44 protein-coding genes and 1 pseudogene are annotated in these 50,561 nt (G+C 40.4%); 31 read left to right on the top strand and 14 right to left on the bottom strand.

Going from position 1 to position 50,561, the window contains the following annotated elements; translation table 11 throughout:
• The first annotated feature begins 108 nt into the window (after positions 1–108).
• On the top strand, positions 109–1,965 hold the full coding sequence (gene htpG, locus F3G86_RS07370; protein ID WP_149723485.1) for a molecular chaperone HtpG: 1,857 nt from the start codon (positions 109–111) through the stop codon (positions 1,963–1,965).
• A gap of 108 nt (positions 1,966–2,073) precedes the next feature.
• Here htpG and F3G86_RS07365 read toward each other — a convergent pair whose 3' ends face one another.
• From F3G86_RS07365 to rpmB, 3 genes are all read right to left on the bottom strand, one after another.
• Positions 2,074–2,280: a DUF465 domain-containing protein gene (locus F3G86_RS07365; RefSeq protein ID WP_002942218.1), complete on the bottom strand. Its 207-nt coding sequence runs from the start codon at positions 2,278–2,280 to the stop codon at positions 2,074–2,076.
• A 135-nt stretch (positions 2,281–2,415) separates the two neighbouring features.
• Positions 2,416–3,546 (bottom strand): potassium channel family protein, encoded by a 1,131-nt coding sequence (locus tag F3G86_RS07360; RefSeq protein WP_012001697.1) that lies wholly within the window; start codon positions 3,544–3,546, stop codon positions 2,416–2,418.
• 22 nt (positions 3,547–3,568) lie between these two features.
• Positions 3,569–3,760, bottom strand: a complete 192-nt coding sequence (rpmB, locus tag F3G86_RS07355; RefSeq protein WP_002942221.1) for a 50S ribosomal protein L28 — start codon at positions 3,758–3,760, stop codon at positions 3,569–3,571.
• Between the two features lie 150 nt (positions 3,761–3,910).
• On the opposite strand from rpmB, the gene F3G86_RS07350 reads away from it, so the two are divergent.
• From F3G86_RS07350 to F3G86_RS07335, 4 genes are read left to right on the top strand one after another with little or no spacing between them, the layout of a single operon-like run.
• Complete coding sequence (locus tag F3G86_RS07350; protein ID WP_012001698.1) at positions 3,911–4,657, top strand: hypothetical protein; 747 nt, start codon at positions 3,911–3,913, stop codon at positions 4,655–4,657.
• Entirely contained in the window at positions 4,654–6,027 is a 1,374-nt protein-coding gene (locus tag F3G86_RS07345) for a prephenate dehydrogenase (RefSeq protein ID WP_149723484.1), read from the top strand. Before F3G86_RS07350 ends, F3G86_RS07345 begins: the two co-directional genes overlap by 4 nt.
• Positions 6,028–6,036: 9 nt before the next feature.
• Entirely contained in the window at positions 6,037–6,684 is a 648-nt protein-coding gene (gene rpe, locus F3G86_RS07340) for a ribulose-phosphate 3-epimerase (RefSeq protein WP_149723483.1), read from the top strand.
• Positions 6,681–7,484 carry a 3'-5' exonuclease gene (locus tag F3G86_RS07335; protein ID WP_149723482.1) on the top strand — a complete coding sequence of 268 codons (804 nt, stop codon included), beginning with the start codon at positions 6,681–6,683 and terminating at the stop codon, positions 7,482–7,484. Before rpe ends, F3G86_RS07335 begins: the two co-directional genes overlap by 4 nt.
• Before the next feature lie 447 nt (positions 7,485–7,931).
• On the opposite strand, the gene F3G86_RS07325 is transcribed toward F3G86_RS07335, so the two are convergent.
• From F3G86_RS07325 to F3G86_RS07310, 4 genes are all read right to left on the bottom strand, one after another.
• A complete protein-coding gene (locus F3G86_RS07325; RefSeq protein WP_223228585.1) occupies positions 7,932–10,049 on the bottom strand; it encodes an RNA degradosome polyphosphate kinase in 2,118 nt (705 codons plus the stop codon).
• A gap of 163 nt (positions 10,050–10,212) precedes the next feature.
• A complete protein-coding gene (locus F3G86_RS07320) occupies positions 10,213–10,797 on the bottom strand; it encodes an NUDIX domain-containing protein (RefSeq protein WP_149723480.1) in 585 nt (194 codons plus the stop codon).
• Positions 10,782–12,149 carry a magnesium transporter gene (gene mgtE, locus F3G86_RS07315; protein ID WP_103578624.1) on the bottom strand — a complete coding sequence of 456 codons (1,368 nt, stop codon included), beginning with the start codon at positions 12,147–12,149 and terminating at the stop codon, positions 10,782–10,784. Before mgtE ends, F3G86_RS07320 begins: the two co-directional genes overlap by 16 nt.
• A gap of 9 nt (positions 12,150–12,158) precedes the next feature.
• Positions 12,159–13,328 carry a peptidoglycan DD-metalloendopeptidase family protein gene (locus F3G86_RS07310; RefSeq protein ID WP_021085605.1) on the bottom strand — a complete coding sequence of 390 codons (1,170 nt, stop codon included), beginning with the start codon at positions 13,326–13,328 and terminating at the stop codon, positions 12,159–12,161.
• Positions 13,329–13,442: 114 nt separating this feature from the next.
• Here F3G86_RS07310 and F3G86_RS07305 point away from each other — a divergent pair, with 114 nt between their 5' ends.
• Together F3G86_RS07305 and F3G86_RS07300 are read left to right on the top strand one after the other, a co-directional pair.
• Entirely contained in the window at positions 13,443–14,165 is a 723-nt protein-coding gene (locus F3G86_RS07305) for a plasminogen-binding N-terminal domain-containing protein (protein WP_149723479.1), read from the top strand.
• Positions 14,166–14,168: 3 nt separating this feature from the next.
• Entirely contained in the window at positions 14,169–14,990 is an 822-nt protein-coding gene (locus tag F3G86_RS07300) for a YihY family inner membrane protein (protein ID WP_149723478.1), read from the top strand.
• Positions 14,991–15,065: 75 nt separating this feature from the next.
• Here F3G86_RS07300 and F3G86_RS07295 read toward each other — a convergent pair whose 3' ends face one another.
• The 5 genes and pseudogenes from F3G86_RS07295 to F3G86_RS07275 form a co-directional block, all read right to left on the bottom strand.
• The gene (locus tag F3G86_RS07295) at positions 15,066–16,091 is read right to left on the bottom strand and encodes a hypothetical protein (RefSeq protein WP_149705625.1); all 1,026 of its coding nucleotides are present in this window, start codon (positions 16,089–16,091) and stop codon (positions 15,066–15,068) included.
• Positions 16,078–16,794: a metallophosphoesterase gene (locus F3G86_RS07290; RefSeq protein WP_149705624.1), complete on the bottom strand. Its 717-nt coding sequence runs from the start codon at positions 16,792–16,794 to the stop codon at positions 16,078–16,080. The genes F3G86_RS07295 and F3G86_RS07290 overlap by 14 nt, the downstream gene beginning before the upstream one ends.
• Before the next feature lie 126 nt (positions 16,795–16,920).
• Positions 16,921–18,396 carry an aldehyde dehydrogenase family protein gene (locus tag F3G86_RS07285; protein ID WP_149723477.1) on the bottom strand — a complete coding sequence of 492 codons (1,476 nt, stop codon included), beginning with the start codon at positions 18,394–18,396 and terminating at the stop codon, positions 16,921–16,923.
• A 126-nt stretch (positions 18,397–18,522) separates the two neighbouring features.
• Positions 18,523–19,692: a sensor histidine kinase gene (locus F3G86_RS07280; protein WP_149723476.1), complete on the bottom strand. Its 1,170-nt coding sequence runs from the start codon at positions 19,690–19,692 to the stop codon at positions 18,523–18,525.
• Positions 19,685–19,807 (bottom strand): annotated as a pseudogene (locus F3G86_RS07275) (winged helix-turn-helix domain-containing protein); the annotation flags it as partial. The gene F3G86_RS07280 and the pseudogene F3G86_RS07275, both read right to left, overlap by 8 nt.
• A gap of 193 nt (positions 19,808–20,000) precedes the next feature.
• On the opposite strand from F3G86_RS07275, the gene F3G86_RS07270 reads away from it, so the two are divergent.
• From F3G86_RS07270 to F3G86_RS10800, 15 genes are all read left to right on the top strand, one after another.
• Positions 20,001–21,146 (top strand): hydrogenase small subunit, encoded by a 1,146-nt coding sequence (locus tag F3G86_RS07270; protein ID WP_002940950.1) that lies wholly within the window; start codon positions 20,001–20,003, stop codon positions 21,144–21,146.
• 9 nt (positions 21,147–21,155) lie between these two features.
• Positions 21,156–22,874, top strand: a complete 1,719-nt coding sequence (locus F3G86_RS07265; RefSeq protein ID WP_149723475.1) for a nickel-dependent hydrogenase large subunit — start codon at positions 21,156–21,158, stop codon at positions 22,872–22,874.
• Between the two features lie 9 nt (positions 22,875–22,883).
• Positions 22,884–23,564 (top strand): Ni/Fe-hydrogenase, b-type cytochrome subunit, encoded by a 681-nt coding sequence (gene cybH, locus F3G86_RS07260; protein ID WP_148784673.1) that lies wholly within the window; start codon positions 22,884–22,886, stop codon positions 23,562–23,564.
• Positions 23,564–24,106, top strand: a complete 543-nt coding sequence (locus F3G86_RS07255) for a HyaD/HybD family hydrogenase maturation endopeptidase (protein ID WP_021093168.1) — start codon at positions 23,564–23,566, stop codon at positions 24,104–24,106. The genes cybH and F3G86_RS07255 overlap by 1 nt, the downstream gene beginning before the upstream one ends.
• Positions 24,103–25,575, top strand: a complete 1,473-nt coding sequence (locus tag F3G86_RS07250; protein ID WP_149723474.1) for a hypothetical protein — start codon at positions 24,103–24,105, stop codon at positions 25,573–25,575. The genes F3G86_RS07255 and F3G86_RS07250 overlap by 4 nt, the downstream gene beginning before the upstream one ends.
• A complete protein-coding gene (hypF, locus tag F3G86_RS07245; RefSeq protein ID WP_149723473.1) occupies positions 25,559–27,784 on the top strand; it encodes a carbamoyltransferase HypF in 2,226 nt (741 codons plus the stop codon). The genes F3G86_RS07250 and hypF overlap by 17 nt, the downstream gene beginning before the upstream one ends.
• Positions 27,785–27,829: 45 nt before the next feature.
• On the top strand, positions 27,830–28,243 hold the full coding sequence (nikR, locus tag F3G86_RS07240; protein ID WP_021085835.1) for a nickel-responsive transcriptional regulator NikR: 414 nt from the start codon (positions 27,830–27,832) through the stop codon (positions 28,241–28,243).
• Positions 28,244–28,606: 363 nt separating this feature from the next.
• Complete coding sequence (locus F3G86_RS07235; protein ID WP_149723472.1) at positions 28,607–29,869, top strand: DUF2157 domain-containing protein; 1,263 nt, start codon at positions 28,607–28,609, stop codon at positions 29,867–29,869.
• Positions 29,866–30,498 (top strand): GDYXXLXY domain-containing protein, encoded by a 633-nt coding sequence (locus F3G86_RS07230; RefSeq protein ID WP_149723471.1) that lies wholly within the window; start codon positions 29,866–29,868, stop codon positions 30,496–30,498. Before F3G86_RS07235 ends, F3G86_RS07230 begins: the two co-directional genes overlap by 4 nt.
• 123 nt (positions 30,499–30,621) lie before the next feature.
• The gene (gene hypB / locus F3G86_RS07225; RefSeq protein ID WP_021093192.1) at positions 30,622–31,434 is read left to right on the top strand and encodes a hydrogenase nickel incorporation protein HypB; all 813 of its coding nucleotides are present in this window, start codon (positions 30,622–30,624) and stop codon (positions 31,432–31,434) included.
• Complete coding sequence (locus F3G86_RS07220) at positions 31,434–31,673, top strand: HypC/HybG/HupF family hydrogenase formation chaperone (RefSeq protein ID WP_009293878.1); 240 nt, start codon at positions 31,434–31,436, stop codon at positions 31,671–31,673. The genes hypB and F3G86_RS07220 overlap by 1 nt, the downstream gene beginning before the upstream one ends.
• Positions 31,673–32,761 carry a hydrogenase formation protein HypD gene (hypD, locus tag F3G86_RS07215; RefSeq protein WP_149723470.1) on the top strand — a complete coding sequence of 363 codons (1,089 nt, stop codon included), beginning with the start codon at positions 31,673–31,675 and terminating at the stop codon, positions 32,759–32,761. The genes F3G86_RS07220 and hypD overlap by 1 nt, the downstream gene beginning before the upstream one ends.
• A gap of 8 nt (positions 32,762–32,769) precedes the next feature.
• Positions 32,770–33,762: a hydrogenase expression/formation protein HypE gene (gene hypE / locus F3G86_RS07210; RefSeq protein WP_149723469.1), complete on the top strand. Its 993-nt coding sequence runs from the start codon at positions 32,770–32,772 to the stop codon at positions 33,760–33,762.
• The gene (gene hypA / locus F3G86_RS07205) at positions 33,762–34,115 is read left to right on the top strand and encodes a hydrogenase maturation nickel metallochaperone HypA (protein WP_149723468.1); all 354 of its coding nucleotides are present in this window, start codon (positions 33,762–33,764) and stop codon (positions 34,113–34,115) included. The genes hypE and hypA overlap by 1 nt, the downstream gene beginning before the upstream one ends.
• 48 nt (positions 34,116–34,163) lie before the next feature.
• On the top strand, positions 34,164–34,391 hold the full coding sequence (locus F3G86_RS10800; protein ID WP_223228578.1) for a hypothetical protein: 228 nt from the start codon (positions 34,164–34,166) through the stop codon (positions 34,389–34,391).
• A 411-nt stretch (positions 34,392–34,802) separates the two neighbouring features.
• Here F3G86_RS10800 and F3G86_RS07195 read toward each other — a convergent pair whose 3' ends face one another.
• Positions 34,803–37,268 (bottom strand): YhdP family protein, encoded by a 2,466-nt coding sequence (locus F3G86_RS07195; RefSeq protein WP_149723467.1) that lies wholly within the window; start codon positions 37,266–37,268, stop codon positions 34,803–34,805.
• A 73-nt stretch (positions 37,269–37,341) separates the two neighbouring features.
• On the opposite strand from F3G86_RS07195, the gene mltG reads away from it, so the two are divergent.
• The 9 genes from mltG to F3G86_RS07150 all read left to right on the top strand — a co-directional run bounded on the left by mltG (position 37,342) and on the right by F3G86_RS07150 (position 49,788).
• Positions 37,342–38,286: an endolytic transglycosylase MltG gene (gene mltG / locus F3G86_RS07190; protein WP_149723466.1), complete on the top strand. Its 945-nt coding sequence runs from the start codon at positions 37,342–37,344 to the stop codon at positions 38,284–38,286.
• 63 nt (positions 38,287–38,349) lie between these two features.
• Positions 38,350–40,524, top strand: coding sequence for an NADP-dependent isocitrate dehydrogenase (locus F3G86_RS07185; protein WP_149723465.1), 2,175 nt, complete (start codon positions 38,350–38,352; stop codon positions 40,522–40,524).
• A gap of 3 nt (positions 40,525–40,527) precedes the next feature.
• Positions 40,528–41,421 carry a lactate/malate family dehydrogenase gene (locus tag F3G86_RS07180; protein ID WP_149723464.1) on the top strand — a complete coding sequence of 298 codons (894 nt, stop codon included), beginning with the start codon at positions 40,528–40,530 and terminating at the stop codon, positions 41,419–41,421.
• Positions 41,422–41,429: 8 nt separating this feature from the next.
• Positions 41,430–41,741: a 4Fe-4S dicluster domain-containing protein gene (locus F3G86_RS07175; RefSeq protein WP_009293870.1), complete on the top strand. Its 312-nt coding sequence runs from the start codon at positions 41,430–41,432 to the stop codon at positions 41,739–41,741.
• Positions 41,738–42,868, top strand: a complete 1,131-nt coding sequence (locus F3G86_RS07170; protein WP_149723463.1) for a 2-oxoglutarate synthase subunit alpha — start codon at positions 41,738–41,740, stop codon at positions 42,866–42,868. Before F3G86_RS07175 ends, F3G86_RS07170 begins: the two co-directional genes overlap by 4 nt.
• Entirely contained in the window at positions 42,858–43,703 is an 846-nt protein-coding gene (locus F3G86_RS07165; RefSeq protein WP_149723462.1) for a 2-oxoglutarate ferredoxin oxidoreductase subunit beta, read from the top strand. Before F3G86_RS07170 ends, F3G86_RS07165 begins: the two co-directional genes overlap by 11 nt.
• The gene (locus tag F3G86_RS07160) at positions 43,700–44,251 is read left to right on the top strand and encodes a 2-oxoglutarate:acceptor oxidoreductase subunit OorC (RefSeq protein WP_148785280.1); all 552 of its coding nucleotides are present in this window, start codon (positions 43,700–43,702) and stop codon (positions 44,249–44,251) included. Before F3G86_RS07165 ends, F3G86_RS07160 begins: the two co-directional genes overlap by 4 nt.
• 86 nt (positions 44,252–44,337) lie before the next feature.
• Positions 44,338–44,712, top strand: a complete 375-nt coding sequence (locus F3G86_RS07155; RefSeq protein WP_223228577.1) for a heat-shock protein — start codon at positions 44,338–44,340, stop codon at positions 44,710–44,712.
• 375 nt (positions 44,713–45,087) lie between these two features.
• The gene (locus F3G86_RS07150; RefSeq protein ID WP_149723460.1) at positions 45,088–49,788 is read left to right on the top strand and encodes a hypothetical protein; all 4,701 of its coding nucleotides are present in this window, start codon (positions 45,088–45,090) and stop codon (positions 49,786–49,788) included.
• Positions 49,789–49,889: 101 nt separating this feature from the next.
• Here F3G86_RS07150 and F3G86_RS07145 read toward each other — a convergent pair whose 3' ends face one another.
• Positions 49,890–50,120 (bottom strand): thiamine phosphate synthase, encoded by a 231-nt coding sequence (locus F3G86_RS07145; protein ID WP_223228584.1) that lies wholly within the window; start codon positions 50,118–50,120, stop codon positions 49,890–49,892.
• Between the last annotated feature and the right edge of the window lie 441 nt (positions 50,121–50,561).

Genomic DNA, 50,561 nt, shown 5'->3' with positions numbered 1-50,561 from the left:
TGTCTAAAATTTTTATAAAAAAACTTGATAGCATTACTATCAATGTTAAGAGTATTTTTATCACTTTGTGTTATAATCTGCCAAAAATTTTAAAAAAAGGAAAAGAAAATGGCAGATAAATTTGAATTTCAGACCGAGGTCAATGACCTTTTAAATTTGATGATCCACTCTCTTTACTCAAACAAAGAGATATTTTTAAGAGAGCTCATATCAAACTCAAACGACGCACTTGACAAGCTAAACTACCTATGCTTGACTGATGAAAAGTATAAAAGCTTAAGCTACACTCCAAGGATCGACATTAAAGTAGATGAAAAAGCTAAGACTTTAACCATCAGCGACAACGGTATCGGCATGGATAAAGACGAGCTCATCGCAAATTTAGGCACCATTGCAAGAAGTGGCACAAAAGGTTTTATGCAAAGCTTAAGTGGCGATGCCAAAAAAGATAGCTCGCTGATCGGCCAGTTTGGCGTGGGCTTTTACTCAGCGTTTATGGTGGCAAGTAAGATCGAAGTCATAAGCAAACGAACACTAAGTGAGAAGGCCTATAAATGGACATCTGATGCAAAAAGCTACGAGATCGAAGATGCCCAAAAAGATGGATTTGGCACGGATATAATCCTCCATTTAAACGACAATGAATTTGCAAATTCTTGGCGTATCGAAGAGATAGTCAAAAAATACTCAAACCACATCCCTTATCCTATTTTTATGGATAAAGAGAGCTACGTCGCACCAAAAGAAGGCGAAAAAGAGGGCACTTATGAGACTAAAAACGAGCAGATAAACAAGGCAAATGCGCTTTGGAGGCTAAATAAAGCCAGCTTAAAAGAGCAAGACTACAACGACTTTTATAAGCAAATTTCACACGATAGCAGCGATCCGCTACTTTATATCCACACAAAGGCCGAGGGCAAGATCGAGTATTCGACACTATTTTATGTGCCAAGCACGGAGCCGTTTGATCTCTTTAGGGTTGATTATCAAAGTGGTGTGAAGCTCTATGTGAAGAGGGTTTTTATAACTGACGATGCAAAAGAGCTTTTGCCGCCGTATTTAAGATTTATCAAAGGCGTGATCGACGTTGAAGACCTGCCGCTAAACGTTAGCCGCGAAATTTTACAAGAAAATGCGATCATGCGAAGCGTCAAAGAACAAAGCGTGAAGAAAATTTTAAGTGAGCTTGCAAAGTTAAAAGAGAGCGACCGTGAAAAATATATAAAATTTTACAAACTATTTGGCAAGGTTTTAAAAGAGGGGCTTTACGGCTTTAACGTTGAAAAAGAGCAAATTTTGGATCTTTGCCTATTTAAAAGCTCAAAAAGAGACGGACTTATCAGCCTAAAAGAGTACAAGGAGGCGATGAAAGAGGATCAAAAGTCGATCTACTACATCAGCGGCAACAACGAAAATATGCTAAGAAATTCGCCACTTCTTGAGAGCTTTAAGAAAAACGATATCGAAGTGCTTATTATGGACGAAGAGATCGATACGATCGTCATGCCAATGGTAAATGAATTTGACAAAACACCTCTAAAATCAGTCTCACATGCTGATATAAACGACGAGATCAAAAGTGATGAGAAGGTCGATGAGAGCAAGGTTGCAAACACGCTTGTTAAGATGAAAGAGATCTTAAAAGACGAGGTTAAAGATGTTAGGCTAAGCTCAAGGCTCTCAAGCTCGGCTGCTGTGCTAATATATGATAAAAACGACCCTGATTACGCTATGCAAGAGATGCTAAAACAGATGGGACAAGGCGCAAATGCTCCAAAAGTTAAGCCGATCTTGGAGATCAATGCCGATCATGAAATTTTTGCCAAACTTGAGAAAAACGAGGCGATGATATATGATATCGCGCCTTTGCTTCTTGATATGGCAAGGCTAAATGAGGGCATGAGCCTAGAAAATCCAGCTAAATTTTCAGAACTTCTAACAAAAGTGATGATAAAAGCTATATAAAATTTGTAAGCCCAAAGAAATTTGGGCTTTTTAAATTTGTAGTCTAGTCAAAGCTCAAAATAATGCAAGTTAAGCGAAATTTGGCTCCATTATTAGTTTGAATTTTACTTATTTTTGCTCTTTGTATTTTAAAATTTGGGCGTAAATTTCATCTTTTAGTTTTAATTTTTCTTTTTTTAAGGCATCAAGCTCAGAGGCTTGTGCAGCTTTGCTGTCTATTTTTTCATTTAGCTCGTCATGCTTTTTGCAAAGTGCGGCAAAATGAACATCTACTTTTTTCAACTCATTTATGAGATCAGTGTATTCGTGTAACATACGTAGCTCCTGTAAAAAATTTATAAATTCTAACAAGGCTTTGTAAATGTTTGACTATCTAAATTTAGATCTATAAAAGCTTCTAGCATATAATAGTGGTTGAGTCAAATTTATGCCACAAATCAAATGCAAAAACTAAACGTATTTTAGTTCTTCTGGCTTGTGTTTGCTCTTTACTAGGCGCTTGGTTAGACGTATGCCATCAACTGTGCCGATGACTAAAAGCTTTGTGCCAGTGCCAATTAGAGTATCACCATTTGGCATAGGGATAAATTTGTTATTTATGTCTCTAATGCCTACCACGTCAGCATTTGTGATATTTCTTAGGTGTGTCTCTTTTAGTCTTTTAAACCTGATCCAAGAGTAGTCAGGCACAAGAATTTCTTCTATGTCGATAGGCGAGCTTTTTGTGTATAGAAATTGCTCGAGTAAATTTTCCATATCAGGTCTTACGCTCATGGCGCTTAGACGCTGTGCGACTAGGCGAGATGGGCTTACTACGTTATCAGCACCAAGTTTTTTTAGCCTTTGGGTGTCATCCTCGCTATCTGAGTTTGTGATGATGTGGTAAGGTTTTTTGCGGCCTATCTCTTTTTCATAAAGTCTAACAGAAGCGATAAGTGCGATATTATCAGCGATATTTGGGCTAAGAGTGATTAAGCCTTTTGCGCTTGATAGATGCGTTTTTAAAAAGGCGATTTGAGTATGAGGCTGAGCTTTTATGAAGTATGGATACTTGTAAATTTGAGCTATTTCTGCGATATCTTCTCTATCGTCAACCACTACAAATGGTATGTGATTTTCACGAAACTGAGCGCTAAGCTCGATCGTGTAGAGGTTGTGATAACAAATAACGAAGTGATTTTTTAGTCTTGCGATCTTATAAAGCATGCGCCTTTCCTTTAAAATGCTAATTAATGTGCCTCTTTTTAGAACTTCTACAACGATACCGATTGATAGCGTAAAAATAATGAAGCCAACAAGGATAAATGTTATAGTAAAAATTCGCCCCTTTGGAGTAATGGGTGCAACTTCGGTAAAACCGACCGTCGTGAAGGTCATGCCTGCTTGGTAAAAGGCATCTATGAGAGAGAAGTTATCTATAAAGATATAACCAAGTGTTCCAAAAAGTAACAGTAGTACGACTGAAATTAGTGGAAATCTAAAAGGTTTTAGTTGTTCGTAAAGCTCAGTATCTAGGCTTATTTCTGGTTTTGCGGAGTTTGACCAGTTGAGGAATTTTAAAAGTCTTGAAAGAAAAGACATAAATTCCTCTTTATTTTATCTCTTAGTTTGACTGCTTTTTCATAGTTCTTAGAGTAGAAGCAGCAACTTTTATTCTTCTTGTTGTGCCATCTTCTAGAGTAACACGGATAGTTCTAAGATTTGGTAAAAATCTTCTTTTAGTTTTATTGTTGGCGTGGCTCACATTGTTGCCTACCATTGGTCCTTTGCCGGTTATCGCACATCTTTTTGACATTTTTTTTCCTTATAAACAAAAATTTCTGCTGATTTTATCTAAACAAAACCAAAGTATTGCTTAAAATGAAGATTTATATTTATAAGTTTTGTTGATTTTTTATTTAATTAAGGCTAAAATAGCCCCAAAATAAAAAATCGGTAAAATAAAATGCTAACTAAAAATCAAATAGATGAAATTTCAAATTTTATCTATACAATGCCCGATGTTTTTTATGAGTGCCAAAAGCACTTGGATGAGGGCGACATCACTACTGCTATGGAGCTTTTTAGGGGGAGTGAGACTTTTAAAGCGTACTTTGCAACGATAGTAAATTTAGGCGATTTTGGCGTTCAAAACCACACTAAAGATATCTATGCGATGGCTTATCCACTAGGCATAGATAACCTAAAAATGATAATTTGCTCTTATTTTGTTTTTATCAAATCTCCAAAAAGATATAAAAATTTTGGTGTAAATTTACACTCGATGATGGAGTTTAATGCCAAATTTCTATCTGACTGGAGCAAACTTCTAAACTACCTTGGACTAAAAAATCAAAAAAATTTATTTCTAGCTGCCTACGCGCTCATTCTTCTTATATTTTGCGAGCTGATCTTTTTAAAGTATCCGCACTCACTTAAACATATCGTTGGTTTTTCTGATATGAGCTTTGATAGGATCTTGCAGCGAAGGTTTGATATTTCGCTATTTGGAGTGCTTTTAAAGCTTGCAGGATGGGAGAGCGATAGGCTCAATAGAGAAGAGATTTTGGTTTTAAAATACTTTAAAATTTTGCTCTCTTATGAGGCTAGCACTGCTAAGTTTTTTGACTTTGGCATCGATAGGATCACCGATGTTAGCGTCCATGCTTCGGCTGATATGGTTATAAATTTAAAAAAGGCTCTTAGAAAATGAAAGTAACTTTTGAGGGCTCTTTGGCCATTGTTAGGCCATTTGGATTTTTAGAGGTTAATATCACCCCTTCAAGCATCAAAAAGGCCGAAGTAGAGCAAATTTGCGCAAGGCAGATAAGCGCCATTTTGCTTTCATTAAAAAATGTCACATTTTTTAGCCCACTTTGGCTAAATAGCACATGCGAGCACCTATCAAGCATCGCTAAGCAGATAGGCGCTGAGTTTGCAGTCTGCGACTATGACGATACTTTTTACGAGCTTGTCGCAAAGACTTCAAAAAATATTTTGAGATTTTCACTCTTTGAAAATGAAAAAGTTGCGACTCTATTTTTAAATGATACTTTAGCAGATAGCAGCGAAGCCATCGTGATTTATAACAAAAACGAGCAGTACAAAGACTACATCAACTCGCTTTTGGAGCAAAAGTGTTACAAGTGTAAATTTGTAAAAAGCGTAGAAGAATTTAACGCTGCCAAACAAGCTTACAAATACACCATTAGCACCCTAAATCACATCGTTTTAGGCAAAAAAGAGTTTAGTACCTTTGTAAGAGGCGACGTCGTTATTTACAAGACAGTAGGGCTCATGGATAGCTCTTTTGTGCAGAATTTTGACTATAAATTTCACGAAAGATTACAAAAGATAGGCTTTAAATTCTTTGTTTTTTGGTCTGATTCGGTCGGTGCTTTAAATACCATCGGTGCTAGTTTTTTGATAAAGCTATCTGAGTTGAGCCAAAAAAGTGGCGGTATATTGGCGATTTGCGGCTTAAATGAGGGCAACATCTCAGAGACACTTGCCTCAAATTTAAAAGCGGCAAAGATACTTTTATATAAAAAGATGGATGATTTTTTCAAAGATGATTCGACGCTCTATTTTAAAAAGCGCCTTATCGACATTGAGCCTACAAAGATGAATAAAAGCTTAGTTGAGTTTTTGCCACTTGTGATCTCAAGTGTCACAGACGTGCTCTCACCTTTGATAGAGAGTGAAATTTTATGCCTTGATGCAAAGATTAGCAACTTTAACGTAGAGGGTGAAAATGACTATTTGCGGGCTTGCGTGCTCTTTTATGGCGATATACAGATGAGAATTTTGCTTGGCGTTAAAAAGGACAAGCTTAGCAAAATTTGCTCTATTTTTTCAGATAATGGCGATCTGGAGTGTGGCTGTTTAAGCGGATTTTCTCAAATTTTTAGTATCATTGCAAGCAAAATTTTAGACATTTTCATCGAGAGAAATTTAAAGGTAAAGCTTAGCAACTTTAAATTTTACGAAAATGAGATGTTTTTTGACAGAGCAAGCAGTGGAATTTTTGCCACATTAAATGCAAAAGAGAGCCAAACTGGCGTGATTTTTATAAGCAAATAAGGATTTAAAATGTACGTTGCACCTAGTATTTTGTCGGCTGATTTCGGAAATTTGGCAGCTGAGATAAGAGCCATTTGCGAGGCTGGGTGCGATCTGGTGCATGTTGATGTTATGGATGGGCATTTTGTGCCAAATTTAACCATCGGGCCAGTCGTGGTAAGTGCTGTTGCAAAGGCCGCTACAAAGCCACTTGACATACATCTAATGGTTGAAAATAACTCATTTTTTGCTGATCTTTTTTTGCCGCTAAAGCCAAAATTTCTAACCTTTCACATAGAAGAAGAGAAGCATCCGATGAGGCTCATCGATCACATCAGAAAAAACGGCGTTGGCCCTGGTATCGTGCTAAATCCACACACGCCAGTTAGCGCGATCGAGCATATCATAGATGAAGTCGATATGGTGCTATTAATGAGCGTAAATCCTGGCTTTGGTGGTCAGAAATTTATGCCAGTCGTGCTTGAGAAAACAAGGGCGCTAAGAGAGCTAATAGAGCGCAAAAACGCCAAGTGTCTCATCGAAGTAGATGGCGGCGTAAATGGACTAAATGCGCCTGATCTTGAAGAGGCTGGAGCTGATGTCTTGGTGGCTGGCAACTACATCTTCTCATCAAATTCATACGAACAAGCCATTCGCGCCATAAAGCTTGAGTTTTGAAACCAAAAAAACAGCGGTTAGAAAATAGCATTGAAATTTTAGCTAGGCAAAATTTAGGCTATCACGAGTTTATTTTAAAATTTAGCGATATTGAGGAAATTTCATCGCTCATCGACGTGCGTGACCTTGATATGTGGCGAACTCTCGGGCTTGATATCACTAGAAATGAAAGCAACGAGATTGAGCTTGGCACGAGATTTCGAGATATTAGCGAGCAGGAATTTTGCGTCGTAGATATCGAAACGACTGGTGGCACGACAAATGGTCAGATAATAGAAATTGGTGCGATAAAAATGAAAAATGGTGCTGAAATAGGGCGCTTTGAAAGCTTTATAGCAGCTCCTATGGTACCTGAAAATATCACCGAGCTAACTGGCATAAAGGCTAGCGATCTAGTTGGTGCGCCAAATTTGCTAAACGTGCTGGAGCGGTTTAAAGTTTTTCTAGGGACTAGCGTTTTTATCGCGCACAACGTAAATTTTGACTACGGATTTATCTCGCATAGCCTAAACGAGATCGGCCTTGGCATACTGCTAAATAGAAAACTTTGTACCATCGATCTTAGCCGCCGAACCATCGCCTCGCAAAAATACGGTCTTGGCTCGCTAAAAGAGCTCCTTGGCATAAATAACACCCACCACAGAGCTCTAAATGACGCGATAGCAGCAGCTGAAATCTTTAAAGTCTGCTTAACTCGCCTACCTTTTAGCATACAAACGACAGAGGATCTCATAAGCTTTAGCAAAAATGCCCCAAGCGTAAAGCTAAAACCAGAGCCAGTTTTAAAAGCTTTGCAGTAGAGCTGGTTTAAATTTAAGTCGCCTGACTGGGAATTTAGAAATTTGATTTAGTAGAAGCCTATTTGATAGAAAATATCTATCATTGCGCGGTTTGCAATCATCGTGCTTTCAAAAACGCCGTAGTCTATCGCCCTGCAAGCACTGATCTTTACAAAATCCCTAAAACAACGTTGCTATTGTGGATAAATTTCTCATGTTTGCCGGTTTTTGTATGCGCATAGCCAAGCCGTCGTTACCGATAACGCAGTTTGTTGGGCTGTTTTTCTTTTGTAGCAAATTTAGAGCTTGTGCTAATGTGAAATTTTACTTTTACTAAAACTGCTGGCTAAATTTGGAGTTAAATTTAGCTAGAAATTTCATAAATTTAAAATTTAGTCTTTGGATTTATAGTTTATGATTTAAGGTAAAAATGGCTTCTAAACTTAAATTTAAAAGCCATTTATTTTTTTAGCTCTCTTTTAAAAGCTTGCTTGCAAGCATATCTGCTTTTGCTTTGTCAGTGTCTTTCTTAACGGATTTATAAATTTTAGAGATGTAGTTTTCTAAAACTTCGTGGCAAGAGATCACCTTTTCACCATCTCGTCTAGCTACTTTTGTGTATTCGCCGCCGCTTTGTAGCTCAAATGCTAGGTCGTTATCGCTTAGCTGAAGCTCTAAAATTTCAAGCAGTCTCTCTTGAAGTCTTGGCTCAAAGATAGGCGTCATAAGCTCCAAGCGGCGCTCTAAATTTCGTGGCATCCAGTCAGCACTTGAGATGTAAATTTTTGGATTAGCGTGTTTGAAATATAAAATTCTAGCATGCTCCAAGTATTTGCCGATGATCGAGCGAACTCTGATGTTTTCGCTTTTGCCTTTTACGCCAGGTCTTAGTCCGCACACACCTCGGACGATTAAGTCGATCTTCACGCCTGCGTTTGAAGCACGACTAAGCTCGTTTATCACGTCTTCGTCTATTAGCGCGTTCATCTTGGCGATGATCCTGCCCTCGCTGCCTTTGCTAGCCTCCACTCTTATCTTTTCGATAATGCGCTCTTTTATCTGAAAGGGCGACATGCTAAGGGCGTTTAGACGGCGGTTTTTGTTATATCCTGAGAGGATGTGAAAAAACGAGGTCGTATCTTGGCTAAATTCCTCTTTGCTCGTAAATAGGCTAACGTCAGTGTAAATTTTAGCCGAGCTGCCGTTGTAGTTGCCAGTGCCAAAGTGCATGTAAAATTTAAGTTTATCGCCGATCTGGCGGATCACTTGGCTAACTTTTGCATGGACTTTAAAGCCTGTGATGCCATATATCACGTGTGCGCCAGCATCCTCAAGTGCCTTTGCCCAGTGAAGGTTATTTTCTTCGTCAAACCTTGCTTTTAGCTCGACCATCACAGTTACTTGCTTGCCGTCGCTTGCGGCGTCTATCAGGCTTTGGATGATCGGTGAGTTTTTATCGACCCTGTAAAGCGTCATGCGTATCGAGATCACCTTTGGATCTTTGCTAGCCTCTCTTATGAAGCTAACGACTGGATCAAAGCTCTCAAATGGATGAACTAGCAGCACGTCCTCTTTGTCTATGGCGTCAAAGATCGAGACGCCGTTGCCAAATGGAGGCAGGGTTTTTGGGGCGTAGGGCGGGTTTGCTAGGTGGCTGAAGTTCTTGCTCCCAGCTATCTCCCAAAGAGAGCTAAGTGTGAGCGGGATGCTTGAAAAGTAGATATCTTTGTGAAAAATTTTCATGTGAAAATTTAAAAACTCTAAGATATCAGCGTCTGCATCTTTATCTATCTGCATACGCACAAAAGCCCCTTTTCTACGAAGCTTTAGCCCTTGCTCAAGTATCATCATAAAGTCATCTGCCTCTTCTTCTTCGATGACGATATCAGCGTTTCTTGTCACTCTAAAGGCAGCTGAGCTAATGAGCTTATATCCTGGGAAAATTTCTTCTGCGTGGCGGTGTACGATAGTCTCTATTGGCACGAAGACGTTGCTACTTGGCTGGGTAAATCTTGGCAAAACTCTTGAAATTCTTATCATGCCGTATTTTAAAATTTCAGGATGCTCGATATCAGCTAGTTTAACGGCAAGCGAGAAGCTAAGGTTGTTTAGGTGCGGAAATGGATGGGTCGCATCAACAGCGATAGGGACGATGACTGGCAGGATGTTTGAGAAAAAGTATTCGTCGCATTTTTGCTTTAAGCTATCATCAAGCTCGTCGTAGTTTTTGATAAAAAGACCCTCTTTACTAAGCGCATCTACAGTGCTTTTGTAGTGAGCTTCAACCAAATTTTGCTCATCTTGAAGATATTTTCTGATCTCACGTAGTTGATCAAGCGGGCTCATGCCGTCGCTACTACTTGTCGTCACGCCAGCTGCAAAAAGTTGCTTTAGACCAGCCACTCTTATCATATAAAATTCATCAAGATTTGTCATATAAATGGCTATAAATTTTAACTTTTCAAGTAAAGGTATATCCTTTTCACACTGAGCGAGCACCCTTGAGTTAAAGCGTAGCCAGCTTAATTCGCGGTTGATAAAAAGAGTTTCGTTTTCGCTCATCATTTTCTCCTTATGATTTTTGATTATTTTATGATATGTGCGGTTATAAAGTTCTTATTTTGTTAAAAATTTAGTTACAATAGTGCAAATTTTAAACGTAAAGGTTTTTTATGTCGGATTACATTATATTAGTTGGCATTTTTGTTGTGGCGGTTGTTGTCTTTGCGCTCATCAAAAAGGTCTCTTTTTAGCCTTTAAATTTCTCCCACCACAAGTAGGCAAAGATGAGCCCAAAGCCCTTGACCTTGCTCTCGTCAAAGGCAAATTTCATCATATCTTCTCGTTTTATAAAAACTAGCTCGATATCTTCACCATCGACGCCGCCACCTGCATTTACCTTCATGTTCTCATCGATCTTTGCATAAAACATCGTTTGCATGTTGCCGCCAAAGCCAAAAGCGCCATACGTCATCGTGATGCGCTCCATATCTTTTAGCTCATATCCGACCTCTTCGACTGCCTCTTCTCTAGCTGTTTGCTCCTCGCTTAGCCCCTTATCCATAAGCCCTGCGCAAAGCTCATAGGTAAAGCCTTGCTCGCTTGTTTTGATGCCTTCTTTTTCTTGCGAGTACCAAACGGCTGGGCGAAACTGCTTGACAAACAAAAATGCATCTTTTTGCTCGTGATATAAAAATATACTAACGCTATTCATCACCTTGACGCAGTCCCAGTCCCTTTGCAAGCCATTTTGTTTAAATTTCATCTTAAATGGCTTTAGGTATTTTGACTCACCAAGAGGTAAAATTTCTAAATTTGTTATAGTAGTATCCATTTTGCAAGTCCTAAAAAGCTAAAAAATCCTATCGCATCAGTAAATGTAGTAAGAATGACCGCCGAGCCAACAGCAGGATCGATGTTAAAGCGCCTTAGCGTCAAAGGTATGATCGTGCCAAAAAAGCCAGCAAAGAATAAATTTGTAACCATACTAAGGCTAATGACTACACCAAGCATGCCTTTGTCAAACCAAACAGCGGCGATTACGCCCATGATAGCGCCAAAGATGAGGCCATTTACGAGTGAGATCGTCACCTCTCGCTTTAAAACGCTCTTTGCATCTTTAAATTCTATCTCGCCAAGTGCCAAACGACGAACCGTAACAGCAAGTGCTTGCGTGCCAGTGTTGCCACCCATAGAAGCGACTATTGGCATAAGCACGGCAAGTGCGACGTAAGCTGCTATCGTCTCATCAAAAAGTCCGATGATAGATGAGCTAAAAAGGGCTGTTAGCAAATTTATACCAAGCCAAACCGCACGGCCACGACCCGCTTTAAATAGCGTATCATCCTCTTCTGACTCGTCATCAACGCCGGCTAGGTTATAAATTTGCTCTGTTGCGCTTTCTTGAATGTAGTCGTGGATATCATCATATGTGATACGACCTAGCAAAATTCCAGTGCTACTTGTAACTGCGATAACGTTTAGATCGTACTCTTGAAACATATCAGCGACATCTTGCATGAGATCCATATCGTTTGCCATGTGAGGCTTGTAGTGGTCGATCTGAGTTGATTCGATATTTTGTTTTAGCGTCTTTGTGAAGTCAAAGAGGATGAGATCTTCAAGCGGGATGGCGTATTGCAAGACACTATTTTTATCGATGATAAAAAGCTGTGAGACATTTTCTAGTTTTCCTTCTTGCTTCTCTTGTCTTAGTCTTGCAACTGCGCTGCCAAGCTTCTCTTCAAGATGAGCTGAAAATAGCTCTGTTTGCATGTGCGCACCAGCTCTATCTTCATCGTAGCTTCTAAGTCTTAAAATTTCGTTTTGGTTTTCTTTATCTAGCTCGTTAAAAAGCTCTCTCGCTTTGTCTTCATCGATATCTTCGATGTATTGGAGTAGGTCGGTCGCGTCGTCACTCTCTAGCTCTTCGAGCGCTTCTACGATCTTTTCAGCTGGGAGCGTGTCGATCACGTCTTTTAGCATGTGATCAGGTAACTCTATCGCCACATCACCCAAAATTTCAGGATCTAGCTTTTCAAGATACTTGGCAAAAAGCTCCTCGTCATGCTTTTTAAGTGTTTTTAGGTGCTGAGCTAGCTCGTATGCAGAGAGCTCGCCGTCTTCTAAATTTTCATCTAAGTGCTGATCTATCAGCTCTTTTGCTTCTTCTAGTTCTTGGCTCAAGTTTTACCTTTAAAAATCTATTACGTTAGGGAAAAATTCCACCTTGTGATACTCTTTGTCGTTGCTTAGAGCCTGTTTTATCAACTCATCATTTCTGTTTATGACTGCTTTAAATTTAGCAGACTCTTTTTTGTCTTCTATATTTTTTACGACCTTGATGGCGCTTTCTGGATTGATCGGTTTGCCACCTAGATAGAGGCCAAAGTGTAGGTGAGGGCCAGTGCTCATGCCGCTTGTGCCAACATATGCTATTAGCGTGCCTTGTTTTACTTTAAGACCGCTTCTTATGCCCTTTGCAAAGCCGTTTAGGTGCGCGTAAAGCGTCTCATAGCCACCAGCGTGAGAGATGATGACGGTTCTGCCATAACCACTCTTTTGACCGACAAATTTGACCGTGCCATCGCCTGCAGCCTTGATCGGTGTGCCTTTTGGAGCACCATAATCAACCCCAAGGTGCGCTCTATATCTTTGAAGGATCGGATGCCATCTTTTTAGGGTGAAATTTGATGTGATCCTAGCGTTTGCAAGAGGGCGAACGAGCAAAAATTTGTCATTTTTCTTGCCGTTTTTATCATAAAATTTATCTTCAAATTTATACATCACGTAGCGTTTGTTTTTAGTTTCTATCATCGCTGCGTAAATTTCAGGTGTGCCAAAAGAGCGTCCCATGCGTAGTTTTTGGTTATAGACAATAGCGATCGTATCGCCTTTATTTATCTTTTTAAAATCGATCCCGCTGCCGCTAAAAACCTCTTTAAAACCAAGCGCTAGCGTGCCAGAACCAGTGTAGTCAAAGATATCTTCAGAGACTGATTTATCGACTTTTAGGGCTAAAACTTTATCTTCGCTTTGGTATAAGATCGGGATAAACTCAAGCTGAAATTTACCCTTGTCATCTCTATAAATATGTATCTGAAGTTCGTCACTAACGGGGATTAGAGCTTGTTTAACCTCGCCGTTATCGTCTTTGTAAATTTGATATTTTGTGCCAGCTATGATCTCTTCTGTTAGCTCTTGATCTTCGCTTGCTAGGTTGTAGTAAAGTGAAAGTGGGATTTTATTTGTCTCAAGGAAATTTAAAAAGCTGCTGCCATTTGGCCAACTAAGCTCATCAACAGTTGGTTTTATGGCATATAAATTTATACATAATATTGCAAAAATCACAAAAATACGAGGCATCGATATCCTTTTAAAAAGCTGGATGGGATTTTAACTAAAACTTGCTTTAATTTTGCAAAAGATAAAGCATTTTAGGCTATAATCGCTCTAAAAATTTAAACTTAGGAGATATTTTTGAAACGTATAATCGTGATTTTATCGCTGTTTTTTGGCTTTGCTTTTGGGGCTGATTTTTCTTTAAATGAGTATAGAACTCCTCTTATTAGCGTCGAGAGTGACGGCACAGCAACGATAGTTGATAGTCCTGAAATTTTGATCGGATCAAGCGGCGTCGTACTTCATAAATTTGACACAGATAGCTCTATCATCGCAAGAGTGAGCGTTGTCTCAAAAAATGCCGGCTTTGCGAAGGTTAGATTTGAGGTGTTTGACCTACTTGAGCAAAAGGCTCTCCCACTCCCTGGCATCGCACCTGCAAGTGGCGATATAGTCGTGCTAAACTACCTTTATAACCGCTCACTAATCGTCGTGCCAAATAAAGAAATTTATGAAGAGGTTTTGGGCGCATTTCCTAATATGATATTTATCCATCCAGACCTTATTGGAGCATACTTGAGCTACGAATACAAGCCAAATCCAAGCAGAGATGACTTTAGAAAGATGTGCGCTCAAAGTGCAGCTGGTCTTATCTTTGTCGCGATGGATGGAAGAAGCGTTTTTGCTGATTGCCAAAGCTTTAAGGTGCTAAAAGAGTTTAAAACTGGCGAGGTTGAGTACTATCAACTACCATTTTACACAAGAGTTAGCGACATAGACACTGTATTTTGGAAGCTAAATAGCGAGCACATCAACAACTACGACGCTCACTACGAAAAACTTTTTGAAGAAGATAACTGATAAATGAGCCGTTTGTCCTTAAGCAAGAGCGATTTAAAGAGTGGTTTAAATTTGCTAGCTGCTCTTAAGGACAAAGAGCTCTTTCACTATGCCTCAAGCCTTAGTTTTCACACGATCTTATCGATCATACCTATACTTCTTATATCGTTTTCTATCTTTACAAAACTGCCTAGCTTTGAGGATTATTACGCCAAAATTCAAGACTTTGTCTTCTCAGCTCTTTTGCCAAGCAATCAAGAGATCATCTCAAACTACTTGCAAAATTTCCTCCAAAATAGCGGAAATTTAGGCATGGTTGGCTTTGTGGCGATGATATTTACTTCGGCTATGTTTTTTAGTGATTATGAATACGTAGTCTTAAAAGTGACAAGAGCTAGCAAGGCTAGGGGCTTTTGGTCGGCACTTAGCTCGTACTGGACGCTTATCACGCTTGCACCGCTCGGACTTGCTGGCAGTTTTTACCTCTCAAGCCTTGTGCAAGAGATGCTAAACTCGACTAAATTTACAAGCTGGATAAATTTCTTAAGTATCGTGCCATATCTCATCATCTGGGTGATATTTTGCGTCACATATCTCATCTCAGTAAATGACGAGATAAAATTTAAAAGCGCGCTTTTTAGCTCGTTTGCCGCCTCGCTCGTTTGGTATCTTGGTAAGTCAGCCTTTGTCTATTACGTCCTTTACAACAAGACCTATCTAAGCGTCTATGGCTCGTTTTCAGCTGTGCTTTTCTTCTTTGTCTGGATATATATCTCGTGGATCATCTTTTTATATGGGCTTAAATTTTGCGCCTATCTCTCAAATAGCTCTAAATTTAAAGGATAAATTTATTGCTAGCTGGCAATTTTAAATTTACCAGCTAGCAGGATATGTAATATTTTACGTTAAATTTTTATGTATCTAGCGTTTAAACTCGCAAATTTCTATCTTGATATCAAGCTCTTTGCTAAATTTGCTAACAGCCTTTTCAAGCTCGTCTTTATCAAAGCAGATAAGATCAACATAAGAGTGCTTAGTGCCAGTCGCTGCGCCCATACTCTCGCAAAAAGTACTAGTTTCAAGCTCATCTTCTATCTTGTTTTTGCTATCAACACCAAACTGCACATCGCCACCGTGATCAAGGGCTAAAAAGCAGAAATTTATGCCAAGCTCGTAGGCTTCATTATAGATATCGCTTTTGCCGTCATAGTATTCATTTAGTAGCGAGGTTAGGCTCGTATATCCCATAAATACATCATCTCTTAGTGCGTCTGAGCGGGGTTCAAGCTCATAAAAGCTAAACTGCTTTAGCGGTTCGCTCGAGGCCTCTTTGCCAAATTTATCATCTATAAGATCGGCAAAGTCGGTAAGCGCGACGCCTTTTTCTCTTGGCTCATCTACGATCTCAAAGTCTCCAAGTGTGTTTATCATCGCTGTCTCGCCAACAACATTGTCGCAAAGTATGAAAGCTAGTGTGTAGGCCTTGTTTTCATCTTCGCTTTTTAGCTTGCTTAAAGTCTCGTTGTATAGGCACATATCCACGCTTTTTTCTTCAAAATTTGCATAGACCATGACCTCATTTGCATCAACACTCACGCCATACATCTGTATAGTGGCTACGTCGCGTGGTGCACGTGGTTTGCCAAGCGTGCAAGTAAGCTTTGTCTCATACTCTTTTGGCATGCGTGATTTGATAAATTTAAGCCAAAAAAGCCTATATTTCATCCCTTCTGGTGTTAGCACTAGATCGATCTTATTATCAACAAGGCCTATCATAAAAGTTGGATCTACTAAACATAAATTTAGCGCCTCCTCAGTCATTTTACTCGCTGTTTCGTAATTTTTATCCTCTAAATTACGCTTGATGACATCTAAATTTTTACCAAGTTCGCTCCAAAATTTATCAACCCTACTAGCAAAGCTAGAACTCTTTTTAGAAAACCACATCTTTATCCTTTTTGTTAAAATTTTCAACATTTCTTTGCGTATAAATTTTCATCGATGGAAATTCTAACGCACTTAGTTTGTCATAACCAACTTCATTAAAAACGCAGCCAGTGTCGATATCTGCGCTATTTTTATAAAATTTTACCTCTCTTACTGGCGTGTGACCATAGACATTAAATATGCCACTAACTTGCATCTCGTCGCCTCTGCCTGAGAGCAGGTGCCTTTTAAACTCTTCACTAGCGTATTTGTCGTTTCTTAGCTCCCACATATTGCCAACGGCTGAGTGAGAGACGACTAGATGCTCGCCATTTTGGGTTTTATAATCTTTAAATTCCAGATAAACTGGCCTGCTTTCTAAAAAATCCACATGCCTTTGCTTAAACTCTACGCTTTGTCCAAGATATGATCTATATGTCTCTTCTCCGCCGTTTCCAAAGAACCAGCTCCTGTCAAATGGCACTTTGTTGTTTAGAAATTCAAGTTTATTGCTTAGCAGTCTTCGCTCGTGATTTCCCATTACCATTTTATAGTCATTTTGCATGATAAGCTCGACCACGTCGCAACTAAAAAGCCCCCGATCTATCACGTCGCCAACAAAGCAAATTTGAGATTTTTCTTTGTTTGGAAACTGCTTGATAAGCTCTAAAAGCGTATTAAAACAGCCGTGAACGTCGCCGATAATGTAAATTTGCTCGCTCAATTTTTCTCCTTTGCGCCAAATTTTAGTCTATTAAACTTAAAAATAAAGATTGTTATTTGCTGATAAATTTAGAAAGAAAAATTTATTTATGAAATTTAAAGCAGCAGGGGGCAAAACCCCCTAAAATCATTGTGCGTAAAAGCCGCTAACCTTGCCTGTGAGATCTATCATGATGTTTTTCATCTGAGTGTAGTGCTCAAGTATGATCTTGTGCGTCTCACGGCCGATACCTGAGTTTTTATATCCGCCAAATGGGCTGCCTGCTGGGATTTGATTATAAGTGTTGATCCAGACCCTGCCAGTCTCCATAGACCTTGCGACGCGAAGTGCTTTTGTGATGTCTTGCGTGAAAATTCCGCCACCAAGGCCGTATTCGCTGTCATTTACCATTTTGATAAGCTCTGCTTCATCTTTAAATTTGATGACGACGCCAACTGGTCCAAAAATTTCTTCTTGAGCCACTCTCATATCATTTGTCACATCAACTAGCAGCGTTGGCTCGACAAATGCGCCCTTGTCGCAACCATTTGCGGTGTAGGCTTTGCCGCCGACTGCCACTTTTGCACCTTCTTTTTTGCCGATCTCGACGTAGTTTAAGATTTGCTCAGCTTGTTTTTTATTGATCTGAGAGCCCATTTGAGTGCTAGGATCTAGTGGATCACCAACTTTTATGGTGCTAAATTTTTTAACCGCAGCCTCTATAAATTTCTCATAAAAGCTCTCTTCTACGAAAATTCTCGATCCCGCGCAGCAAACTTGACCTTGGTTAAACAAAATTCCAAGCTGAAGACCGTCAAGCGCTTTGTTTAAATTTGCGTCGCTAAAGAAGATATTTGCGCTCTTGCCGCCAAGCTCAAGTGTGGCTGGGATGATACGGCGAGCCGCAGCTATGGCGATATCACGGCCGATCTCGGTTGAGCCAGTAAATGCTAGCTTATCAAGTCCTGGGTGGTTTTTGATCCACTCGCCGCTCTTGCTGCCTCTGCCGGTTACTATGTTTATCAAACCTTTTGGCAAAATTTTATCTATCAGCCTAAATAGCTCAAGCACGCTTAGGCTTGTCTCGCTTGAAGGCTTAAACACGCTCGCATCGCCTGCTGCGATCACTGGAGCTAGCTTCCAAGCTGCCATTAGAAATGGAAAATTCCAAGGCACAATCTGACCCACGACGCCTATTGGCTCGCGTAAAACGATAGAGAGTTGCTTCTCATCAAGCACATTTGCGCTGCCTTCTTCACCCATGATAACGCCAGCAAAGTACCTAAAATGCTCGGCTGCAAAAGGGATATCGACATTTAGCGTCTCACGGATTGGCTTGCCGTTGTCCATGCTTTCAACTTTTGCGAGGTGCTCTTTGTGCTCATCGATGATATCAGCGATCTTGTTTAGCAGCTTTGCGCGCTCGCTAACTGTGGTGTGTTTAAATTTATTAAAAGCCTCACGTGCAGCACGAACTGCGTCATTTACATCTTCTTCAGTAGCGTCAGCGATCTTTGCAAGGTGCTCGCCGTTTGCTGGATTTTTGGCATCAAGTGTAGCGCCGTCTTTTGCGTCACGCCACTCACCATTTATGAAAAGCCTGTATTTTTCAAGTAGTTTCATACTTTTCTCCTTGATTAAGATTTTGTAAAAGGATTATAATATTAATAAAATTTATCAAAAATAAATTTTGGATATAAATTCTCTTTTTTAATAAATTTTATTATTTAGAGTAGGGTGGTTTTAAATTTAACTCTGCCAAGAGAGTGAAAACGTAGTCTCGCCATCAAGCTCGCTTTGGCATTTTACGGTGATGTTATTTTTCTTGCAGCACTCTTTGACTAAATTTAACCCTATGCCAAAGCCGCCTTGATCGTCGTTAAATCTCGTGTATCGATCAAAAATTTTCATCTGGTCCTCTTTACTGATGCCGCGTCCAGTGTTGCTTATGCTAAAGAAATTTGGCTCTAAAACGATGCTAACCTTTGAATTTGGCGCTGCGTATTTGGAGGCGTTGCTAAGGAGATTATCTAAAATTTTACTCACATCCTCAAGGTCTGCGTTTATGAAGCTTGGCTTTAGGCTAGCCTCTATCTTAAGTCCGCGTTTAGCAAAAAATGGCGAGAAGTAGCTAAGCCTTTGCGTGGTTAGTAAATTTAGATCGATTAGCTCTTTTTTGCTTGGTTTATCTAGGTTAAAGCTTAGATGAACGAGCGCGTCATAGATGCTGCCTAGGCTCTTTGCAGCAAGACTGATGTTGTTAAAACGCTTTAAATTTCGCTCATTTAGGTTGTTGCGATCAGCCGTTTCTATGCTCATCGAGATGACGCTTAGGGGCGTGTTTATCTCGTGAGTTGAGTCTTTTATGAAGTGATTTAGCGTATCTATCTTTTCATAAAGCGGTCTTAGGCTTAGTTTTGCGAGGTAAAAGGCGATGAAGAGCAGGGCGAAAAGGAAAAAGAGCGCCTTTAGTGTGGTCGAAATTTGCAAGGATAAAATTTCGCCGTTGATATTTTTGCCAACTAGAAAGATGTCTGCGCGTGCGAGCTCGTCTGTGGCGTTGTCCTCCATATACTGGATCTTTTCAAAGATCGCTACCTTGCCGTCTATCAAATTTACATTTTTGCCTTTGTTGATATTTTTGCACTCAAAATCTTTATAAATTTTCTCACCATTCTCCAGCACGATACAAGCATGTACGCCCTTTTCGTTTGTGAGGCTTGAGACCGAGTCTAGGCCATTCATCCTGGCTTTCATATATATGCCCATCTTGATCTCTTTTAGGCTTTTTACCTCGTTTAAGATGAGTGCTTCTTTTTTATTTTGGTAGTCGTGTATAAAAAAATAGCTCAAAAATAGCACAGAGCTAACAAGATAGAGGGATAAAATTTTAAATAAAATTTGCGTCTTTTCAGACATAGATGTAGCCGTCTCCACGCTTGTTTAAAATGGCATCTTTGCCTAAAATTTGGCGTAAATTTTTGATATATACACGAAGGCTAAGCTCGCTTGGCTCCTCGTCAAATTTCCAAATCATTTCTCAAAAATAGGATAAAATCTCGCTAAATATTATTTTATAGCATATTTTAAAGATATTGATAAAAGGCATTTAAAATTTTATTATTAAAATTTATTTAAATATAACTACTAATATTATAAAATAATTTTACTCTTTTTAAAACAAAGATACTATACATATAAAACAAATTTCAAATGAAGGAGCTTATATGAATAATGACTTGCGTCAAAAGATAAATAGACGCTTAAGCGAACTTAGTGCATTGCCTAAGATGAAAAATGACACTAGTATTGCGCAGCTTTTAAAAGATAAGGGCTTTACTAGGCGTGATTTTATGAAGTGGGCTGGTGCGATGACAGCTTTTATGGCATTGCCAAGTGCGATGACACCGATGGTTGCTCGCGCTGCTGAGCTAAGTGATAGGCTTCCTGTGATATGGCTTCACATGGCTGAGTGCACTGGCTGTAGCGAGGGCCTACTAAGAACTGACGCTCCAAGCATAGATAGTCTTATATTTGACTACATAAGCCTTGAATACCACGAAACTATCATGGCGGCTGCTGGCTGGCAAGCTGAAGAAAATTTAGAGCATGCGATAGAAAAATATAAAGGTAGATATATCTTGCTAGTTGAGGGCGGCGTCCCAACGGGAGCTACTGAACACTTTTTAACAGTCGGACCTCACGGCACAAGCGGCAAAACTCACGCTGTAAATGCCTCTGCTAACGCTGCTGCTATCTTTGCCATTGGCACCTGTTCTAGCTTTGGCGGTATCCAAGCAGCTAAGCCAAATCCAACAAATTCAGTCGGTCTTTCAAAGGTGACTGATAAGCCAGTCATAAACGTGCCAGGCTGTCCTCCAAGCGAGAAAAACATCGTTGGCAACGTGCTTCACTACTTGCTATTTGGCACCTTGCCTGCACTTGATGTTTATAACAGACCAAAATGGGCTTATGGCTTAAGAATTCACGATCTTTGCGAGAGACGTGGCCACTTTGACGCAGGCGAGTTTGTCCAAAGCTTTGGCGACGAGGGCGCAAAAAATGGCTACTGCTTATATAAAGTAGGCTGTAAAGGTCCATATACATTTAATAACTGCTCACGCGAGAGATTTAACCAGCATACATCATGGCCAGTTCAAGCAGGTCATGGCTGTATAGGCTGCTCAGAGCCAGACTTCTGGGATACGATGGGGCCATTTGAAGAGCCGATGGCTGATAGGCTATTTGACACTGTTTTAGGGCTTGGCGCTGATAATGTAAGTGATAAAATAGGCATTGGAATTTTAGCACTTGCTGGTATTGGCATAGCGGCTCACGCTGCACTAGCTTGTATGAGTAAAGATAAAGAATAAGGCGAAAAAATGAGTGAAAAAAGAATAGTAATAGACCCTATAACACGTATCGAAGGGCACTTAAGAATAGAAGTCGTAGTTGATGAAAACAACGTTGTCAAAGAGGCTTACTCTGGCTCAACTCTTTGGAGGGGCTTAGAGCAGATAGTAAAAAACAGAGACCCAAGAGATGCTGGCTTTTTCATGCAAAGAATTTGCGGTGTTTGCACATACTCGCACTACCGAGCAGGCATAGTCGCAGTTGAAAATGCCCTTGGCATCAAGCCTCCGCTAAATGCTGAGCTAACTAGAACGCTTATGAACGCAGCTTTATATCTTCACGATCACATCGTGCACTTTTATCAGCTTCACGGCATGGACTGGGCAGATGTCGTCTCTGCACTAAGCGCAGACGTGCATAAGGCTAGCGAGGAGGCGTTTAAATACACAAGCACGCCATTTGCAACAGGAGCTGATAAGCTAAAAGAGGTAAAAGAGAGGGTTGAAGCCTTTGTTAAAAAGGGCAACCTTGGACCATTTGCCAACGCATACTGGGGACATAGCACATATAAATTTACTCCTGAGCAAAATTTAATCGTCCTCTCTCACTACTTAGAGTGCTTGAGAATTCAAAGAACAGCAGCTCAGATGATGGCTATCTTTGGTGCGAAAAACCCACATCCACAAAGTCTAACAGTTGGTGGCGTGACCTGCGTGATGGATCTTATGGATCCAGCTAGAATGGGCGAATATATGAGTAAATTTGCCGAGATAAAAGAATTTGTCGATAGAGCTTACTATCCAGACATTTTGATGGCGGCTAAGGCTTATGCAAATGAGCCAAGCGTTTTAAACGACGTTGGCGTATCAAATTTATTCTGCTACGATGAGTTTTTGATCGGCAAAAATGACCATCTATTTAAAGGCGGTATCATCTTAAATGGCGATCTTAGCAAGGTTTATGATATAGACGAAGAGAAGATCACAGAAGAGGCGACAAGGGCTTGGTATAAAAATGACAAAGCACTTCACCCTTATGACGGCGAGACAGAGGCAAACTATACTGGCCTTGTTGATGGCGAGAGCATAGACGGCGAGGGCAAGCTAGCTCACAGCAAGCTTTTTGACACAAAGGGCAAATATAGCTGGATCAAAGCGCCAAGATATGATGGCATGCCTATGCAAGTAGGACCGATCGCAAGCATCGTCATAAACTATGCTAAAGGCAACGAGAGAGTTAAAAAAGTAGTCGATGAGTTTTTAGCAAAGAGTGGCTTGCCACTAAGTGCAGTCTTTTCAACTCTAGGCAGAACTGCTGCTCGTATGCTTGAAGCAAAAGTGGTCGCAGAGCACACAATGGACGCATTTAATGCCTTGATCGAAAATTTAAAGACAGATCAAGAGACCTGCGCAAAATATGTCATAGATAATGGCAAAGAGTATAAAGGTCACTTCAAAGGCAACGCTCCAAGAGGCGCGCTAAGCCACTGGTGCCGCATAAAAGATGGCGTCATCTCAAACTGGCAAGCAGTCGTGCCAAGCACTTGGAACGCCTCTCCAAAAGATGCGCAAAACAAGATGGGCAGCTACGAGGCGTGCTTAGTTGGTATGAATATCGCTGATCTTTCAAAACCACTTGAGATAATACGAAAAATTCACTCTTACGACCCTTGCATCGCATGTGCCGTGCATGTTATGGACACGAAGGGAAATGATTTGAGTACTTATAAGATAAATCCAAATTTGTAAGGAGAAAAGATGTCACATAAAAATCCTGACAGGATCAGCGAATATGAATTCTCCATCGGCGTTAGGCTGACACACTGGATTAGATTTGTAGCTATCACGCTTTTGATTGTGAGCGGCTACTACATCTCTTATGTCTTTATGAGTCCAGAGATCACGAGCGAGCCTACAAATTTCATGCAAGCAAAGTGGCGTTTGGCTCACCAGGTCGCTGGCTTTGTGCTAATAGCGGTATTTATCTTTAAATTCTATCTATTTGTCTTTGATAAACACAGCAAAAAAGAGTGGATGAGTGTGCTTGACTTTTTAAGTCCAAAAGTTTGGATCGCACAGATAAAGTACTACATCTTTATGGGGCCACACCCACATTTAAGGGGCGTTTATAACCCATTGCAGTTTGCCTCATACTTTTTCTTTTACGTCATCTTAGCACTCATCTGCCTAACTGGCCTAGTGCTTTACGCTCACGTTTATCACAATGGACTTGGCGGAGCGATCTACGAGCCAGCAAGATACTTTGAGGAGCTTATGGGCGGACTAGCAAATGTTAGAACGATACATAGAATTTGCATGTGGATCATCATGATATTTGTGCCGATTCACGTTTATATGGCGATATTTAACGCCGTTAAAGGCAAAAATGGAGCGATGGACGCCATCGTTAGTGGCTATAAATTTGTAAAAGAACACTGATGAGAGTGCTAGTTCTTGGCATCGGCAACGTTATGTTTGCTGATGAGGGCATAGGTGTTCATTTTGTAAATTTGATGGCTAAAAACTATAAATTTACAAGCTCTAAAAACGAACTTACATTAATGGACGGGGGCACTTTAGCCCTCGCTCTAACTCACATAATAAGCGAATTTGACTATCTTATTGTCGTTGATTGCATTAGCGCAAATGGCGCAAGTGTGGGCGATGTTTATTTTTTCGACTTTCTAAACGTACCAAATTTTATCAGCTGGGACGGCTCGGCTCACGAGATCGAGATGCTCCAAACCCTTCATCTAATGGAGCTTGCAGGCGACAGGCCGACAACCAAAATCTTAGGCATCGTGCCTAGCCGCATAGAGTCATCAAATTTTAGCCTCTCAGATGAGGTGATAAAAGCTTCTAACATCCTAGAAAAAACGCTACTTGAACACTTAAAAGAGCTTGATTTTAAGTGCGAAAAGGTGGCAAATTTCACCCTAAATGACACCCTCGATGACTACGCCAAAAAAGGTTTAAAATGATACTTGCTTTTAAATTTGACTGCTTTAAAGACCCAGCTTTTTTGGCACCATTTTTACGCTCATTAGCTGGGGAGCTTAAGCACTCCATAAGCTGCAAAAATGATCAAATTTGCCTAAAGGTAAGTGGCTCTGTTGAGGAGCTTAGCGCCCTAGCGGACAGAGCTAGCATTATCTTGCCTTATAGCCTTTTTATAAAGCATAGCGAGGTCGATGTAGCAGATGAGCTTGACGTAACAGGTGAAATTAAAAAGATAAAATTTGGCACGCTTAGCCCATCTCAAGCTGCAGCATTTTTGGCTAATGGCAAGGCTATTTTAAATGAAAGTGGCGTGCTCTCTTTTTGTAAATTTGATGGCGAGATAACGCTTGATGATTTTAATGAAAAGCTTAATACTTGCCTAAATTTACTGCAAAATGGCAAGAGCGTTTGCATAGAGCAAGATAAAAATTTATATGAAATTTCTCTTGGGGTAAAATTTGATGCAAATTTCTTGATGCCTGTAAATTTAAAGCAGCTACCAAAAATTTTTATAGCTGGTGATAGGGCGCAGATCGCGCTTGCTAGCTTTGAAAAGCCACTTTTGGCACTAAAAACGACAGCCATTTATAGGCAAAATCACGAGGGCGCACCGCTATTTTTTGACGTGATGGCGCCAAATGACCTTTTTCTTTACGCCCTTTGCGAGCAACTAAATCAAGATGGCTTTAGCTTTTTAAGCGTTGCTGTAAAGGAGCAAAAAAGCGCTCTTTCAAGGCTTGCTTTGCTTGAAAATAGCGCACTTTTAAGCCCATTTTTTTATACAAAAGATGAGGAATTTGAGCTTAGCTATTTGGGCGAAGTGGCTTTGGGGCTAAAATTTAGCAAATTTAGCGATGATGAAATTTGCCTGCTTTCAAAATCAAGCAAAACGCAGCTTCTATTTTTACCAAAATTTAGTAGCTTTGAAGAAATTTATGAGCTCATAAGAGCTGAGGATGGCGGCGAAAGACTACTTGAAAACTTTAGTAAAGAGCGCGCCTTGCCAAGCGGCAAATTTAGACCAAACGCTAGCTTTTTCTCGCTATTTTGCATAGCTGGACGCTTGCTTGGCTTAAGTGATGAGTTTAAAAAAGCAGGGGAGAATTTGCTTCTTATGGCAGCTGATTTTAGCGGTCAAAAGGGCGTTAGAATCGATTATAAGATGAAAGATGACTTTGGTTTAGACGGGGTTAAGTTTGTAAAAAGTATTATTTCATTTATCCTTGCTGGCGCTGGAGAGAAGAATATCAGCTTTGGTTGCACCGAGTCTTTGGCGCATTTTTTGAGCGATTTTAGCTATGAAAAACGAGATAAATTTAAGATCAAAAATGTTACTTTAAGCGGGGATTTATTTTATAATAAGGTAGTTAGCAACTTGATAAAAAAGCACCTAAACCCAAATATAAAAACAAATTTTGACCCCGGATTTGGCGTTGAGATCAAGCTTTAGATATGAGATCAAAGGCTTAGTTCAAGGCGTAGGTTTTAGACCTTTTGTCTATACTTTAGCGGATAAATTTAAGCTTGTTGGCGAAATTTACAATGATGACGAGGGCGTGAAGCTAAATTTTAGTGGCGAAGAGGCTAGCTTTGTGGCTTTTGAAAAAGAGCTTTATGAGAAGCTACCAGCCCTTGCTAGGATCGATGAACTAAAGAAATTTAAGATAGATCAAATTTATGAAAAACTTGAGATCATCGCCTCAAAATCAGCCACCAAACAAGCGCCTATTTTGCCTGATTACGCACTTTGCGATGACTGCTTGCGCGAGTTTTATGACCCCACAAATCCACGCTACAAATATCCATTTATAAACTGCACCAACTGCGGACCGAGATTTTCGATCATCAAAGCATTGCCTTATGACAGGGTAAATACGACGATGAATGAGTTTAAGATGTGTAAATTTTGCGAAAGCGAATATAAAGATCCGCTTAATCGCCGCTACCACGCAGAGCCGATCTCTTGCCCAAACTGCGGACCAAAACTCTATCTAAAAGATAAATTTGGCAAAGTCTTGGCTAGTAAAAACGAAGCAGCCAAAGAGGCGGCTAGGCTCATAAACGAGGGCAAAATTTTAGCCATTAAAGGGCTTGGTGGCTTTCATCTGGTTTGCGACGCGACAAATGAAGCCGCAGTTTGCGAACTAAGAGCCAGAAAGCACCGCCCAAGCAAGCCCTTTGCTATGATGAGTAAAAATTTACAAAACGCTAGAGAGATAGCGCAAATTTCAGAGGCTGAGGCGAAGCTACTTACTTCAAATTTAAAGCCGATCGTCTTGCTTGAAGCAAAAAATGGCTCAAATATCGCAAAAAGTGTCGCACCAAATTTAAATAAGCTTGGCGTTATGCTCGCATTTAGCGGCATACATCTTTTGCTATTTGACAACTTAGAACACGACATCATCGCAACTAGTGCAAACATCTCAGGCGAGGTTGTGATAAAAGATGAGAGCGAGCTAAGAGAAAAACTAGGCGAGGTCATAGACTTTTACCTTGATCACGACCGAGAAATTTACTCGCCAAGTGACGACAGTATCGCATTTTGCGTTGGAGATGAGACAATTTTTACAAGGACAAGTCGCGGGCTAAATCCAAATTTCATCCATACAAATTTCAAGCAAAAAGGGACATTTTTAGCCCTTGGAGCAGAGCTAAAAAGCTCATTTTGTATCTATAAAGACGGTCTTTTGATGGTTAGTCCATATATCGGCGATCTAAAAAATGTGGCAACTTTTGATAGGTTTAAGGATATTTTTACCCTTTTTGAAACGACTTATGATCTAAAAATAGACAAAGTTATAGCCGATCTGCATCCAAATTTTTTAAATACAAAATGGGCGAAGGATCAGGGCTTTGAGCTAGTTCATCTGCAGCACCACTATGCGCATTTGCTAAGTGTGATCTTTGAAAATGATTTGCCAGACAAAGAGTATCTTGGCTTTTGTTTTGACGGCACTGGATACGGGGAGGATGGCAAAATTTGGGGTGGCGAGGTCTTTAGGCTTGATAAAAAAAGCTACAAGAGAGTTTATCACTTTGATGAATTTAGCTTATTTGGCGGCGAAAATAGCATAAAAAATATCTATCTCATCGCTTATTCTATTATTTTGAAGTATGAGCTTGAGGACGAGGGGCGTAAATTTTTAGTAAATTTTGATGAAAAGATGCTTCGAAATTTCAAGATAATGGAGCAAAAGGGGCTAAATTTAGTAAAAACTAGCTCGGTTGGTAGGATATTTGACGCATTTGGTGCGATAATATGTGGCATATCTCACTCTAGTTTTGAGGGCGAAAGCGGCATGAGGCTTGAGGCGCTTTATGATAAAAATTTAGATGCGTGTTACAAATTTAGCCTAAATGACGGAGTTATCGGCTTTAAAGAGGCCTTTAAAAGTGCTTTAAAAGATGAGCCAAGAGTGGCTGCAACGGCATTTATAAATGGCATGGCTGATATTATTTTTGAAATTTCTAAAAATGAGAAAAAAGAGATTTTATTAAGTGGCGGAGTTTTTCAAAATAAGACTTTGCTTGAGCTTATTTACAAAAAATTTACTGAAGCAAATTTGAAATTTTATATCAATAAGAAATTCTGCAGTAACGATTCTAACGTAAATTTAGGGCAAATTTATTATTATTTATCCACATTTTCTAATAAGTGATGTATAATGATTATAAACGGTAATCAAACGAGAAAGGAGCAAAAAATGGATAGTGTTATACGTTTTAGTGTTTCTTTGCCTAGTCAATTACTAGACGAACTAGATAGAAAAGTTAGCGAACAAGGCTACGCTTCTAGGAGTGAATTTACAAGGGATTTGATCCGTGAAAAGATCGTAAACGATAGCTGGAAGGACGCTAACGAGGAGTTGATTGGGGTTTTGACGCTCATTTATGTGCATCATCACAACGATTTGGTGAATAAAAAAATGGATATCGAGCATGACTCTGATGTGAAGATCATCTGCACAAATCACGTTCATGTCGATCACCACAACTGCTTAGAAACGATCTCGATAAGAGGTGAGGCTAGCAAGATTGAGCGCTTTGCTGATAGGATTGCTGGCTTAAAGGGTGTTAAGTTTTCTAAACTTACAAAGGCCGCTGTGCCTAAATTTTAAGCTAAAAGCTTTTTTGGCTCTTAAATTTAGGTTTTTTGAAAAAAGCTAGCAGCGCTTACTTGGCTGCAGAGCTTGTCTTATTTTGTCTTTTTGGTAGTTTTTAGCAGTTTTTGTGATCCATTTTTGCAAATTGATAGCGGGTTTTGCTATTTCTTGCTTGCCTGATATCTTTTTTGCGGCGAAAGTTTGATGACCGTTTGTTTTTTACTTGGGCTTTGGCTAAAGCTAAATTTGCAAAAGCCCGCCCAAGTTTTTTTGGCTTTTTAAATTTCTCCCTTTTTTTGCTTTATTTTTGTTCTAGCATTTTTGGCGCTTGTATGCTATCATTAGCCACAAAAAAATGTCATTTAAAGAGAATGAAAGATGAATTTTTACAATAGAAATTTTCTAGCCAAAGAGCTAGATCGCTGGCAAAAAGAGGATGTGATCGATAAGGCCACCGCTTTAAAAATAGCAAATTTATATGATATAGATATAAACGCTCATAGCGAGAAGACTAGCTTTATATTAAAGTTGGTTGCCTATCTCTTTTTTGCGCTGGCATTTTTTACCCTAGTTGGAGCTTACTGGGAGGAGATACCAAGGATGGGGCGCCTTGTCATCATCTTTGGCGTGCTTGCTCTTTTAAATTTTGGCGGAGTTTATTATCTTAAAAAGGGCAAAGATAAGCTTGGCACAGCCACGCTCTTTTTGGGAAATTTCTGCTACGGAGCTGCCATAGCGCTTATCGCTCAAATTTATAACATCAGCGACGAGCCAAGCGGTGGTGTTTTGCTCTGGAGCGTTGGAGCGATGGCACTCTCTTTTGCTAGCAAAAAGGGTCTGCTAGTGGCTCAAAGCCTTGTTTTTGCGACGATCTGGTTTGTTTTAAAGGGTATGGATGGCGAGTTTGCTTATGAATTTATCGTCTTTATAGCCCTTGGCGCCTACACGCTTTATAAAAGTGACTCTATTTTTCTTGCTACCATGCTTTTAGCGGATATATTTTTCTACATCGTTTCGCTTTGCGCTAGGATCAGTGGGTTTAATGAATTTTATGGCTATGATCTTATGTTTAGAGCGCCGATGGCTGCTACTTTATCACTCTCATACGCACTTTTACTTGTCGCGCTCTTTGGCGCGTTAGCTGGCTTTAGAGATAGACTGGCGCACCTTGTAAAAGGCTTTGGCAAGTATCTTGGTATCATTATCTTGATCGTTTGCCTGATAGCTTATGCAAATGGCGATATCTACGAGCTGGAAGAAGATAAATTTTGGTTTGCAAAAGCATTTTTTTATAGCAGTTTTGGCAAGGTTTTTGCCGTATTTAGCATCGCTAGCATTGCGCTATTTTTCAAAGAGAAAAACAAAAGTGGCTTGCTTCTTGGCTTGATACTCTTTGCGTTGCCATTTGTCTTTAGCTTAGGCGTTGGATATGCAAATATCTTCTTCTCGCTAGCAAACATCATCGTTGCAGCCGTGCTTATCAAAAATGGCGAGCTAGCACTTGGACTATGCATGATATTCTTAGTTGCGGTGGTTAGATACTTTGAGTTAATAGGCGATTATTTGGGGGCTACGGCGCTATTTATCGTCTTTGCCTTCGTCGTGCTCGCAGTCGCTGCTAAAAAAGGACGTACAAAATGAAGATAAGATCACTGATACTAGCCATAATCTTTCAAATTTTACTAATAATTGCGATGCTTGCATACGCGCTCATGCCACTTTACCTTGGAAAAGAGGTAAAAGTGAGGGTAAAACTTTACGATCCAAGGGATCTCTTTCGCGGAAACTACGTGAGCTTGAGCTATGACTTTTCAAATCTGCAGCAGTCTAAATTTGATGAAAAAACTGGCGTTGAGATATATATATATGATAGAAATTTCTCAAAAAATGATGAAATTTACGCCATTTTAAAGCAAGATGCGAATGCCACTTACGTTTTTGACAAATTTAGCTTTACCAAGCCAAAAGATGCTCTTTTTCTAGCTGGCAAATTTGATGGATATTCATTTGTAAAATATGGCATCGAAGAGTTTTACATGCCAACTAAAAAGGCGCAGCAAACCGAACGAGAGATGATGGATCAAGATGTGGATGCTGTTGCTGTTTTGATGGTGATGGATGATGGCAGAGCAAGGCTAAAAGATCTCATCATCACACCAAATGGCAAAAAAAGAAATAGCGATGAAAATTTTGATGAAAATAGCTACACAGATGATAACGAGAGCATTGAAGAGCTAGATAAAAACATTCGCTTGCAAGATCAAAGGTAAATTTAAAGGTTAATTAAAAAACGGGTTAATTTATCTCATTTGCATAAAATGCCCTTAAATTTTAATTTTATTTTTAAATTTAAGCGTTAAAATCTCTGAAAATTAATAAAAAAGGATAAGAAAATGTGTAAAGACTGCGGTTGTTCAATGGGTAATCACGCCCATACTCACACTCATGCTGACGGCACCACTCACTCACACCCACACACTCACGACGGGCATACAGATCACGCTCATGACGCACACGAGCATAGCCACGAGGCTCACGCACACCCTGTGCTAAACGAGAGCAAAACCATAGACGTGATAGAGAAAATTCTATCTGAAAACGACAAAGAGGCCGCTCACAACAGAGCGCATCTTGATGAGAAAAAGATACTTTGTGTAAATTTGATGAGTAGCCCAGGCGCTGGCAAGACCACGCTTTTAGAGGCTACGATAAAGGCTGGTAAATTTAAGATAGGCGTTGTCGAGGGCGATCTTGAAACCAATCAAGATGCCGACCGCATAGTAAAGGCTGGCGCAAAAGCTCATCAGATAAGCACAGGTCAGACCTGCCACTTAGACGCATTTATGGTACATGAGGGGCTTCATCACCTACCACTAAATGAGCTTGATCTAGTCTTTATAGAAAATGTTGGAAATTTAGTCTGTCCTGCAAGCTACGATGTTGGCTCGCACTTTAATGCTGTGCTTCTTTCAGTGCCAGAGGGCGATGATAAGGTGAGTAAATATCCAGTGATGTTTAGGGCTGCTGACGTGCTTCTCATCACAAAAGCTTCGCTTGCGCCACACTTTGACTTTGACATCGAGCGAGTGAAAAACGACGCTAGAAAGCTAAATCCAAAGGTCGATATCTTTGTGGTAGATAGCAAAACAGGCGAGGGCATCGATAAATGGATAAGTTATTTGGAATTTAAAAAAGAGCTAAGATAATGTGTCTTTCGATCCCTTCAAAAGTAATAGAAATAGATGAAAACAACGTTGCTACCGTTGAAACCTTGGGCGTTACTAGAAAGGTAAGCCTAGATCTTATCTCTGAAGAGGTAAAAGTGGGCGAATACGTGCTAATCCACGTTGGATATGCTATGCAAAAGATCGATACGCAGTTTGCGCTGGAGAGCTTGGAGGTCTATCAAAAGATCGCTGAGGATATGGACGCGGGGAAAATTTGATGGATCTTATCAATGACTTTCGCGATAAAAATTTAATCCTTGCCCTTTCAAAACTCATACAAAAAGAGAGCGTAAAACCGCTAAATATCATGGAAATTTGCGGCGGTCACACGCATAGCATTATGAAATTTGCACTGCCAAGTTTGGTTGGAGAGCATATAAATTTCGTCCACGGCCCAGGCTGTCCGGTCTGTGTGATGCCAAAGAGCCGCATAGACGAGGCCTGTAAGCTTGCTAGCATGGATAATGTGATCTTTTGCACGCTAGCTGACATGCTAAGAGTGCCTGGCTCAAAGACAAGCTTGCAAAAGCTTCGTGGCGAGGGGCATGATATAAGGGCACTTTACACGCCACTTGATGCGCTAAATTTAGCCCAGCAAAACCCAGACAAAAAGGTCATATTTTTTGCCATTGGCTTTGAGACTACAACGCCGATGAGCGCAAATTTGGTCGAAAAGACAGTGCAGCAGGGCGTTAAAAATTTATATTTTCATATAAATCACGTAACCGTCCCAGCTCCAGTTAGAGCTATAATGAGCGATCAAAACGTAAGAATAGACGCATTTTTGGGGCCAAGCCACGTGAGTGTCATCACTGGAAGCAAAATTTACAAAGAGTTAGCAGATGAGTTTAAAAGACCAATCGCCATTAGCGGTTTTGAGCCGCTTGACATCATGGCAAGTGTGCTAAATTTAGTCCGTCAGCAAAACGCAGGCACTTATGAAGTCTATAACGAGTACGCAAGGGCGGTCAAAGAAGATGGCAACTTAAGAGCAAAAGAGCTCATAGCTAAGTATTTTGAGCCGTGCGACTTTGTCTGGAGAGGCCTTGGCGAGATAGCGCAAAGCGGCATGAAGCTAAAAGATGAGTTTGCCTATCTTGACGCTAGAGTGCAGTTTGACTGCAGCGTAGAGAGCGCTGGCGAGAGCAAGGCTTGCATTTGCGGGCAAATTTTAAGAGGGCTAGCAAAGCCGACTGACTGCAAAGTCTTTGGCAAGGTCTGCAACCCGCAAAATCCGATAGGATCGTGCATGGTCTCAAGTGAGGGTGCTTGTGCGGCATATTTTAAATACGCAAGAGTTGGTTAAGGAATTTAATGAAAAAGATAATGCTAAGCCACGGCGGCGGCGGCGAGGAGATGAACTCGCTTATAAACGAGACGATATTTAAAATTTTTGATAATGAAATTTTAAGGCAGAGCAACGACTCAGCGATATTAAATTTAAACGGCAAGATCGCATTTAGCTCCGATAGCTTTGTGGTAACTCCCATTTTTTTTAATGGCGGCGACATCGGCAAGATCGCAGCTTGTGGCACTATAAACGACCTAGCGATGGTTGGAGCAAGCGCAAAATACCTAAGCTGCTCGCTCATCATCGAAGAGGGGCTAAGCATAGAGGAGCTTGAAAAGGTGCTTGGCTCACTTGCAAAAATTTGCAAAGAGAGCGGCGTGAGCGTAGTTTGTGGCGATACAAAGGTCGTGCCAAAGGGCAAATGCGACAAAATTTTCATAAACACAGCAGGCATCGGCGAGATAGTTTGCGAGGGCGTGGAGCTTAAAAATTTAAAAGCAGGGGCAAAAATTTTAATCTCTGGAGATGTTGGCAGACACGGCGGTGTGGTGCTTGCAGCAAGGGAGGAATTTGAGCTTGGGCTTGATCTAAAAAGTGACTGCAAGAGCCTAAAAGAGGTTGTCTTAAAGCTACTTAGCGCTGGTATAAAACCGCAGTGCATGCGTGACGCGACTAGGGGCGGACTAAGTGCGGTGCTAAATGAGTGGGCTAAATTTAGCAAATTTGACATCTTAGTTTTTGAAGAAAATATCAAGGTGGCAGACGAAGTGATGGGCGTTTGTGAGCTCTTTGGTTTTGAGCCTTATGAGCTTGCAAATGAGGGCACTTTTGTGATGGCTGTTGATGAGAGCCAGGCTGAGGACGCGCTTAAAATTTTAAGAGAATTTGATCAAAATGCGATGATAATAGGCGAGGTTTTGCAGGCAAAAAACGAGCGCGTTATCATCGAAAACGCCTATAAATCAAGAAGATTTCTCGAGCCGCCAAAGGGCGAGCTACTACCAAGGATCTGCTAATGCACGAGCTTAGTATCGTTCAAAATTTAGTTAGCCTTTGCGAGAAAAATGCCGCCAAAGAAAACGCCAAAGAAAACGCCAAAGAGATAAGCAAGATCGAGATAAAAGTTGGCCGCTTAAGCGGAGTGGAGCCACACTATCTAGAGAGTGCCTTTGATGTTTATAAGGCTGGCACGATCTGTGAAAACGCCGAGCTTGTGATAAATTTGCAAGGCATTGTGATCGAGTGCTTGGATTGTGGATTTGGCGGGGAGCTTAGCGAAAATGACTTCACCTGCCCAAAGTGCAAAAGCCAAAATTTAAAGGTGACTGACGGCGAAGATATGTATCTAATGCGCCTTGAGATGAAGTGAATTTTACATATTATAATGCGTAAAATTTTATGATTTTATTGATTTTTTATGGATAGTGTTAAATTTTTCTCAATCAAACGCCTAAAGAGCTATAAAAACGAGCAAGAGCATAAAAAGAACTTTTTGCTAGTACAGGCATTAGCTCCAAAACTTGGTATTTTAGAAATTGCCACGAGAAATTTAGCTTTTAAGGCTTTAGTGGATAATAACAAGGTAGATATTTTAAGCTCTTTTGGCGGTTACTTCAAGTTAGATGATCTCTTTGTCTCAAAGTAAACTTTTGGATTTTGGGCAAAAATCATCGATGAAGCCAAAATCCACAATGATATCGTCAATCTTTATAAGCTTGATTTTAAAAAGTATTCTAAATTTAACCGCAAAAATAAACTTTTAAACTATCAAAAAGTAAAGATTTTATATGACCTTGCTGTTAAAATTCGAAACCGAGCATTTCATTTTGAAAATCTTTATAAGCTAAATGACGATCAAACGCCAAGAATTTCAACTCGTGTTGGTAAAACTTTAGTAGGCATTGATCCGCAAATGTTAGAAGATTTTATTAATGATGCGTTGTTTTGTTTTGATGAGGATCTGGCAAGATACTTAGAATGAGTGGCGGATAATAAGCTCCGCCGTGAACTTCGCCGCAATTATACTAAACAATAATTATTTTTTGCTTAACGCTTTTTACTCAAATATCAAAAACGGAGCTTGCAGGACGTTTCTTATTATCTTTAGTGGCGAGAGCAGGGCGTCTTGCAGTATCTGCGTCGAGTACTCGGGCTTCTCTGTCGTGCCACGTATGGCGATGACGGTTGAGAGCGAGCGGTCTTTGCCAAGAATGATTTGGTTGATAAGTGGTATCTTATCGATGATGCCGCTTGCGTCTTTTAGTATCTTTAACTCAAGGTCGATGTTTATCTTTTTGCTCTTTAGATCGATCGTGCCGCGTCCGCCGATATCTGCGCTCGTGCCTATCATCTCAATGGCTAAAAACTCGATCAAGTCGCCCTTTCTTGTAAGTAAAATTTTGCCGTTTTTAACGGTAAAGCCCTTGTCGTTAAAGTCAGGCGTTTTAAAGCTAAGAAGCGACGGCACCGAGTTTAGAAAGCTTAGCAGTTTTTGATAAAAGATGTAGTCTTTTAGATATGTGCCAAAAAATCTCACCTCAGCCTTGAAATTTTTTGAGCTCTCTCCAAGCATTTTTAGGCGAAATTTACCACCCTCAAAGCTCTTAATACTAAAAAGATCGTTGATAAATTCGCCACTTATATCAGTTGCGTCTAAATTTATGCTTTTCTCGTCGCTAAAATATCCAACTCTGCCTTGCTTTGCCAGTCCATTTAGCGAGGTGCTTTTGCCCTTTTTTTCGGCGCTAAAGCTGGTAAATGGCAAGGTTTTGTTTAGATCTTGTAAGATGATGTCGCCATTTTTTGCAAATAACTCAAGTGGCGTGCTTTGCTCTTTTGTGTTGTTGTCATCAAGGACAAGCAAATTTAGGTCGTTGCTCTTAGCCTCTATGCCCTTTTCAGCGATGTTTAAAGAGAGTTTTTTGCTTGCACTTTGCACTTTTACGCCAGCCTTTGAGACTGCTATCAAAAAGTCATCGTTTTCGTATTTTGAGCCATTTTTATCCAAAAACGGCATGTCAAATTTAAGCCCTTTTGCCAAAATTTCAAGATTAGTAAAGTCCTTGCTTTTTATACTCACATCTTCAAAACCAAGCACGCCATTTTGCTTTAAAAGTGGGGAGTTTTGCATGATAAATTCGCTATTTTTCGTAGCTATCACGCTCTCATCGCCAAAGCTTAAATTTAGCCTAAATGGCTCAATGCTAAGCGTTGTCTCACTTGGCTTGCTAAAGTCAAGAAGTGCGCTAAATGGCTCATTTTTAAAGGCTAAAATTTCATCATTTTTCTCTTTTAGATCAAAGCTTTCTATGACGCCTTTTATCTCGCCGGTACTTTTTTGCAAATTTATATTGGCTTTCGCATTTGCTCTGAAAAAATCAAGCCCAAAGCCGCTTGCATCGATGTTTAGCACCGAAGTATTTACAAGCTTTACAAGGGCACTTTTAGCGTTAAATTTACTCCCAGCGATATCTAAAACCGCGTCACTTATCTTAAACTCGCCATTTGCGATGACGCTCTTTTCATCAAAATTTTCTAAGCTTTTTTCGTCAAGTTTTATCAAAATTTTTAAGCTAGCATCCATTTTGCCGCTTAGCTGCCTAACTGGCACGTTGATCTTATAAGCTCTTAGTATCTCATTTATCGCCTCATCGTAAATAGAATTTGTCTTTATAAGTAGCTCTAAATTTGCACTTTTTTCATCAAAGATGTTGTTTATCGCGACGTTTGAACCATCAAGCTTTTTGCCTTTATAAACAGGCGCTGTAAGGTCAAATTTAAGCTTTGAGTTTTTAAGCGTGATATTTGCTTCAGCGACATTTACAGCGGGCAGGTCTTTTTCAAATTTAACTAGCAGATTTTTGGCATTTGCAGTCGCATTTAGGTCGTTTAGATAAAAGTCGTTTTTGGCTAGATCAGCCTTGCCATTTATCTCGTTTAGGTAGTAGTCATCAGCCACGATGTAGCCATATATCCAGTTTTTTACCTCGCTGTTTAGGTGTATGCGACTATCAAGCTCAGCGATGAAGTCCTTGATACTGCCAGCATTTACGTCATAGGCTTTGTAGGTTAAAAGTGTATCTTTTAAGGCAAAGCTAAGCTTGCCATTTAGCTCGTGCGAGGTGAAATTTCCATCAAATTTATAATCATCCTTGTCAAAATTTGCACTGCCCTCGCCGCTAATGCTTACGTTAAAATCTTTAAGGCTTAAATTTCTTACTATGAAGCGATCGACGCCATCTTGCTGCTCGTTTTGAAATTTGATATCGATGTTTAGATAAGGGCTATCGACGAAAAATATATCATCTAAAAATAAAACTTTGATCTTAAAATCATCGCCTATTTGCACGCTCTCAAGCGAAATTTCTTGAAAAAATGTGTCAAGATAATCCACTCCTTGACTAAGGTTTAAAAGCTGCTTGTCGCTGGCTTTTTGCTCTGCGTTTTGTTTAAATTTAGGTAGCTTGATCTGCTTTGCTCTTACAATTATTTTTTTATCTAACTTTATATATAATTGCTCCAATTTTACGCCGTAAAACTCGAAATCGTTAATTTTTATGCCGTATTTTAAAAGCAAAAGAAGCGAAAGAATCAAAATGATAAAAAATTTTATAAAAAAGCCGTATCTGGATATTTTCTTTGATATCGTACTCATCGTTGTCCTAAGCGTATTTGTTTATTTGGCACGCCCCATAAACACGAGCAAGGTCGTCTTTGTGCCAAAGGGAAGTGTGGGCGAAATTATATCTTATTTAGCTAATCGCAACTTTAACCTAAGCGCGATCGACAAGTACGCCATGCGCTTTATCGGCTCGCCTCAGTCTGGCTGGATCGAGATAGGCAAAGATAAAATTTCAAGGGTTGATTTTTTAAAAAAACTCGCCAAAGCAAAGGCTGCGATGACCGAGATCACGCTAATACCAGGTGAGACTACGATCGTTTTTTTAAACCAGATAGCAGCCCAGCTAGGACTTGACGGAGCAAAACTAAATAGCGAGTATAACGCCCTTGCGCCAGTCGCTGATGGCTTTTTAATACCAAATACTTATAAAATTCCAATAGGCATCAGCGAAAGGCATCTAGCCTATTACCTTGTAAATTCATCTAAAAAGGCGCAAAGCGAGATCAGCAGGAAAATTTTTGGCGAATACAACGAGAAAAAGTGGTTTAAAATTCTAACCATCGCCTCGATCATCCAAAAAGAGGCTGCAAACGACGCTGAGATGCCACTAGTGGCCTCAGTCATCTACAACCGCCTTGATAAAGGTATGAGGCTACAGATGGATGGCACGCTAAATTATGGCATCTACTCGCACGATGTGATCACGGCTGAGCGCATAAGAAGCGACATGAGCGAGTTTAACACCTATCTAAATGACGGCATCCCGCCAAGCCCAGTCTGCTGCGTCTCAATAAGTGCGATAAAAGCGGCGATAAACCCTGCAAAGAGCGATTATTTATACTTTGTACTTGATAAAAAGGCGAAAAAGCACATTTTTTCAAAAACCTTAAGCGAGCACAATCAAAATATCGCAAAATAGGGCTAAAATACAACTAGCTTTAATAAAAAACGTGATAAATTTCAAAAAATCAAAAGGGCTAAAATGAGTGATATTATCTGGACTAAAACCGACGAAGCACCGCTATTTGCAAGCTACTCTCTCTTTCCTATCGTTAAGAGATTTTTATCCCGCGCTGGCATTAGCATAACAAGGGCTGATATCAGCTTGGCTGGACGAATTTTATCTCTTTTTAGCAAAGAGCTTGGGCTAAACAAGGCCGATGAGTTAGAGCTTTTGGGCGAGCTAACCGCGCATAAAGAGGCAAATATCATAAAACTGCCAAACATCTCAGCCACGCTCGTTCAGCTAAAAGCGGCTATTGAGGAGCTAAGAAGCAAGGGGATAAATGTGCCATTTTATCCAGACGAGATCATCACAGACTACGACGAAGAGATCGCTAAAAAATACCAAAAAGTTCTAGGAAGCGCGGTAAATCCGGTGCTAAGACAAGGAAACTCAGACAGAAGAGTCTTGCCACCGGTTAAAGAATTTGCTAAAAAGCACCCACATAGCAACGGCAGCTGGGACAAGGCAAATAAAACTAAAATTTGCTACATGCAAAAGGGCGATTTTTTCGAAAATGAGCGCTCAATCATCGCAGAAAAAGATGAGAAATTTTATATAAATTTCATAAGTAAAGATGGTAAAAAAGAGCTTTTAAAAGAGCTTGCTGTCCAAAGTGGCGAGATCGTAGATGCTACCTTTTTAAGTGCAGATGAGTTAGATAAATTTTATGAAAGCTGCTTTAACGAGGCAAAAAAAGAGAATTTAACCATTAGCCTTCACCTAAAATGCACGATGATGAAGGTTAGTGACCCAGTCATCTTTGCACATGCAATAAAGAGCTATTTTAAAGAGGTTTTTGAGCTATTTAGTGAGGATTTTAAGGCTCACGGAGTAGAAGCAAAAAACGGCTTAAAAGATATGTTTTCTAAAATTTCAACTCTTAAAAATAAAGATGAAATTTTGGCTAAATTTGATGAAATTTTGAGCAAAAAAGCAAAAATCTGGGCACTAAATGAAAATGCTAGCAACTTTGACGTGCCAAATGACGTTATCATCGATGCCTCAGTGCCTGCGCTCATTAGAAACTCTGGCAAGGTAAAAGACAAAAACGGCGAGCTAAATTTCTCGCTTTGTATGATCCCAGATAGAACCTATGCTAGAGTTTATGAGGCCTGCGTGGCGGACTTTAAAGAGCATGGCGCGCTTGATGTGAGTAAGATCGGCAGCGTGGCAAACGTGGGGCTTATGGCTAAAAAGGCCGAGGAGTATGGCAGCCACGATAAGACTTTCATCGCAAAAGAGGATGGAGAATTTGTAGTTTTTGATGAGGCGGGCAAGAGTGTCTTTAAATTTAGCGTTAAAAGCGGCGATATTTTTAGAATGACACAGGCAAAGGATGATGCGATAAATGCGTGGTTTGAGCTTGCTTTAAAAAGAGGCGAAATTTCAAAAGATGAGCTTATATTTTGGCTAGATAGCAGCCGTGCTCACGATAGAAATTTGATAGCTAAATTTGAGAAATTTAAAGAGAAATTTACTAACGCTGGCGTGAAATTTGAGATTTTAAACTACGAGCAAGCAACGCTAAGATCACTTGAAATGATAAGAGCTGGCAAAGACGTCATAGGCGTAACCGGCAACGTTTTAAGAGACTATCTAACCGATCTTTTCCCGATATTTGAGCTGGGTGGCAGCTCAAAAATGCTCTCAGTCGTGCCGCTACTTGCTGGTGGAGCGATGTTTGAGACGGGCGCTGGCGGAACGGCTCCGACGCTTGTAAAAGAGCTAAAAGAGAAAAATCATCTGCTTTGGGATAGTCTGGGCGAGTTTTTAGCGCTTAGTGCTTCGCTTGAATATTTGGCGTTTTTTAGGCAAAAAAAAGAGGCGAAAGAGCTAAGCGAGGCGCTAAATAGAGCGGTTGCTAGCTATTTGGACGAAAATAAAACTCCAAATGCTACTCTTGATACTAGAGAGTCGCACTTTTATCTAGCGCTTTTTTGGGCGAGAGAGATGGCAAAAAGTGGCGGGATTTTGAGCGCAATATTTGCAAATTTAGCAGACGAGCTAGAAAAAAATGAAGGTGAAATTTTAAAGCAGATCAGAGAAAATGATGGTGCAAGCGCGGAATTTGGCGGATACTACCTGCCAGACGAAGCAAAGGCAAATGAGGTCATGCGACCAAGTGAAATTTTAAATAAAATAATAGGATAAGAGATGAAAATAAGTGTAGTTGGAGCTGGAAACGTCGGTGCTAGCATAGCTTATGCGCTTTGCATGAGAGAGCTTTGCAATGAGATCGCGCTTGTAGATATATTTGGCGACGTGGCGCGTGCAAAAGCGATCGACCTAGCGCAGTCAAGCTGCGTCTTTAACGCAAAAACAAGCGTTTGTGGTGGCGATGATTTTGTGCTAATTGAAGGCAGTGACATCGTCATAGTCACAGCTGGAAGCCCAAGAAAAGAGGGTCAAACAAGAGAAGATCTGCTACTTAAAAACGCCGTTGTCGTAAAGCAAACTGCGCAAAAGATAGCTGAATTTGCCAAAAACGCAGTGATAATCGTTGTCACAAATCCACTTGACGTGATGGTCTGGACGGCTCATAAATTTAGCGGTTTTAGCAAAAACAAAGTGATCGGCATGGCTGGTGAGCTAGATAGCGCAAGGTGCAGATATGAGCTAGCGCTTTTAAAAGATAAGGACGCCAGCAAGCTAAGAGCAAAGATCGTTGGCACTCACAATGACGAGATGATCGTATCAGCCAGCAATATCAGTGAAAATTTAAATGAAAATGAGCTTGCAATCCTTAAAAAAGAGACAAGCACTGGCGGCGCAAAGATCGTTAAACTGCTTGGTACTTCGGCTTACTACGCACCAGCGGCTGCAGCTGTGAAGATGTGCGAGATGATCGTTGGTAAGAGCGATGAGATAATAAGCGCTAGCGTGCTAATCGATGATGAACTAAGCTGCGGCAGGCTAGTAAGACTCGGACGTGATGGCTTAAAAGAAATTTTAGAGCTAAATTTAGATGAAGACGAGCAAGAGCAACTAAACAAAAGTGAAGCTGAAATTAGAAAAAATATCAAATTTTTAAAAGAAAACTTAGAGTAGGAAGATATATGATCGTAAAAGAAAATGTCCCAGTTTGGGTCGATGAGAGCAGGTGTAAGGCCTGTGATGTCTGCGTGAGCTACTGCCCAGCAGGCGTGCTAGGCATGAGGCTTGAGCCAAAGGCGGTGCTTGGCAAGATGATAGAGGTGGTCTATGCTGACTCATGCATAGGATGCCGTGACTGTGAGCTTCACTGTCCTGATTTTGCCATTTATGTGGCTGATAAAGGCTTTAAATTTGCAAAGCTAACGCCTGAGAGCAAAGAGCGAGCTGCGGCTGTAAAGGCAAATAAATTTGCCAAGCTTGGAGAGAGCGCATGAGAGAGGTAGTATCAACTGGAAATGCCCTAGTAGCAAGGGCTGCCGTCGAGTGTGGCTGTAACTTCTTTGGCGGATATCCTATCACTCCAAGCAGCGAGATCGCCCACGAGCTAAGCGTGCTTTTGCCAAAAAACGGCGGTACATTTATACAGATGGAAGATGAGATAGCTGGCATTTCCGTAGCTCTTGGTGCAAGTGCGAGTGGCGCTAAAGCGATGACTGCAAGTTCTGGTCCAGGAATTTCACTAAAGGCTGAGCAAATAGGCCTTGGTTTTATCGCTGAGATACCGCTTGTCATCGTAAATGTAATGCGCGGCGGCCCTTCAACTGGCCTACCAACACGTGTCGCACAAGGCGATATCTTGCAGGCTAAAAACCCAACTCACGGCGATGTAAATATGATAGTGCTAGCGCCTAGTAGCCTAGAGGAGTGCTATACGCAGACCGTGCGCGCCTTTAACCTCGCAGCTAGGTTTATGACGCCGGTTATGCTGCTACTTGACGAGACGATAGGTCACATGCAAGCAAGGGTTGGTTTGCCAGAAATTGGCGAGCTAGAAATTTATAAAAGAAAAGAATTTAGCGGCGAGCCAAAAGAGTATAAACCATACGAGGCTGCACCAGATGAGCCAGCCACGCTAAATCCTTTCTTTAAAGGCTATCATTACCATATAACAGGGCTTCATCACGGCGCTACTGGCTTTCCAACTGAAGATGGCAAGATCGTTGAAAACTCGATGAATAGACTATTTGATAAGATAAATTTACACACTGATGAGTGCGAGAAATTTGAAGAGTTTATGCTTGATGACGCGCAAATTTGTATCATCGCCTTTGGAAGTGTCGCTCTCTCAGCTAAGCAAGCGATATTAAATTTACGTGAAAAAGGGCTAAAAGTAGGGCTATTTAAGCCGCTCACACTTTTTCCAGCTCCAGCTAAAAAGCTAAAAGAGATATCAAATAAATTTAAGAAAATTTTAGTCTGCGAGCTAAATTTAGGCCAGTATAGCGGCGAAATTTCAAAGATCATCTTAAGAGATGACTTTGCAAAACTGCTAAAAGCAAACGGCAGACCGATAAGCCCAAGCGAGATCGAGGCGAAGATAGGAGAAATTTATGGCTTTTAATTACGATAAATATTTACGAACAGATAAAATGCCTACTCTTTGGTGCTGGGGCTGTGGCGACGGCGTCATACTAAAGGCACTCATCCGCGCTATTGATACGATGGGCTGGGATATGAACGACGTTTGCGTAGTCTCAGGCATAGGCTGCTCTGGCCGCTTTAGCGGATATCTAGACTGCAACACCATTCACACGACTCACGGCAGAGCTGTAGCTTATGCGACTGGCGTAAAGATGGCAAACCCAGACAAACACGTCATAGTTGTAACTGGCGACGGCGATGGACTGGCGATCGGAGGTAACCACACGATACACGGATGCCGCCGAAATATCGGGCTAAATCACATCCTAATCAACAACTTCATCTACGCACTAACAAACTCGCAAACTAGCCCAACGACGCCAAAGGGCATGTGGACGGTCACAGCGCAATACGGCAACATCGATCCTAGCTTTGACGCCTGTAAGCTCGCAACCGCAGCAGGTGCTAGCTTTGTCGCGCGTGGTAGCGTCATCGAGCCTGAGAAGCTCACAAAGCTCTTTGTAGAGGGCTTTAGCCACGATGGATACAGCTTTTTTGATGTATTTTCAAACTGCCATATAAATTTAGGCCGCAAGAACAAAATGGGTGAGGCGGTGAAAAATTTAGAGTGGATAAAGGACCGCACGACGAGCAAGGTCAAATTTGACATGCTAAGCGATGAGGAGAAAAAAGGCATTTTCCCACTTGGCGTGCTTCACAAAGATGAAGAAAAGATCGAATACACCAAAGCTTACGACATGGTAAGAAAGGCTGCTATGAGCGGCGAAGCGATAGATTTTAAGGAGCTAGCATGAAGTCACAATTAAGATTTGTCGGCGTTGGCGGACAGGGCGTCATACTAGCAGGCGAGATCCTCTCAGCTGCCAAGATAAAAGCAGGCGGATACGGCGTCAAGGCATCTACCTACACATCTCAGGTGCGTGGGGGTCCAACGAAGGTCGATATCATACTTGATGAGAAAGAAATTTTATATCCTTATGCAAACGAGGGCGAGATAGAATTTATGCTAGCAACTGCGCAGATAAGCTACGATGCCTTTAAAAGTGGCGTAAAAGAGGGCGGCGCGATCGTTGTCGAGCCAAATTTGGTAAAAGTAAGTGATGAGGACAAAAAGCGCTGGAAAATTTATGAAATTCCTATCATCTCTATCGCAAAAGACGAGGTCGGAAACGTCATCACTCAAAGCGTCGTAGCCCTTGGCGTGGCTGTGGCGATGAGTGGGTGCATGGATGAAAATTTAGTGCGTGAAGAGATGCTAGCAAGCGTGCCAGCTAAAGTTAAAGAGGCAAATGCTAAAGCTTACGAGCTAGGCCTAAAATACGCAAAAGAGCTTTTAAAATAAATTTTTGGCTAAATTTGATTTAGCCAAAACCTCACAATATGGATCAGATAAAACTAGAAAATTTCTGCAAAGAACATGGCTTTTATATGCCTATCATTAGGAGCTTGTCGCCTGGTGAGTGCTTAAAGATAAGAGAGAATTTACTTCATAAATTTAGCCTAGATGATGTAGATGAGTTTTTTAAGATAGATAAATTTAGCAGGCTTGATGGCTTTAATGCGGACGAAGAAAATTTTGATCTCAAGGCTGTTTTTGGAAAGCTTAACATCGCAACGCCAAATGAAATTTGCATAAATTTTAATAAATTTGAGAGCATTGATATTTTGCATTTTGATGACCTTTCTAAATTTTTTAGCGATATCTGGTATCCGTCACTTGATGACATTGAGATATTTGATATAAATTTAAGCTTTATTTTCTCAGTCAGACACTACGGCGGGATATACTACGTAATTTTATAAAATTTACCGCAAAAAGATAGCATAAATTTATCCCTCGTCTTTTGGCGTGGGAATTCCTTAAGAATTTATACCAAATTTCTATTTTACTTATCAAAAATATACAAATTTTAATAACATTATCGTTTTAAAATTTACTTTGTAACGATAAAACATCTCTTTGGCAAATTTCATAAAAATTGAAAATTTTATCTTACTAAAATCTAGCAGCGATTTTTTGGTAAATTTATAAAATTTTCAAGTCGTTTTTAAATTTAAAAACAAAGCAGAAATGACAAAAATTCTTATATAGATTTTTTATTTACATTATTATTATTTTGGTTATAATCGCGTGAAATTTTAAATGGATGTTTTAGTTTTAAATTTAAAGGAAGAAAGATGCAAAGCGTTGGTGTTGTTGCAAAGATAAGTGGAAAAGTTTTTGTAAAACGAAACGGAAAGTTGATCTTGCTAAAGCAGGGCGACGAGATATTTCTAGGCGATGAGATCGTCACGCAAAGCAGCAACGACACTATCGTTATAAATTTTGACCACGCTGCACCTATCACGCTACTTGAACCACAAACTATCATTATCACAAAAGAGCTATCAAATGCAAAATTTGACACCCAAGGCAATGAAGCGCAGATAGAAGAGGACAAGAGAAGGATCTTTGGTGAGAGCGAAGGCTCAAATAGCAAAAACAGCGACGAAAACGCTCAAGGCTCCAGCCACCACTCTCATGGCTCAAGCCATGGTAGCGACACAGCAAGCATAAATGGATCAAATTTTGACACGCAAGGACACATCTCAAACGTAGTTTGGTTTGATGGCGGTACATTAGAGCTACCAGCTATCATCTCAAGTGAGCCAGCAATGCCGGTTAGTTCTATTAGCGGAGCAGCACCAGTAGCGGCTTTGCAAAAAGAGAGCGCTCCAGCTATCCTAGCTCCTAGCATTGCACTTTTAAAAGACCTTGATGGCGATGGCTATATCAATATCGCAGAAGCAGGCGGCGATCCTAATCACACAAGCATGGCTGTTGCTTTTAACAATGACTTTAGGCCAGGCGACAAAGTAACGCTAGAAGTTGTAAATAACGGCGTAAAGGCCACGCTTTCTTATAAAGTAGATCCTGCAGGCACAAGCGTGATAAATGAAAACAATCCAAGTGAAATTTTGCCTATCATGCCAAATGCAACAAATCCAGATCAAAAAGAATTTATCATCCCAAGCGTTGCTATCACGCCAAATGCCCCGTTTAATGTAAGCTCTAGTATCACACTAGCAAATGGCGCTAGCTCAGCTCCAGCAAAGGCGGCCGCAAGTGTTGATACCGTTACGCCAGCTCTTAGCTTTACAAAGGTCGTTTTAGGCAAAGACCTAAATGGCGACGGCGTGATAGACGCTAGCGAGAATGGCTTTAATCCAGCCAGCAGTACCCCAAGCGACGATGCAAAGATCGTTTTATCACCAAACATGAAAATAGGCGATAAGATAAAACTCACTACCACTGATCCTGACGGCACTTTGCATGAAAAGACGCTCGTTAAAACATCTAGTGGCACGCTTGTGGATAAAGATAGTGGCGAGAGCTATCCGCTCACAAGTGAAAGCGGCGGAAATGTCGGTTTTAACGTGGCAAGTGCTGTTAAAATTTCATCATCAACGCCAACAAATGTAAATATCCAAATGATAAGCAAGTCAGGCAACCCAGGTGCGACAGATACGATAACTATCGCAAATAATAACGATCCGATCGCTGTTTTTACCCTTGATGAGAACAAAGACGGCATTATAAATGCAGCCGAACTGGCTAAAAGTGGTGGCACGGCGTCGCTTATCGATATCTATGTGCCAAACAACGCCGCAGTTGGCGACAAGATCCGCATAAAGGTCGATGACCCAGCTAGCACACCAACAAGCGTCACAAAGACCTATACTATCGCACCTGACGGACTTACTGCCACGCTTGATGGAGGTAGTGAGACTATCTCTATCCAAAATGGTAAGATCACAGTTACTGACCCTACAAGCTCAACTGATCCAAGCAGAAAAAAGCTAAGCACGACGATCATTGACGGCACGACTGGAGCTTTAAAAGCTTCAAGTGTGAGTGAAATTTCAAGCGATACGGTCGCACCTGTTAGGTCTCCGCACGTGCAGTTTGCAAAAGATAGCGATAAAGACGGCGTGCTAACTAGTAAAGAGAGTGGCTTTAGCCCTGATGGTGCGAAGACCTCTATAAAGATGAAAATTCCAAACGACGCAAGAAATGGCGATAAATTTGAGATAGATATCGCAGGAAGCGACGGCAAAACAGATAAGATAACCATTAAAATTTCTCAAAACGCATCCGGCGCATATAGTGCCACAAGAGATGATGGCGTAGCTATCAATGTAAATAATGGCACCATAGAGACCACGACAAAACTTTATGGCGTTACGACAAATTTCACGACCACATTTACCGACAAAGCTGGCAACAAAGCAGACCCAGTTACAGACGAGATCACCGTAGATAACAGTATAAAGGTGCAGTTTGCAAGGGATAATGACGGAGACGGGCTAATAGATAGCATCACCACGCCTTCTGGCTCACCCTCAACCCAAAGCGACCTTGATATCTACGTGCCTAGCAATGCAAAACCAGGAAGCAACGTAAGCGTCACTATCTCAACTCCGACCATACCAGCTGTAACCACAACGGTCAAATACACAATAAGCGACGATGGACTAACCGCCTTGCCAAGCGACGGCTCGGCACCACTTCCTATCGTGGATGGCAAATTTAGTATACCAAATGTCCCTATCTCGGTCGATCACTCTACGCCTGTTAGGGCTACTATCACGACACCAAACGAGGTCACCACAACTGATGGCGTTCGCGGTAGGCTCTTTGACTTTGGAATTTTAAGCTACATAGATGATGTCAAGCTTGCCACGCAGATAGATGGCGGAGCTATAAATATTGCTAAATACCTTAGAGTGGAGGACTATGAGAAGGTTATCCAGAAAAACAACTTTGACGATGAGACCAAAACCATAAAAGAGTACAACATCTCACTTACTAATGACGAACAACCAAATATTGTATTTGGCGTGGACCGTGACCCTGGCACAAAGCTTCGTTTAGCACTTGAGGATGATCATGGTAATGCCAAAATTTTACCAAGCGGGCAAACATATATAGATCTAACAGTCGGCGCAGATAAGCGTGTAAATATGGACTTTGAGTCCCTTGGTATAAAGCTAGATGAGAGATACTCAAACATAAGAGCGACCGTTTTAAAGAGTGATGACACAAAGGATGATGATCTAATAGTTCATATAGACCTAGACGCCACCCCTGATGCGATCGGCACTCCAACGGCAACTTCACATGTAACTAGCGTAGATATCTCAGGCAGTGTTGGCACCGATGCGGGCGGCAACAACACGCTAAATAAAAACACCATAAACAAAGTAGATCTTTATGATCTGCTAAATTCCGTCCATAAAAGCTCTACTCTTGATGATACGCACAGCTACTCTGAAAATTTTGCCCTACCAGCAAACAGCACTGGAGCAAATTTCATGATAAAAAATGCCGACACCGCAGGAAATGTCTCTGTTAGCACGGTGACATTTATCGGTAACAGTGGCCTTGATGCTGATATGTGGTTTTATAACTATGTAGATCCATCGTGGAGAGCTAGAGTTGGTGGCGATTCTGGTGTTTACTCGCAGCGAGGGGGTAAATCCATCTATAAAGACTATATTAAAATTTACTCTCCAAGCGCCTCTACTACATATGACGTTGTGCAGTTTGCCTCTGGGACGCACTATAAGACACTGTCTGATCAGGGCAATATGCATGCAGAAGATCTAGCAAGAGTGGGTAGATATGGCAGTGATGCCTTGTATAACGCATCTAATCCATACGCACCAAAGAAATTTATAAACGGCGTAGATACGACTGCTGGCACGGGAGAAAATATAAGCTTTGCAAATGGCACATTAAAAGGCAAGCCTGGCAACTACACGCTTGGTGAGTCAAACCCTGTTGGCTCTGACCTTGTCATGAAAATGGATGGTTGGATATATGTAAATGCTCCTGGGACATACTCAGTAAGAGCAGCAGACCTACATAACTATGTAGAGCTAACTATAAATGGCAATACACAAAAATTTGGAAGTGCAACAACATTTATAAATCCATCCACAGAGGTATCATATGGCAAAAATGGTCAGTGGTGGAGCAGGGATTTTACATTTAATAAGGCTGGCTTTTATAAATTTGATATGGAGTATATGGATGGAACTGGCGAGATGAATTTATCTTTGTATATAATGCAAAAAAATAGTGCGCCAGCTAGTGGACCATATCCATCAGATACTTTGGTGGGGTCAGAACATAGTGGCACTCGCCTCTTTAGTAACAACTATGTCGAAGCGCTCATTCAAAATGATTTTATAAAAAAGATAGGCACTACAAATTCTTACGAGATAAATACAAGCAAATATAGCGAGGCAAATTTTGGAGACCCAATCTATCTAAAACAAGAAGGTGACGTAAAAGGTGGTAACCTAGATGACGCTTTTGTTTATAGTAAGGGCAGGGCGATAGACGGCAAAGGTGGCGTAGATACACTTATAGTAGTTGATGATGTGGATTTTTCAAATTTAGACAATGTTAAAAAGATAAATAACTTTGAAAAAGTGCAACTTGGCAGCGCAGATCAAGCTGTTTCTATAAAATTTAGTCCAAATGGCATCTTTGATATCATAGATAGTAGAAATACAAGAGATGCGAGCAATAGCGCAGCCAGCGAGAGCGTAAATACCGTGCTAAAAGTTATAGGCGATAGTAAAGACCTGGTGCAGCTTACACATGATTTTGTAAAAGCCACAAAAGCAGATATCACCACGCTAAATAATAAACATAGCGTTGTTGGCGATACTTATAACAAAGTAGATGTTACAAGTGATGGTGACGCGGTAAATCAAGTCTATAAAGCGACCTTTAATCGCCAAGAAGTTATCAATGGCAACACAATAAATTCAAAGCATACCGTTTTTGTCGAGATCCAAGACGGCGTGCAAGTTGATCTGTTGTAAAACTCATCTTTGTTCTTATAAGAGGAGCAAGAATAGTCTATAAATTTAATCTTACGTAGTTTTATATATAAAATAATATGTAAAATTTTATGCAAATAGGGTTAAATTTGCTCGTTTTTGCTCTCTACTATATTTTTTATAAGCTCCATATCGCCGTTCATCGCTAGGCTCATGAAGCAAATGCCATTTGCACCAGCTTTTATAGCTTCTTTGTAGTTTTGGTTGTCTAGTCCGCCAAGTGCGTAAATTTCTTTATCAAATCTTTTTAGCTCGTTTATAAAATTTAACCCTTTTGGCTCTAATCCCGCCTTGTAAGAGGTGGCAAATTTTATTTTATCTACTGCACCTCTTTGAATTTGATGCTTTTTAGCTGCTATTTTGATTTTTGCTTTTGTATGTATCTTTTTTGACTATTTTTTAGTTTGCTACCTTGTTTTGATTTATTACTGTTATTAAATTTAATGAAAGACACAGCGTTTATGTCATATTTTGTGAGTTATGGCTATTTTAAAAAATTGCAAAGAATGGCATTAAAGATTGATTATTGATGAAAATAAATTTTTAAAAGCAGCTTTTATTTAAATGTCTTTAACCAACATCATAGAGCTATTTTTTAGTTTTTAAACTCTAATTTCGCTACCTTATGTAACGTTAATTTTTAAAAAAAGATAGATAAACGTTTGAATTTTGAGCCAAAGGCTTTAATTTATTAGTTTTTGATATTTGCTCCTAACTTTTAGGACAGGTTAGCAACATTTTTTAAAAGATTTATA

Origin of the sequence: Campylobacter concisus (assembly GCF_902460595.1) — a bacterium.
Classification (GTDB): Bacteria; Campylobacterota; Campylobacteria; order Campylobacterales; family Campylobacteraceae; genus Campylobacter_A; species Campylobacter_A concisus_BL.
This window is presented reverse-complemented; position numbering and strand designations above follow the sequence as displayed.

What these genes read in the sequence shown, in the direction of transcription:
- nikR (WP_021085835.1), top strand. Translation starts at nt 27,830, where the DNA reads ATGGATAGTGTTATACGTTTTAGTGTTTCTTTGCCTAGTCAATTACTA.
- F3G86_RS07230 (WP_149723471.1), top strand. Translation starts at nt 29,866, where the DNA reads ATGAAGATAAGATCACTGATACTAGCCATAATCTTTCAAATTTTACTA.
- F3G86_RS07300 (WP_149723478.1), top strand. Translation starts at nt 14,169, where the DNA reads ATGAGCCGTTTGTCCTTAAGCAAGAGCGATTTAAAGAGTGGTTTAAAT.
- F3G86_RS07285 (WP_149723477.1), bottom strand. Translation starts at nt 18,396, where the DNA reads ATGAAACTACTTGAAAAATACAGGCTTTTCATAAATGGTGAGTGGCGT.
- hypD (WP_149723470.1), top strand. Translation starts at nt 31,673, where the DNA reads ATGGATCTTATCAATGACTTTCGCGATAAAAATTTAATCCTTGCCCTT.
- F3G86_RS07310 (WP_021085605.1), bottom strand. Translation starts at nt 13,328, where the DNA reads ATGCCTCGTATTTTTGTGATTTTTGCAATATTATGTATAAATTTATAT.
- F3G86_RS07165 (WP_149723462.1), top strand. Translation starts at nt 42,858, where the DNA reads ATGGCTTTTAATTACGATAAATATTTACGAACAGATAAAATGCCTACT.
- rpe (WP_149723483.1), top strand. Translation starts at nt 6,037, where the DNA reads ATGTACGTTGCACCTAGTATTTTGTCGGCTGATTTCGGAAATTTGGCA.
- F3G86_RS07185 (WP_149723465.1), top strand. Translation starts at nt 38,350, where the DNA reads ATGAGTGATATTATCTGGACTAAAACCGACGAAGCACCGCTATTTGCA.
- F3G86_RS07320 (WP_149723480.1), bottom strand. Translation starts at nt 10,797, where the DNA reads ATGGATACTACTATAACAAATTTAGAAATTTTACCTCTTGGTGAGTCA.
- F3G86_RS07350 (WP_012001698.1), top strand. Translation starts at nt 3,911, where the DNA reads ATGCTAACTAAAAATCAAATAGATGAAATTTCAAATTTTATCTATACA.
- F3G86_RS07280 (WP_149723476.1), bottom strand. Translation starts at nt 19,692, where the DNA reads ATGTCTGAAAAGACGCAAATTTTATTTAAAATTTTATCCCTCTATCTT.
- hypE (WP_149723469.1), top strand. Translation starts at nt 32,770, where the DNA reads ATGAAAAAGATAATGCTAAGCCACGGCGGCGGCGGCGAGGAGATGAAC.
- mltG (WP_149723466.1), top strand. Translation starts at nt 37,342, where the DNA reads ATGATAAAAAATTTTATAAAAAAGCCGTATCTGGATATTTTCTTTGAT.
- F3G86_RS07170 (WP_149723463.1), top strand. Translation starts at nt 41,738, where the DNA reads ATGAGAGAGGTAGTATCAACTGGAAATGCCCTAGTAGCAAGGGCTGCC.
- F3G86_RS07295 (WP_149705625.1), bottom strand. Translation starts at nt 16,091, where the DNA reads ATGTGGTTTTCTAAAAAGAGTTCTAGCTTTGCTAGTAGGGTTGATAAA.
- F3G86_RS07365 (WP_002942218.1), bottom strand. Translation starts at nt 2,280, where the DNA reads ATGTTACACGAATACACTGATCTCATAAATGAGTTGAAAAAAGTAGAT.
- F3G86_RS07220 (WP_009293878.1), top strand. Translation starts at nt 31,434, where the DNA reads ATGTGTCTTTCGATCCCTTCAAAAGTAATAGAAATAGATGAAAACAAC.
- F3G86_RS07255 (WP_021093168.1), top strand. Translation starts at nt 23,564, where the DNA reads ATGAGAGTGCTAGTTCTTGGCATCGGCAACGTTATGTTTGCTGATGAG.
- htpG (WP_149723485.1), top strand. Translation starts at nt 109, where the DNA reads ATGGCAGATAAATTTGAATTTCAGACCGAGGTCAATGACCTTTTAAAT.
- F3G86_RS07160 (WP_148785280.1), top strand. Translation starts at nt 43,700, where the DNA reads ATGAAGTCACAATTAAGATTTGTCGGCGTTGGCGGACAGGGCGTCATA.
- hypA (WP_149723468.1), top strand. Translation starts at nt 33,762, where the DNA reads ATGCACGAGCTTAGTATCGTTCAAAATTTAGTTAGCCTTTGCGAGAAA.
- F3G86_RS07175 (WP_009293870.1), top strand. Translation starts at nt 41,430, where the DNA reads ATGATCGTAAAAGAAAATGTCCCAGTTTGGGTCGATGAGAGCAGGTGT.
- F3G86_RS07345 (WP_149723484.1), top strand. Translation starts at nt 4,654, where the DNA reads ATGAAAGTAACTTTTGAGGGCTCTTTGGCCATTGTTAGGCCATTTGGA.
- F3G86_RS10800 (WP_223228578.1), top strand. Translation starts at nt 34,164, where the DNA reads ATGGATAGTGTTAAATTTTTCTCAATCAAACGCCTAAAGAGCTATAAA.
- F3G86_RS07155 (WP_223228577.1), top strand. Translation starts at nt 44,338, where the DNA reads ATGCCTATCATTAGGAGCTTGTCGCCTGGTGAGTGCTTAAAGATAAGA.
- F3G86_RS07360 (WP_012001697.1), bottom strand. Translation starts at nt 3,546, where the DNA reads ATGTCTTTTCTTTCAAGACTTTTAAAATTCCTCAACTGGTCAAACTCC.
- hypB (WP_021093192.1), top strand. Translation starts at nt 30,622, where the DNA reads ATGTGTAAAGACTGCGGTTGTTCAATGGGTAATCACGCCCATACTCAC.
- F3G86_RS07265 (WP_149723475.1), top strand. Translation starts at nt 21,156, where the DNA reads ATGAGTGAAAAAAGAATAGTAATAGACCCTATAACACGTATCGAAGGG.
- cybH (WP_148784673.1), top strand. Translation starts at nt 22,884, where the DNA reads ATGTCACATAAAAATCCTGACAGGATCAGCGAATATGAATTCTCCATC.
- F3G86_RS07270 (WP_002940950.1), top strand. Translation starts at nt 20,001, where the DNA reads ATGAATAATGACTTGCGTCAAAAGATAAATAGACGCTTAAGCGAACTT.
- F3G86_RS07235 (WP_149723472.1), top strand. Translation starts at nt 28,607, where the DNA reads ATGAATTTTTACAATAGAAATTTTCTAGCCAAAGAGCTAGATCGCTGG.
- F3G86_RS07250 (WP_149723474.1), top strand. Translation starts at nt 24,103, where the DNA reads ATGATACTTGCTTTTAAATTTGACTGCTTTAAAGACCCAGCTTTTTTG.
- rpmB (WP_002942221.1), bottom strand. Translation starts at nt 3,760, where the DNA reads ATGTCAAAAAGATGTGCGATAACCGGCAAAGGACCAATGGTAGGCAAC.
- F3G86_RS07180 (WP_149723464.1), top strand. Translation starts at nt 40,528, where the DNA reads ATGAAAATAAGTGTAGTTGGAGCTGGAAACGTCGGTGCTAGCATAGCT.
- F3G86_RS07150 (WP_149723460.1), top strand. Translation starts at nt 45,088, where the DNA reads ATGCAAAGCGTTGGTGTTGTTGCAAAGATAAGTGGAAAAGTTTTTGTA.